47 protein-coding genes, 1 pseudogene and 1 riboswitch (2 of these 49 cut by a window edge) are annotated in these 57,671 nt (G+C 63.3%); of the genes and pseudogenes, 30 read left to right on the forward strand and 18 right to left on the reverse strand.

Annotated features, from left to right (window positions below):
- The 12 genes from AC0L3E_RS16660 to AC0L3E_RS16715 all read left to right on the forward strand — a co-directional run.
- Positions 1 to 652, forward strand: partial view of a beta/alpha barrel domain-containing protein gene (locus AC0L3E_RS16660; RefSeq protein ID WP_127255183.1) — the 3' portion only. 149 nt of this gene lie to the left of the window's left edge; 652 of the gene's 801 nt are visible here — the last part of the coding sequence; its start codon lies off the left edge, out of view; the stop codon is at positions 650 to 652.
- A gap of 3 nt (positions 653 to 655) precedes the next feature.
- Positions 656 to 1,606 carry a PfkB family carbohydrate kinase gene (locus AC0L3E_RS16665; RefSeq protein WP_473605194.1) on the forward strand — a complete coding sequence of 317 codons (951 nt, stop codon included), beginning with the start codon at positions 656 to 658 and terminating at the stop codon, positions 1,604 to 1,606.
- Between the two features lie 88 nt (positions 1,607 to 1,694).
- The gene (locus AC0L3E_RS16670) at positions 1,695 to 2,840 is read left to right on the forward strand and encodes an ABC transporter ATP-binding protein (RefSeq protein WP_127319222.1); all 1,146 of its coding nucleotides are present in this window, start codon (positions 1,695 to 1,697) and stop codon (positions 2,838 to 2,840) included.
- 108 nt (positions 2,841 to 2,948) lie between these two features.
- Positions 2,949 to 4,196: an ABC transporter substrate-binding protein gene (locus AC0L3E_RS16675; RefSeq protein WP_127266568.1), complete on the forward strand. Its 1,248-nt coding sequence runs from the start codon at positions 2,949 to 2,951 to the stop codon at positions 4,194 to 4,196.
- 136 nt (positions 4,197 to 4,332) lie between these two features.
- Positions 4,333 to 5,229, forward strand: a complete 897-nt coding sequence (locus AC0L3E_RS16680) for a carbohydrate ABC transporter permease (protein WP_023808791.1) — start codon at positions 4,333 to 4,335, stop codon at positions 5,227 to 5,229.
- A 5-nt stretch (positions 5,230 to 5,234) separates the two neighbouring features.
- Entirely contained in the window at positions 5,235 to 6,077 is an 843-nt protein-coding gene (locus AC0L3E_RS16685; RefSeq protein ID WP_023808790.1) for a carbohydrate ABC transporter permease, read from the forward strand.
- A 111-nt stretch (positions 6,078 to 6,188) separates the two neighbouring features.
- Positions 6,189 to 6,962 carry a sugar phosphate isomerase/epimerase family protein gene (locus tag AC0L3E_RS16690; RefSeq protein WP_473605220.1) on the forward strand — a complete coding sequence of 258 codons (774 nt, stop codon included), beginning with the start codon at positions 6,189 to 6,191 and terminating at the stop codon, positions 6,960 to 6,962.
- Between the two features lie 11 nt (positions 6,963 to 6,973).
- On the forward strand, positions 6,974 to 8,050 hold the full coding sequence (locus tag AC0L3E_RS16695; RefSeq protein ID WP_473605195.1) for a Gfo/Idh/MocA family protein: 1,077 nt from the start codon (positions 6,974 to 6,976) through the stop codon (positions 8,048 to 8,050).
- Complete coding sequence (locus AC0L3E_RS16700) at positions 8,050 to 8,868, forward strand: sugar phosphate isomerase/epimerase family protein (RefSeq protein WP_127319214.1); 819 nt, start codon at positions 8,050 to 8,052, stop codon at positions 8,866 to 8,868. Before AC0L3E_RS16695 ends, AC0L3E_RS16700 begins: the two co-directional genes overlap by 1 nt.
- Positions 8,868 to 9,701 carry an alpha/beta fold hydrolase gene (locus AC0L3E_RS16705; protein ID WP_473605196.1) on the forward strand — a complete coding sequence of 278 codons (834 nt, stop codon included), beginning with the start codon at positions 8,868 to 8,870 and terminating at the stop codon, positions 9,699 to 9,701. The genes AC0L3E_RS16700 and AC0L3E_RS16705 overlap by 1 nt, the downstream gene beginning before the upstream one ends.
- Positions 9,698 to 10,420: a ribulose-phosphate 3-epimerase gene (locus tag AC0L3E_RS16710; RefSeq protein WP_127319210.1), complete on the forward strand. Its 723-nt coding sequence runs from the start codon at positions 9,698 to 9,700 to the stop codon at positions 10,418 to 10,420. The genes AC0L3E_RS16705 and AC0L3E_RS16710 overlap by 4 nt, the downstream gene beginning before the upstream one ends.
- Positions 10,417 to 11,445, forward strand: a complete 1,029-nt coding sequence (locus AC0L3E_RS16715; protein WP_473605198.1) for an ROK family protein — start codon at positions 10,417 to 10,419, stop codon at positions 11,443 to 11,445. The genes AC0L3E_RS16710 and AC0L3E_RS16715 overlap by 4 nt, the downstream gene beginning before the upstream one ends.
- A gap of 69 nt (positions 11,446 to 11,514) precedes the next feature.
- Here the strand turns inward: AC0L3E_RS16715 and AC0L3E_RS16720 are convergent, their stop codons facing one another.
- A complete protein-coding gene (locus AC0L3E_RS16720; RefSeq protein WP_128307378.1) occupies positions 11,515 to 12,843 on the reverse strand; it encodes a dicarboxylate/amino acid:cation symporter in 1,329 nt (442 codons plus the stop codon).
- A 167-nt stretch (positions 12,844 to 13,010) separates the two neighbouring features.
- Between AC0L3E_RS16720 and AC0L3E_RS16725 the strand changes: the two genes are divergently transcribed.
- The 3 genes from AC0L3E_RS16725 to AC0L3E_RS16735 are packed head-to-tail and all read left to right on the forward strand — an operon-like array spanning position 13,011 to position 16,781.
- The gene (locus tag AC0L3E_RS16725; RefSeq protein ID WP_473605221.1) at positions 13,011 to 14,969 is read left to right on the forward strand and encodes a sensor histidine kinase; all 1,959 of its coding nucleotides are present in this window, start codon (positions 13,011 to 13,013) and stop codon (positions 14,967 to 14,969) included.
- Positions 14,966 to 16,369, forward strand: coding sequence for a sigma-54-dependent transcriptional regulator (locus AC0L3E_RS16730; RefSeq protein ID WP_473605199.1), 1,404 nt, complete (start codon positions 14,966 to 14,968; stop codon positions 16,367 to 16,369). Before AC0L3E_RS16725 ends, AC0L3E_RS16730 begins: the two co-directional genes overlap by 4 nt.
- Positions 16,353 to 16,781, forward strand: a complete 429-nt coding sequence (locus AC0L3E_RS16735) for a GNAT family N-acetyltransferase (protein WP_128309491.1) — start codon at positions 16,353 to 16,355, stop codon at positions 16,779 to 16,781. Before AC0L3E_RS16730 ends, AC0L3E_RS16735 begins: the two co-directional genes overlap by 17 nt.
- Before the next feature lie 81 nt (positions 16,782 to 16,862).
- Here AC0L3E_RS16735 and AC0L3E_RS16740 read toward each other — a convergent pair whose 3' ends face one another.
- The 3 genes from AC0L3E_RS16740 to AC0L3E_RS16750 all read right to left on the reverse strand — a co-directional run bounded on the left by AC0L3E_RS16740 (position 16,863) and on the right by AC0L3E_RS16750 (position 21,161).
- The gene (locus AC0L3E_RS16740) at positions 16,863 to 18,587 is read right to left on the reverse strand and encodes a Na/Pi cotransporter family protein (RefSeq protein WP_127272615.1); all 1,725 of its coding nucleotides are present in this window, start codon (positions 18,585 to 18,587) and stop codon (positions 16,863 to 16,865) included.
- Between the two features lie 77 nt (positions 18,588 to 18,664).
- A complete protein-coding gene (gene pstS / locus AC0L3E_RS16745) occupies positions 18,665 to 19,669 on the reverse strand; it encodes a phosphate ABC transporter substrate-binding protein PstS (RefSeq protein WP_473605200.1) in 1,005 nt (334 codons plus the stop codon).
- 376 nt (positions 19,670 to 20,045) lie between these two features.
- On the reverse strand, positions 20,046 to 21,161 hold the full coding sequence (locus AC0L3E_RS16750; protein WP_473605201.1) for an anhydro-N-acetylmuramic acid kinase: 1,116 nt from the start codon (positions 21,159 to 21,161) through the stop codon (positions 20,046 to 20,048).
- 369 nt (positions 21,162 to 21,530) lie between these two features.
- Between AC0L3E_RS16750 and AC0L3E_RS16755 the strand changes: the two genes are divergently transcribed.
- From AC0L3E_RS16755 to cuyB, 4 genes are all read left to right on the forward strand, one after another.
- The gene (locus AC0L3E_RS16755; protein WP_473605202.1) at positions 21,531 to 22,223 is read left to right on the forward strand and encodes an SDR family NAD(P)-dependent oxidoreductase; all 693 of its coding nucleotides are present in this window, start codon (positions 21,531 to 21,533) and stop codon (positions 22,221 to 22,223) included.
- Positions 22,224 to 22,409: 186 nt separating this feature from the next.
- Positions 22,410 to 23,249 (forward strand): substrate-binding periplasmic protein, encoded by an 840-nt coding sequence (locus tag AC0L3E_RS16760; protein ID WP_473605203.1) that lies wholly within the window; start codon positions 22,410 to 22,412, stop codon positions 23,247 to 23,249.
- Between the two features lie 2 nt (positions 23,250 to 23,251).
- Positions 23,252 to 24,613: a dicarboxylate/amino acid:cation symporter gene (locus tag AC0L3E_RS16765; protein WP_473605204.1), complete on the forward strand. Its 1,362-nt coding sequence runs from the start codon at positions 23,252 to 23,254 to the stop codon at positions 24,611 to 24,613.
- Positions 24,610 to 25,407 (forward strand): cysteate racemase, encoded by a 798-nt coding sequence (gene cuyB, locus AC0L3E_RS16770; RefSeq protein WP_473605205.1) that lies wholly within the window; start codon positions 24,610 to 24,612, stop codon positions 25,405 to 25,407. Before AC0L3E_RS16765 ends, cuyB begins: the two co-directional genes overlap by 4 nt.
- Positions 25,408 to 25,443: 36 nt before the next feature.
- On the opposite strand, the gene fhuB is transcribed toward cuyB, so the two are convergent.
- From fhuB to AC0L3E_RS16795, 5 genes are all read right to left on the reverse strand, one after another.
- Entirely contained in the window at positions 25,444 to 27,447 is a 2,004-nt protein-coding gene (gene fhuB / locus AC0L3E_RS16775; RefSeq protein ID WP_473605207.1) for a Fe(3+)-hydroxamate ABC transporter permease FhuB, read from the reverse strand.
- Positions 27,440 to 28,318: an iron-siderophore ABC transporter substrate-binding protein gene (locus AC0L3E_RS16780; RefSeq protein ID WP_473605222.1), complete on the reverse strand. Its 879-nt coding sequence runs from the start codon at positions 28,316 to 28,318 to the stop codon at positions 27,440 to 27,442. Before AC0L3E_RS16780 ends, fhuB begins: the two co-directional genes overlap by 8 nt.
- Before the next feature lie 34 nt (positions 28,319 to 28,352).
- Entirely contained in the window at positions 28,353 to 30,581 is a 2,229-nt protein-coding gene (locus tag AC0L3E_RS16785; RefSeq protein ID WP_473605208.1) for a TonB-dependent siderophore receptor, read from the reverse strand.
- Between the two features lie 136 nt (positions 30,582 to 30,717).
- Positions 30,718 to 31,602, reverse strand: coding sequence for a helix-turn-helix domain-containing protein (locus AC0L3E_RS16790; protein WP_164761829.1), 885 nt, complete (start codon positions 31,600 to 31,602; stop codon positions 30,718 to 30,720).
- Between the two features lie 126 nt (positions 31,603 to 31,728).
- Positions 31,729 to 33,084, reverse strand: a complete 1,356-nt coding sequence (locus AC0L3E_RS16795) for a glutamine synthetase family protein (RefSeq protein ID WP_127268594.1) — start codon at positions 33,082 to 33,084, stop codon at positions 31,729 to 31,731.
- A gap of 211 nt (positions 33,085 to 33,295) precedes the next feature.
- On the opposite strand from AC0L3E_RS16795, the gene AC0L3E_RS16800 reads away from it, so the two are divergent.
- A complete protein-coding gene (locus AC0L3E_RS16800) occupies positions 33,296 to 33,802 on the forward strand; it encodes a hypothetical protein (protein ID WP_473605209.1) in 507 nt (168 codons plus the stop codon).
- Between the two features lie 84 nt (positions 33,803 to 33,886).
- On the opposite strand, the gene AC0L3E_RS16805 is transcribed toward AC0L3E_RS16800, so the two are convergent.
- Positions 33,887 to 34,585 (reverse strand): GntR family transcriptional regulator, encoded by a 699-nt coding sequence (locus AC0L3E_RS16805; protein WP_473605210.1) that lies wholly within the window; start codon positions 34,583 to 34,585, stop codon positions 33,887 to 33,889.
- 384 nt (positions 34,586 to 34,969) lie between these two features.
- On the opposite strand from AC0L3E_RS16805, the gene ftsZ reads away from it, so the two are divergent.
- From ftsZ to AC0L3E_RS16835, 6 genes are all read left to right on the forward strand, one after another.
- Entirely contained in the window at positions 34,970 to 36,004 is a 1,035-nt protein-coding gene (ftsZ, locus tag AC0L3E_RS16810; protein WP_128308198.1) for a cell division protein FtsZ, read from the forward strand.
- Positions 36,005 to 36,223: 219 nt separating this feature from the next.
- Positions 36,224 to 37,609: an SWIM zinc finger family protein gene (locus AC0L3E_RS16815; protein WP_473605211.1), complete on the forward strand. Its 1,386-nt coding sequence runs from the start codon at positions 36,224 to 36,226 to the stop codon at positions 37,607 to 37,609.
- A complete protein-coding gene (locus AC0L3E_RS16820; RefSeq protein ID WP_473605213.1) occupies positions 37,606 to 39,033 on the forward strand; it encodes a DUF5691 domain-containing protein in 1,428 nt (475 codons plus the stop codon). Before AC0L3E_RS16815 ends, AC0L3E_RS16820 begins: the two co-directional genes overlap by 4 nt.
- 31 nt (positions 39,034 to 39,064) lie before the next feature.
- Complete coding sequence (locus AC0L3E_RS16825) at positions 39,065 to 40,144, forward strand: ATP-binding protein (RefSeq protein WP_027036087.1); 1,080 nt, start codon at positions 39,065 to 39,067, stop codon at positions 40,142 to 40,144.
- Between the two features lie 4 nt (positions 40,145 to 40,148).
- Complete coding sequence (locus tag AC0L3E_RS16830) at positions 40,149 to 42,398, forward strand: DUF5682 family protein (protein WP_473605214.1); 2,250 nt, start codon at positions 40,149 to 40,151, stop codon at positions 42,396 to 42,398.
- Positions 42,391 to 43,617, forward strand: a complete 1,227-nt coding sequence (locus AC0L3E_RS16835; protein ID WP_127811075.1) for a VWA domain-containing protein — start codon at positions 42,391 to 42,393, stop codon at positions 43,615 to 43,617. Before AC0L3E_RS16830 ends, AC0L3E_RS16835 begins: the two co-directional genes overlap by 8 nt.
- A gap of 60 nt (positions 43,618 to 43,677) precedes the next feature.
- Here AC0L3E_RS16835 and fba read toward each other — a convergent pair whose 3' ends face one another.
- The 3 genes from fba to AC0L3E_RS16850 all read right to left on the reverse strand — a co-directional run bounded on the left by fba (position 43,678) and on the right by AC0L3E_RS16850 (position 47,145).
- A complete protein-coding gene (fba, locus tag AC0L3E_RS16840; protein ID WP_127327070.1) occupies positions 43,678 to 44,742 on the reverse strand; it encodes a class II fructose-bisphosphate aldolase in 1,065 nt (354 codons plus the stop codon).
- Between the two features lie 163 nt (positions 44,743 to 44,905).
- Entirely contained in the window at positions 44,906 to 45,379 is a 474-nt protein-coding gene (locus tag AC0L3E_RS16845) for a 6,7-dimethyl-8-ribityllumazine synthase (RefSeq protein ID WP_127322552.1), read from the reverse strand.
- A gap of 77 nt (positions 45,380 to 45,456) precedes the next feature.
- Positions 45,457 to 45,601, reverse strand: a riboswitch (FMN riboswitch).
- A 380-nt stretch (positions 45,602 to 45,981) separates the two neighbouring features.
- A complete protein-coding gene (locus tag AC0L3E_RS16850) occupies positions 45,982 to 47,145 on the reverse strand; it encodes an MFS transporter (protein ID WP_128309796.1) in 1,164 nt (387 codons plus the stop codon).
- Between the two features lie 49 nt (positions 47,146 to 47,194).
- Here AC0L3E_RS16850 and AC0L3E_RS16855 point away from each other — a divergent pair, with 49 nt between their 5' ends.
- Positions 47,195 to 47,734 (forward strand): Lrp/AsnC family transcriptional regulator, encoded by a 540-nt coding sequence (locus AC0L3E_RS16855; protein ID WP_128309797.1) that lies wholly within the window; start codon positions 47,195 to 47,197, stop codon positions 47,732 to 47,734.
- 9 nt (positions 47,735 to 47,743) lie between these two features.
- On the opposite strand, the gene mtnA is transcribed toward AC0L3E_RS16855, so the two are convergent.
- Complete coding sequence (mtnA, locus tag AC0L3E_RS16860) at positions 47,744 to 48,838, reverse strand: S-methyl-5-thioribose-1-phosphate isomerase (protein WP_128309798.1); 1,095 nt, start codon at positions 48,836 to 48,838, stop codon at positions 47,744 to 47,746.
- The gene (gene mtnK, locus AC0L3E_RS16865) at positions 48,835 to 50,109 is read right to left on the reverse strand and encodes an S-methyl-5-thioribose kinase (protein ID WP_128309799.1); all 1,275 of its coding nucleotides are present in this window, start codon (positions 50,107 to 50,109) and stop codon (positions 48,835 to 48,837) included. Before mtnK ends, mtnA begins: the two co-directional genes overlap by 4 nt.
- A gap of 135 nt (positions 50,110 to 50,244) precedes the next feature.
- Between mtnK and AC0L3E_RS16870 the strand changes: the two genes are divergently transcribed.
- From AC0L3E_RS16870 to AC0L3E_RS16880, 3 genes are all read left to right on the forward strand, one after another.
- A complete protein-coding gene (locus AC0L3E_RS16870; protein ID WP_128310079.1) occupies positions 50,245 to 51,756 on the forward strand; it encodes a sugar ABC transporter ATP-binding protein in 1,512 nt (503 codons plus the stop codon).
- Between the two features lie 79 nt (positions 51,757 to 51,835).
- Positions 51,836 to 52,831 (forward strand): ABC transporter permease, encoded by a 996-nt coding sequence (locus AC0L3E_RS16875; protein WP_023808756.1) that lies wholly within the window; start codon positions 51,836 to 51,838, stop codon positions 52,829 to 52,831.
- Between the two features lie 50 nt (positions 52,832 to 52,881).
- The gene (locus AC0L3E_RS16880; RefSeq protein WP_128309383.1) at positions 52,882 to 53,934 is read left to right on the forward strand and encodes a substrate-binding domain-containing protein; all 1,053 of its coding nucleotides are present in this window, start codon (positions 52,882 to 52,884) and stop codon (positions 53,932 to 53,934) included.
- A gap of 299 nt (positions 53,935 to 54,233) precedes the next feature.
- Here the strand turns inward: AC0L3E_RS16880 and AC0L3E_RS16885 are convergent.
- The 3 genes and pseudogenes from AC0L3E_RS16885 to AC0L3E_RS16895 form a co-directional block, all read right to left on the reverse strand.
- A pseudogene (locus AC0L3E_RS16885) lies at positions 54,234 to 55,016 on the reverse strand (alpha/beta fold hydrolase); the annotation flags it as partial.
- Positions 55,017 to 55,138: 122 nt separating this feature from the next.
- Positions 55,139 to 57,193 (reverse strand): bifunctional aldolase/short-chain dehydrogenase, encoded by a 2,055-nt coding sequence (locus tag AC0L3E_RS16890; RefSeq protein ID WP_128309384.1) that lies wholly within the window; start codon positions 57,191 to 57,193, stop codon positions 55,139 to 55,141.
- Positions 57,194 to 57,282: 89 nt separating this feature from the next.
- Positions 57,283 to 57,671, reverse strand: the 3' end of a protein-coding gene (locus AC0L3E_RS16895; protein WP_128309385.1) for a sugar-binding transcriptional regulator. 577 nt of this gene lie beyond the right edge of the window; the window shows 389 of its 966 coding nt (coding positions 578-966); its start codon lies beyond the right edge, outside the window — the gene reads right to left on this strand; the stop codon is at positions 57,283 to 57,285.

A 57,671-nucleotide genomic window follows, 5' to 3' on the forward strand; every position in this document is an offset into this window, starting at 1 on the left:
GGTAGGCAAACCCGACTACGTCAGCATCCAGCCCGGCACCGCGCGCCATCTGTGGCCGCAATACGCGGGCAAGGCTTGCCTGGTGATCCAGGCCGGCTGCTTCACCCCGGACGATCGCATCAGTGAACTGATTGCAACGCCCGAGGATGCGGTGCGCGCTGGCGCCGATGCGTTGGCCGTGGCCATTCCGGTGCGCGGCGCGACCGAGGGCAAATACATACGCTGGCTGACCGATTCGGTGAACGCGGCGGCCCGTTACGGCATGCCGGTGGTGGCGCATATCTACCCTCGCGATTTCACCGACGGGGCAAAAATCGTCTTCACCCCCGACGAGATCGCCTATGCGGCACGCATCGGCTACGAGTCCGGCGTCGATGTGATCAAGATCGGTTACACGGGCGATTTCGAGTCGTTCCGAGAGACCGTTCGGACCTGCCCGGTGCCGGTTGTGATCGCCGGCGGTCCGAAGACCGACACGCTGCTCGGCGCCCTTCAGCAGACGGCGGACGCCATCCGTGCCGGCGCGCGCGGTGCCGTGGTGGGCCGCAATCTCTGGGGGCACGGCGATCCGGAAAAGGCAGCGATCGCCTTTCGGGGCGTCATCCATGACGGCCTTTCGGCGCAAGACGCCCTGGCGAAGGCGGGTGCCTGAACCATGCCCGCCGTCCCTTCAATCCTCGGCTTCGGAGCTATTGCGATCGACGACATCGTCTATGTCGATCAGCCGTTGTCGGCGGGCAAGGGGAAGGTTCTGCAAAGTGCCCGAGCTTTCGGGGGAAATGTCGCGACGGCACTTGCCGCCGTCGCGCGGCTCGGCGGAAGCGCCGGGTTCGTCGGATGGCTGGGCAGTGCCGCCGACGACGCCGTGTTGTGCGATCTCGTTGCGAGCGGCGTAGAAACCGCGTTTGCGCCGCGCCACCCGCACGCGCGCCCGGTGCGCTCGCGGATCACCGTCGGTTCGGATGGGGAGCGATTCATCGCGTATGACGACGAAGCGATGCTGGGCACCGCGCCGGACTTTCCGGACGAGGTTCTCAGCCGCGCGACAGTCCTGATCGTCGACAGTTACGGGATCGGGTCGCTGGATGTCGTGGCTCGGGCTCGCGATCTCGGCCTTGCGATCCTCGGCGATGTCGAATGGAGCCACGGCCCGGCCACCGAGAGACTGATCGGGCTCTGCGACCATCTCATTCTTCCGCTCGGCTTCGCGCGGACCGCCACCGGCCGCCAGTCGCCGGCCGAGATACTCGATGCATTGTGGTTGCCGTCGCGGTCCGCCGTGGTTCTGACGGATGGCGGCAGGGGCGTCTTCTATCGCGGACGCGACGAGACAGGGCTCTGGCACCTGCCTCCGCACCGGGTTGCCGTCGTCGACTCGACCGGCGCCGGTGACTGCTTTCATGGCGCCTATGCCCTTGCATTGACGCGCGGGATCGACACCGCAGGCCGGGTCGCATTCGCGGCCGCGGCGGCGGCCCTTTCGATAACGGGGCGGGGCGGGCGCGAGGCGCTTCCGACCGACGACCAGGTCAAGCAACTCCTGGCATCGACAAACGCGCCGTCGGCAGTCGAACTGAAATATGCGCGGCTCGATACCGGAACATAGCCTAGCTATCCGAGGAAAAATTTCGCAGGTGAACGTAAGCCGAGGACAATCATAAAAATCAGTGGCTTAGACTTGTGGAGGGAGGAATATGGCAGAAGTCGTTCTTGAGAATATCTGCAAGACATACGGGAACAATTTTCACGCAATCGACCAATTGAACCTGTCGGTTAAGGACGGTGAGTTCTTGATTCTCGTCGGGCCGTCCGGCTGTGGCAAATCCACCGCGCTGCGGATGATCGCGGGATTGGAGGACGTCACCAGCGGCAGCCTTCGGATCGGCGGTGTCGACGTCGTCGACATGCCGCCCAAGGACCGCGACATCGCGATGGTCTTCCAGAGCTACGCCCTCTACCCGCATATGACGGTGTTCGAAAACATCGGCTTTTCGATGCGGCTGGCAGGCAAGCCGAAGGCCGAGCGCAAAAAGCGCGTGGACGAGATCGCCAAAACCCTTCAACTGACGTCTCTGCTGGACAGCAAACCCGCGAACCTTTCAGGCGGGCAGCGTCAAAGGGTTGCCATGGGCCGCGCCATGGTGCGCGAGCCGGCAGCCTTTCTCATGGACGAACCGCTTTCCAATCTGGATGCGAAACTGCGTGTTCAAATGCGCGCCGAAATCACCAGTCTGCAAAAGCAGCTCGGCGTAACGACCATATATGTGACCCACGACCAAACCGAAGCCATGACGATGGGCGACAGGGTCGCGGTGTTGAAAGGCGGCGTGCTGCAGCAGGTCGACACACCCAAGAGACTCTATGAATCGCCGGTGAACGCCTTCGTTGCCGGCTTCATCGGGTCTCCTTCGATGAACCTTTTCGAGGCGACCCTGACGGGCGACGAACTGATGTCCGGCGCCCTGGCCATCCGGCTGCAGGATGCAGCCTTCGTGCGCAGGCCGGGCTTGAAGTCGTATGCGGGGCGCAAGGTCGTGTTCGGCATACGACCGGAGGATCTCTATGACAGCAGCCTCGAATCCGGCCGCAAGTATCAGACGATACCGGCAAAGGTGACCTCGATCGAAGAACTTGGATCCGAACAAATCGTCCATCTCGACATCGACGCGGTCCGGGTGGACTCCGGCGACCCTGACGCGGTGCAGGATTTCGGCCTGGCGTCGAATGCGGTGGCGAAATTCGAACCGACCAGCAAAGTCCGTTCCGGCTCGGAAATCAGGTTGGCCCTGGATGATACCAAGCTCCATTACTTCGACCCGGAGACGCATCTGGCAATCTGAGTATCAGCGAAGACCCGCGGGTGAGGGTGAGGCGCCTGCGTAAGAAGACTTCTGAATAACCAGACGATCGGCCGCATTGTGCGGGCGAATATAAAGAAGGAGGAGAGAATGACGTTTCGTATTAAACCCGCGATGCTGAAAATAGCCGCGGCCGCATGGTTGCTTGGCGCAACCGGCGCCATGGCGGATACGACGCTGGAATTCACCCAATGGTGGGAGCCCGAATTGCCGGCCGGCTCGCTCAGGGCAATCATGGATGACTTCGAGGCCGCAAATCCCGGAATCAAAGTGACGCTGGTCAGCGGCCCCTACGCGACCACGCGAGACCAGATCTCGGTTGGTGCTGCAACCGGAACGCTCAGCGACGTCGTCGGTCTCGACGGTGCCTGGGTGAACAATCTGAATGCGCAGAGCGCACTCGCCGACATGAATCCGATGATGGATGCGAGCGGTTTCGACAAGAGCCAGGTCGCGGACATCGTCAAGGTGGACGGCAAGGCGGTGATGTTTCCCGTGGCTTCTTTCGTCTATCCGGTCTTCGTGAATTTGGACCTCGCCGCCCAGGCAGGCGTGACCAAGCTGCCGTCGACCCGTGCGGAGTTTCTCGAAGCCGCCAAGAAGATGACGATCGCCGACAAGAACCAGTATGGCTGGGTGCTGCCCCTGTCGCTGCAAACGCCATCCGGCGTCCAGAACGACATGATGTCGTGGGTTTGGGCTTCGGGTCAGTCGATGATGGCGAACGGCAAGCCGGACCTTGAGGGCAAACCGGTGGTGGATATGCTCACCTTCGTCAAATCTCTCAACGACGCCGGAACCATCTCGCCCGGCATCGCCACCAAGACCGAGCAGGAAAAGGTCGAGGAGTTCGTCAACAACCGCGTCGGGATGATGATCGACTCGCTCGCGCATGTGAACCTCATCCGCAAGCGCAATCCCAAGCTGAACTTCGACCTCATCCCGGTCCCGGTCGTGGAAAACTATACCGGCAAGCGCGGCCTTCCCTATGCCTCCTGGGGCATCGGCATCTCTGCTGCCTCGAAACATCAGGAAGAGGCCTGGAAACTCGTCCAATATGTGATGAGTGAAAAGGTGAACGCCAAGCTCGTGTCGCTTGCAAACGCCTTCCCGGGCAACGTCAACGCCAAGCCCGATTTCGTGACCTCGGACAAGGCTTTCGGCAAGGCTTTTGAAATCTTCAAGACCGGTTATCTCGCCAATGAGTTCACGGGCCTGCCGGTGGCAGAAGACCTGATGACCCAGTTCGACGTGCAAGCCCAAAAGATGCTCGCCGGCGAGCAGTCTCCGGAACAAGCAGCCGCCGCCGCTCAGAAGGGCTGGATGGCGAAATTCTGATCGGCCTGTTCCCGTTTGCTGACTTCGACCGGGTGGCCTGACTTCGGGCAGGCCACCCGGCAACAACGGATCGGCAATTTGAGTGGACCTGTTTTGAAGCTTACCTTCTCTTGAAGGCGTATCCCAAGGTTGGCACATGACCCGGCAAAAGCGCTCCCACCACAAGCTCAAACGAGCGGTCGCACCCTACCTCTATCTGTCGCCCTCGCTGCTCATAATCGGGCTTCTGATGCTGCTGCCGATGGTGACGGTGATTGGCTACTCGTTCCAGAACAGCGCGGTGCTGCGTCGTGACCCATCCTTTGCCGGACTGAAACACTACCAGGCGATCTTCGACGACCCCGTGTTCTGGGCTTCGCTGTGGCACACGCTCTACTTCACATGCATGAGTGTCATTTTCCACATGACCATCGGCATGGCCTTCGCGCTCATGCTGAACAGCGACCGCATCAATCCGACGCTGCGCAATATCCTGCGCGTGCTCTATATACTGCCTTGGCTGTTCACCGCGGTGATTATCGCCGTGATCTGGCGCCTGCTGCTTGAGCCGAACGGTGTCGTGAATAGCATTCTCATGCAAATCGGCATCATCGGTTCCAAGGTCGAATGGTTTTCCTCGCCTGAGACCGCGCTGCACGCGGTCACCTTTGCCAACATCTGGGCGGGCTATCCGCTCTTCATGGTCAGCCTGCTCGCGGGTTTGCAGGGCATTCCCAAGGATTTCTACGAGGCTGCCGATATCGACGGGGCGAAAGCCTACCAGAAGCTGATCTTCATCACCATTCCGCAGCTGATGCCGATCATCATCAGCATCTCGCTGCTTGACTTCATCTGGACCATGCAGGTCTTCCCGTTAATCTGGATAACGACGGGCGGTGGCCCGATCTACTCGACCGAGGTCCTCAGCACCTACACGTACAAGCTGGCGTTTTCGAGCTACAACCTGTCGCAGGCTTCAGCCAGCGCTGTGGTCATCTTGTTGATCTCTCTCGGCCTGACGCTGTTCTATATTCGCTATCAGAAGGCTCGGTAGTCATCATGAGGAAAAGGCATACGCCGAAAGACAGGCTGATCACCGTCGCGCTCCATGTAGCGCTTGCAGCGGGGCTCTTTTTCGCGGCATTTCCGATCTACTGGATGCTGAGCAGCTCGTTCAAATCGAATACCGAAATCTTTGCCCTGCCACCAACCATCCTGCCAAAGGCCTTCACGCTGGAAGCGTATGCAGCCATCCTTGGCGACCCGGTAAAGCTGCGCTTCTTCTTCAACAGCTATTTCGTGGCGGGAGCGGTGACTGTGCTGACGGTGCTGATCGCCCTGCTGGCGGCCTACGGGTTCAGCCGCTTCAACTTCCGCGGCAAGGGCAGCCTCAACACAATCATCATCAGCACGCAGACGATTCCGCCGATCACACTTTTGATCCCCTTCTTCGGGCTCGTCGTCTCATACGGCATCTTCGACACCTACGTCGCACTGATCCTGACTTATCTGGTGTTTACGCTGCCCTACGCGATCCTGCTGATGACGGGATATCTGAACACCTTGCCCCGCGATCTCGATGAAGCCGTAGCCGTCGATGGCGGCACCAGTTGGACAGCGCTTTGGCGGGTGATCGTCCCGATTTCACTGCCTGGTATCGTGGCGACGTCGGTCTACACCTTCCTGTTGTGCTGGAACGAATTTCTCTTTGCGCTGACACTGACGAAGTCGACGTCCATGCGCACCGTCCCGATCGGCATCCAACTGTTGATGGGGCAGCACGCCTTCGAATGGAACCAGATGATGGCAATGAGTGTGCTCGGCTCGCTACCGCTCTTGCTCATCTACCTCGTTGCCCAGAGGTACTTCCTCGCCGGCATGACCGCGGGCTCGGTCAAGTAGGACGTCCATCCCACGGCGACGCAGGGTGGCATCAAGCAATAGGCGATATCAAGGAATGAAAGGACGAACGTGAAAGAGCTCAAAGTCGGCTGCCAGACCTTCACCTGGGAAATGCTGGGAGACCGGTTTACCGGCGGCCCCGACGATCTGCTGAAGGCGATCGCCGATGGTGGCTATGCCGGCATCGAGATCACCGACACCATGATCGGACATTATGGCGACAAGCCGGAGGAGTTCGCCGCCGCGCTGAAGGCGTCGGGGCTGACGCTGGTTTCCTTCGCCTTTGGCTCGAACAGTGGTTTTACGCTGAAGGAGGAGATCGGCGCCGACCTCGAAACCGCCAAGCGCTGGATCGATTTCGCCGCCGCCTTCCCGAATGCGCTGGTATCGATGGGCTCGGCCACGATGGTGTCCGACGGCCCGCGCGAGGATAAGTTCGCCATCGCCGCCGAGGTTTACAACAAGGCCGGCGAGATCGGACGCAAGGCCGGCCTCCAGGTTGCGGTGCATCCAAGCTCGCACCACAACACGCTGCTGTTCGACCGCGCCGACTACGACACGATCTTTGCCTTGCTCGACCCCGACCTGGTCGGCTGGGTACCGGATACCGGCCATATCCTGCGCGGCCACAAGGACATGTCCGATACGCTGCGCACCTACCGCGACCGCATCCGCTACATCCACCTCAAGGACGTCTATGCCAACGGCACCTGGGCCATGCTCGGCAAGGGCGTCTGCGACACGCCTGCGGTCATCGAGATCGCCAACACCGCACCGCGCTTCAACGGCTGGCTGGTGCTGGAGGAAGAATCCGAAACGGCCGCCGCCGATCCTGCCGGCGCGGTCAAGACCAACCGCCAGACTATGCGCAGCTACGGCGCCTGAAGAACGAGACGATGATCAAGAAACAGGACAGACGCCTCAGGGTCGGCGTGCTCGGCTGCGGCCCCATCGCGCAGTTCGCGCATCTGGAATCCTGCGTGAAAGCTGGCAATGCCGACCTTTACGCCATCTGCGATGCGGCACCCGATCTGCTTGCCCGCATGGGCGCGACCTATGAGCCGCAGAAGATGTATTCCGACTATGAGGCAATGCTCGCTGATCCTGAGCTGGAAGCGGTGATCGTCGCCACGTCGGACGCCTATCACGTGCCGATGTCGATCAGGGCGCTCAACGCCGGCAAGCATGTTCTCTGTGAAAAGCCGATCGGCACCTCGGTCGAGGAGGGCGAGGCGCTGGCCGAAGCGGTCAGGCGCTCGGGCAAGATCCTGCAGGTCGGCCACATGAAGCGCTTCGATCCGGCACTGGAGGCCGCGCGCGACTTCGTTCGCGACGAGATCGGCGAAGTGCTGGCGCTGAAGGCCTGGTACTGCGATTCCACCCATCGCTACACCAACACCGATGCCGTGCAGCCGCTGCCCGTCACCAGCAGGCTAGCCAGGAAGCCAGCCGGAAATCCCAAGGCCGATCTCAGGCAATACTTCATGCTGGCCCATGGCTCGCATCTCGTCGACACGGCGCGTTTCCTGTGCGGCGATATCGTCGCCGTGCGCGCCCGCCTCAATGAGAAATTCGGCGCCTATTGCTGGTTCGTCGAAACCGAGTTCGCCAGCGGCGCGCTCGGCCATCTCGACCTGACGGTTGCCGTGCGCATGGACTGGCACGAAGGTTTTCAGCTCTATGGCGAGAACGGCTCCGTTATCGCCAGGACATTCAACCCTTGGTACTTCCGCGCCAGCGAGGTGGAGATATTTCACGAGAAGACCGCCACGGCCCACAAGCCACTCGGCGCCGATGGCCATTTCTTCCGCCGCCAGCTGGAAGGTCTTGCGGACACAGTCCTGAACGGCACGCCGATGCGTGGCGCCAATGTCGAGGACGGCATCGCCTCGATCCGCGCCATGGTCGCCATCGCGCGTTCGGTGGAATCAGGCGAGCGAGTCGAACTCGCCTCGGTGTCGGGGGCGGTGTGATGCGTCTCGGCATTTTCGCCAAGACCTTTGCCGGCACCGATCCGGCCGCCGTGCTGGCTGCGGTGCGGCAAGCTGGCTATGAGACGACGCAGTTCAATCTGGCCTGTGCCGGCCTGCCGTCGATGCCGGATGCTGTGCCGGCGGACGCCATCGCCTCCGTCCGTGCCGCCGCGCAGTCGAACGGCGTTTCACTCGCAGCACTGTCGGGCACCTACAACATGGCGCATCCCGACAAAGCCGTGCGCGACGACGGCCTCAGGCGCCTCGCCGTTGTCATCGAGGCTGCTGCTGCCCTCGGCATCCCGCTGGTCACGCTCTGCACCGGCTCGCGCAACGCCGCCGATCAGTGGGCCTATCATCCCGACAATGCCGATCCGGCCGCCTGGTCCGACATGGCCGCCGAGATGGCGAAGGCGCTGGCGCTGGCCGAAGGTGCCGGTGTCGATCTCGGCATCGAGCCTGAGCAGGCCAACATCGTCACCTCGGCTAGGGATGCGACCCGGCTGATCGCCGAGATGGGATCGAAGCATCTGAAGATCGTGCTCGATCCGGCAAACCTGTTCGAACACGCCACGCCCGGCGAGGCGCGCGCTATCGTTGCCGCCGCGATCGACGAGGCCGCCGGCCACATCGCCATGGCGCATGCCAAGGACCGTCATGGTGACGGTCGCTTTGCCACATCAGGACAAGGCATTGTCGATTTTCCGGATTTTGTTGCACGGCTAAAGGCAGCGGGCTTCGACGGACCGCTTGTCACCCACGGCCTGTCCGCCGACGAAGCCCCCGATGTCGCCGCCTTTCTGCGAAGGCTCCTCTGATGGGCGCCGCCCCGACGATCCTGCTTCGCGACGATGCAGCGCTTCGTGTCTTCGACACGGGGCAGGGCAGGCTTCCCGTTATCTTCCAGCATGGCCTCGGCGGTGACGCAGCGCAGGTCGCGCAGAACTTTCCCGATGGTCCTTCATACCGTCGGCTGACCGTCGAATGCCGCGCGCAGGGCGGTTCCGGCGCCGGTAGCAAGCGCCCGTTTTCGATCGCGATGTTCGCCGATGATGTGCTGGCCGCCGCGGATGCGGCCGGCCTCGACCGTTTCATCGCCGGCGGCATCTCGATGGGTGCGGCCATTGCCTTGCAGCTTGCCGCCCGGCACCCGGACCGGGTCGCCGGTCTCGTGCTTGTGCGCCCTGCCTGGGCTTTCGAGGCGGCGCCGCAAAACATGCGCCCTTACGTGGAAGTGGCGGAGCTCATCCGCAGCCGTCCTTTATCGCAGGCGCGAGATATCTTCGCGGCGTCCGCGACGGCCGCCCGCTTTCACACCGAAGCGCCGGACAATCTTGCTTCCCTGCTCGGCTTCTTCGCGCGCGAAAACGCGCCCGTCTTCGCCGAGGTGATGCAGGCGATCGCAGAGGATGGACCTGGCGTGACGCGGGCAGCCGCCGCTGGCCTTGCGTTCCCTACGCTCGTCATCGGCAGCGGCATCGATCTCGTCCATCCGCTGGCCGCCGCCCGCAGCCTCGCCGACGCCATCCCCAATGCGACCTTTGCCGAGGTGATGCCGAAGGCCACCGACAAGGAGTGCCATTTCGCCGAAATTCGCGCCGCCATCGCGGACTTTCTCGACATGAATTTCAACAACCAGGACCAGTCATGATCTCGAAACCTCTCTCAGGCCCGGCCGCCATCGCCGCATTGCCGCGCGACCGGATGATCGCCGAATTCTCGCTCTGGTCGGCCAATCTCGCCAATTTCGAAAACGACTTGAAGCGCATCGAGCCCTATGTCGATCTTCATCATATCGATGTGGCGGACGGTCATTTCGCACCGTCCTTCCTGTTCTTCCCCGATCTCGTCGCCCGCATTGCGGGGCTGACGGCGAAACCCATCCATGTCCACCTGATGGTCGATGAAGCAATCGTCGAGGCGCAGACGCGCCAGTTCATCGAAGCCGGCGCCGACATGATCAGCGTCCATGCCGAGAATGGCGAAGCCGGATTGCGCGCCGTGCGGCTGGCGCGGGAGCTCGGCGCCGAGGCCGGCGTCGTACTCAGGCTGGAGACGCCTGTGGAAGCGGTGACGGCCTTCGTCCCGGAAGTCGCCTTCGTGACGCTTCTTGGAACCGCAATCGGCGTCAAGGGACAGAGCCTGTCGGACAAGGCCTGCGACAGGCTGGGCGCTGCCCGCGCCATCCTGAGAGAGGCCGGCCGCGAGGCGCAAGTGGTTCTGGCGGCCGATGGCGGCATCCGCCACGAGACCGTGCCGTTGCTGCGTGCCGCCGGGGCCGAAACCGTGGTTCTCGGTTCGCTCGCCTTCGGTGACAAGGATCTCGCCGGCCGCATCGGCTGGCTGCACGGCTTGAAGGTCGCGGCATGACATCAGAAGCCGCCCTTGCGATCGATCTTGGCGGGACGGAGCTTCGCGCCGCCTTGGTCGACCGCGACGGCAAGATCCTGGCATTCGCGGCGGTGCCGACGCAGGCGCTGGCCGGTCCCGATGTGGTGATCGGCCAGATCGAGGCGTTGGCGGCGACAGTCCATGCCGAGGCCCCGGCACTTTCGGTCGTCGGCGTCGGCGTCGGTGCACCGGGGCCGCTCGATCCGCTGGCCGGCATCGCCGTCGGCCCGCCGACGCTCGCCGGGTGGCTGGACGTGCCGCTTGCCGACATCCTGGAACGGCGGCTCGGCCTGCCGGTGCGGCTGGAGAACGACGCCAATGCCGCGGCGCTCGGCGAATGGCGCTTCGGCGCCGGCCATGGCGCTCGCTCGCTGGTCTTTGTCACGGTTTCGACCGGCATCGGCGGCGGTGTCGTCGTCGACGGGCGCATCCTGCATGGCCGCCGTGGCCTTGCAGCCGAGATCGGTCACATGACCATCACCAATGAAGGCGAGCGCTGCGTATGCGGTGTCGTTGGCTGCTTCGAGGCCATCGCGTCGGGAACGGCACTTGGCCGCCGCGCCAGCGCCGCCACGGCAGCCGGAGACGGCTCTACCTTGCGACGCTTGTCAGCGGACGCGGAGGTGACCGGCCGCCATGTCGTCGAGGCGGCACGGCTGCAGGACGCTCTTGCCTCGGCCTTGCTGGAGGAGGAAGCGCGCTGGCTGGGCATTGGCTTCACCAATCTCCTGCATCTCTATTCGCCCGATGTGCTGGTCGTTGGCGGTGGCATCGCCAATGGGCTCGATCTGATGCTGCCGACCATCGAGGCGACCATCAGGCAACGGGCTATGCGCGCCTATCGCGACGTGCCGGTCGTTCAGGCCCAGCTCGGCCGCCATGCCGGGCTCGTCGGCGCCGCCAGCCTTGTGCTGTTCGACGACGGGGGCACTTTGGCAGCCCGCATGCCTGTTGGCCCAAGCACGTTTCCGGACACGCCACTGAGCAAGACCGGCACGGTCTGACGTTGCGACCTGCATGACAAAGGCCAGAGGCAGCACGCCTCCGGCCTTTTACGCATTGACCGCGCGTCATTACTCGGCGGGAACAACGTCCGCCGGCAGGCTATCGTCGGCCGTGCCCGCCAGCGCTCTGGCCAGCTTGGCCTCGTCGAGTTCGCCTTCCCAGCGAGCCACCACCAGCGTGGCGACAGCATTGCCGACGAAGTTGGTCAACGCCCGGCACTCCGACATGAAGCGGTCGACGCCGAGGATCAGCGCCATGCCGGCGACCGGCACCGCCGGAACCACCGAAAGCGTCGCCGCAAGGGTGATGAAGCCGGCCCCGGTGATGCCGGCGGCACCCTTGGAGGAAAGCATGGCCACCAGCAGCAGCAGGATCTGGTCACCCATAGACAGGTGGATGTTGGTCGCCTGTGCGATGAACAGCGCCGCCAGCGTCATGTAGATGTTGGTGCCGTCGAGGTTGAAGGAATAGCCGGTTGGGATGACCAGGCCGACGACCGAGCGCTTGGCGCCGGCCTTCTCCATCTTTTCCATCAGCGAGGGCAGGGCGGCTTCCGACGAGGAGGTGCCCAGCACCAAAAGCAGCTCTTCCTTGATATAGCGGATCAGCGACAGGATGGAGAACCCGTTGTAGCGGCAGACCGCGCCAAGCACGACGAACACGAACAGGAACGACGTCACATAGAAGGTGCCGACCAGCATAGCGAGATTGATCACCGCGCCGATGCCGTATTTGCCGATGGTGAAGGCCATCGCGCCGAAGGCACCAATGGGGGCCGCCTTCATCAGCACGCTGACCAGCTTGAAGATCGGTGTCGTCAGCGCCTGCAGGAAATTGAGCACGGGCGTGCCCTTGTCGCCGACCAACGCCAGCGCGATGCCGAACAGCACCGAGAAGAACAGCACCTGCAGGATGTCGCCGTCGGCGAAGGCGCCGACGATGGTCGACGGGATGATGTTCATCAGGAAGTCGGTGACCGACTGGTCGTGCGCCTTGGCGGCGTAATTGCTGATGGTCGAGGCGTCGAGCGTCGCCGGGTCGATGTTGAAGCCGGCGCCCGGCTGCACGACATTGGCGACGACAAGGCCGATGATCAGAGCCAGCGTCGAAAAGGTGAGAAAATAGAGCATCGCCTTGCCGGCGACACGTCCGACCTTCTGCAGGTCGCTCATGCCGGCAATGCCCGTAGTCACGGTCAGGAAAATGACCGGGGCGATGATCATCTTGACCAGCTTGATAAAGGCGTCGCCGAGCGGCTTCATGCTCTCGCCGACCGACGGATAGAAATGGCCGAGCAGGATGCCGACGGTGATCGCGACGAGCACCTGCACGTAGAGTTGGGCATAGAAAGGCTTGCGCTGCGCGGCAAGCGCGCCTGATTGGTCTGCGATGTGCATCGAACTCTCCCTGGCCGGATGGGGCGGAGCGCCCTGCGTGACTTCTCCCATCGCGGCGCTCCGGTCGCACGCCGCTGCCAGGGAGTTTTGCAAACGCTGTGCCAGTTCGCGGAAAGGCCGGAACCACGGGATTTCCGCCTTTGTCTGACGTCATGCGGCCAAAGCCTGTGCGGATTTCCGCACAGGCAGTGTTTGCCTGGGCGGATTTTCGCATTACACTGGCCGAAAGGCCGCGAGCAAGGGGGAGAGGGCAGACGCCGCAAGCAGGCACCGATAGCGGATTCCCTGGATTTGCCGGCCGTGGATTGCTGCGCGAGGCCGTGGCGCGGCTGCGCGATGGCCGCTGGGTTGCCGTGGTCGTCGCTCTTGCCTTTCTGGCCGGCGCGATCGCCATTGCCGGGCGCATCGCCTCCGGCCAGGCGGCCGATAATCTGCGCGAGACGGCACTCGCCGCACTGCCGCTGGCGGCGGGAACCCTGACCGGCGAAATCGAAAAGCAGCGCCTGGTTCCACTGGTGTTGGCCCGAGACGACGCGGTGCGCGGCGCTCTGCGCCGGGCCGGAAAAATGAAAGAAAAGGCCCTCAACGACAAGCTCAAGTCGATTGCCGGCGATGCCTCGGCATCCGCCATCTACATCATCGATACGGCAGGCATCGCCATATCAGCCAGCAATGCCGACGAACCGGCGAGCTTTGTCGGCATCGATTACAATTTTCGGCACTATTTCCAGGAAGCGATGAGCAAGGGTGCTGCCAGCCAATATGGCCTCGGCACAATCAGCGGCAGACCGGGGCTGTACCTTGCCAGCCGCGTCGACGATGGCGGCAAGCCGCTTGGCGTTGCGGTGCTGAAGGTCGAACTCGACGGCGTCGAAGCCAATTGGCGTTCCAGCGGTTTCCTTGTGTTCATCACTGATGAACGCGGCGTGGTGCTGGCTACCAGCCAGCCCGACTGGCGGTTCCGTGCGCTGGCGCCACTGTCGGCCGAGGACACCGCCGCAGCCCACGAGCAGCTCCAATTGGCCGATGCAGGCTTCGAGCCGCTGCCGATCCGGCGCGGCGCTGGTGACGGCCTGGCGACGATCGACAACGCGGGAAAACCGCGCCAGTTCGTCGAGGTGGTGCAGGATTTGCCCGCTGCTGTTCCTGGCTGGCGTCTCTGGCTGCTCACTCCCGCCGACGCTGCTCTTTCATCGGCCGCCAACACGGCGCGCCTGACCACGCTGCTTGGGCTTCTGCTGATGGGCTTGCTTGCCTTCGTGCTTACCCGCCGCCAGCGCGCACGACGGCTGAGGCAGGAGGCGCTGGCGCGGATGAATGCCGAACTGGAGAGCCGAGTCAGCACGCGAACGGCCGAGTTGACCCGCTCCAACACCGCACTTGCCGGTGAAATCGCCGAGCGCGAGAATGCTGAAGCCAAGGTGCGCCGGCTGCGCGACGACCTCGCCCAGGCCAACCGGCTTTCCATCCTCGGCCAAATCGCCGCCGGCGTGGCGCACGAGATCAACCAGCCGGTCGCCGCTATCCGCACCTATGCCGAGAATGCGGGCCGCTTTCTCGAAACCGGCAAAACCGAACCGGCCAGCGGCAATCTGACGTCGATCGTGTCGATGACCGAGCGCATCGGCGCGATCACCGGCACCTTGCGTACTTTCGCCCGTCGACCCGGGGTTGCCGCTTCGCCGCTGCCGGTGCGCGAGGCAATTGATGGCGCGCTGTCGCTGCTGTCGGGCCGCATCCGTGATTCCGGCGTGACCATCGTCAAGCCGCGCGGCAATGCCTCGCCGGTGGTCATGGCCAGCCGCATCCGGCTGGAACAGATCCTGGTCAATCTGTTGCAGAATGCGCTGGACGCTATGAAGGACCAGCCCGATCCGCGCATCGAGATCGAGCTTGCCGAGCGCGACGACAGGGTGCTGATTTCGGTGCGCGACAACGGCCCAGGTCTCGGCCCGGAAGCAGCCGGCAATCTGTTCATGCCGTTCCAGACCACCAAGGAGAAGGGGCTTGGCCTCGGGCTGGTGATCTCGCAGGAGATCGCCCAGGAATTGGGCGGCACGCTGCGGCTCGATCCCGGCAATGGCATCGGCGCATCCTTCACCATCGATTTGAGGCGAATTGAATGATTGAGGGATCAGGGCTGGTGGCGCTCGTCGACGACGATGCGGACCTGCTGCACGCCACAACGCAATTGCTCGAGCTTGCCGGCTTCGCTGTGGTCGCGCGCGACGCCGCCGAGGCAGCGCTTGCCGTTGTCGACAGGACCTTTGAAGGCGTGGTGGTCAGCGACATCCGCATGCCGGGCATGAACGGGCTGCAGCTGTTCGATCGCATCAAGGCGATCGACCCGGACATACCCGTGATCCTGGTCACCGGCCATGGCGACGTCGATCTCGCAGTGGCCGCGCTCAAGGACGGTGTCTACGATTTCATCTCGAAACCCTATGCCGGCGACCGCCTTGTCGAGGCGCTGAAACGGGCGAGTGAGAAGCGACGGCTGGTGATGGAGAACCGGCGGCTGCGCGAAGCCGCGGCCCTCGCCACTGACGGCCTGCCGCTGATCGGCGAGGCTCCTGCCATCAAGCGACTGCGCGAGACCTTGCGCCAGATTGCCGACATGAACGTCGATGTGCTGGTCGAGGGAGAAACGGGAACCGGCAAGGAAGTGGTGGCGGACCTCCTGCACAGATGGGGGCGACGGCGCGCAAAACCCTTCGTGGCACTGAATTGCGGTGCGCTGCCGGAGACGGTCATCGAGAGCGAGTTGTTTGGCCATGAGGCGGGCGCGTTCACCGGCGCGCAGCGGCGGCGGATCGGCAGCATCGAGCATTCCAGCGGCGGCACGCTGTTTCTCGACGAGATCGAATCCATGCCGCCGGCGCTCCAGGTCAAGCTGCTGCGCGTGCTCGAAACGCGCAGCCTCACTCCACTTGGCTCGAACGACATCAGGCGCATCGATCTCAGGGTCGTCGCCGCGACCAAGGTCGATCTGGGGCGGTCGGACCAACGCGGTGATTTTCGCGAGGATCTGTATTTTCGCCTTAACGTGGTGACGCTGCGCATCCCGCCGCTGCGCGAGCGTCGCGGCGATATCCCGATGCTGTTTGGGCATTTCCTCGGCAAGGCGGCAGAACGGTTCGGCCGGCCTGTCGCGAAGATGAACGCTGCGGTCAGCGATCATCTCCAGTCGCATGACTGGCCAGGCAATGTGCGCGAGCTTGCCCATTTTGCCGACCGTGTTGCGCTCGGCCTCGGTCCGGAAGATGAGAGGAGGGCGGTCTCCGCGCATTCGCCGGAGCCTACGGCAGCATTGCCCGAACGGGTCGGCCAATACGAAGCACAGCTCATCCGCGACGCATTGCGCGATCATGGCGGCGACGTGCGCGGCGCCATCGATGCGCTCGGCGTACCGCGCAAGACCTTTTATGACAAGCTCAAGCGCTACGGCATTGCCGCATCAGAGTTTCGCAATGGCGGCGACGCCGACACGCAACCATCTCGGAAAAGCGATGAACACGACGCTTGAAACGACGGCAAATCCCTTGCCGGAAGAACTCGCCTTTCTCGGTGAACGGCTGACGGCGTTCAACGACGGCGATGTCGGCGCATCCGAAAGGAAGGCGCTTGTGGTGTTTGTGCGCGACGAGGATGGCGCGGTCGTCGCCGGCATTTCCGGTTACACCGCCTGGGGCTGGCTCTACGTGCAATGGCTCTGGGTCGATGAGCGGCTGCGCGGCCAGCACATGGCCGGCAAGATGCTGGATGCGGCCGAACACGAAGCGGTGGCGCGCGGCTGTCGAAACGCCTGGATCGACACCTTCAATCCGAACGCCGCCAAGGTCTACCAGCGTCAGGGTTACGAGCCCTTTGGAACGCTTGCCGATTTCCCTATCGGCCGCAGCCGCATCTTTCTACAGAAGAGGCTGGCGTTGGCCTGATCCATCCCGGCGGAACCGGGATGGACTGTCTTCCTGCCTGACCCGCAATCCGAACGAAGGTGGTTATGGTCCGGCGGACCGTTACTCGGCCGGAACCAGGCCTGGGTCTCCCATCGGGCTTGCTCTGGTTTCCTTGCGTGCCGACGCACGGGCGAGCACGCTTTGGCGGTTTACGGATCTGCGCTCGGCATCGATGCGATGGATCAGGATTTCCGCACGCTCGATCGACCCGAGCAGGGCCAGGATCGTGCCGCGTTCGGCGGCACCGGCATTCGGTCCGAGCGCCAGCGTGCGGGCACGCAGTTCCTCGACCCCGGGCAGATTTACATGGCCGGCCGGCATCTGCGGGCTGGAAATTCCGTAAGTAGGCAAGATTTCGCGCAGCGACGTGTCGAGCTTGTTCAGCGCGACGTCGACGATGGCTTGCGCCGGGTTGCTGAACTTCTCGCGCCTGACGCGGCGCGCCACCTGATGCATCGATTCCGTCAGGGCGGCCGTGAAGTCGGCTTCCTCGATCAGGCTGGCGATCAGATCGAGCTGTTCGTAAGGCAGATCCTCCTTCATCAGCGCGGCGGTGTAGGCGCGGATATCGCGGCTGAGGATGTCGGTCGCCAGATAGTGCTCGCCCGGATCCGACGGCGCCTTCTTGGAAGAGCGTGCGATGTCGAGGAACATGGCGCCGGCCTCCAGATGGCGGGCCGTCTCTTGCTGCACGGCGGGAATGGCCTTGGCAAAATCGCTGGCCAGTTTGCGGTCGAGGAATTTCGGCGTCGAGAAATCCTCCGCGTCGTCGGCATCCGTGTGGCCGACACGCGATAGCACCCGCTCGAACACGCCGATGAACGGGAATAGCAGCACTGTGTTGAAGACGTTGAAGAAGGTCGAGTAGAGGCCGACCGCGACCGGCACCAGGGGGAAGGTCTCCTTGCCGTCGACAATCACCGGAACGGCCGGATCGCCGCCGAAGAACTGCATGGCCCATTCCAGCACCTGGATGGAGACGAAGAACAGAGGGATGGTGATGCACACCCCGATGATGTTGAACGAGATGTGCGCATAGGCGGTCCGCTTGGCGTTCTTCGAAAGGTTGAGCGAAGCCATCCACGACGTGATCGTGGTGCCGAGATCGGCGCCGAGCGAGAAGGCGACGGCGGTTGTCCAGTCGAGAATGCCCGCCGCGCCAAGGCCCATGACGATGCCGATCGTCGCCGAGGACGAGTGGATCATCGCGGTCACGCCGGCGGCGATGAACACGCATTTGAAAAGGTTGAGGTAGGAGTCGGCCGTCAGCGTCTGCAGCAGCGCCATGACTTCCGGCAGGTTGCGAAGCGGACGCAGGCCGCCGGTCATCAGGTTGAGGCCGTAGAAGATCAGAGCGAAACCCATGCAGGCGAGCGCTATGTTCTTCACCTTTTCGCTTTTGGCGAAGCAGTAGACCAGCGAGAACACGCCGGCCAGGATCAATCCGAGCGGACCGAGCGGCAGGGCGATGAGCCCGTTGCCGAGCGTGGTGCCGATGTTGGCGCCCATGATCACGCTGATCGCCGGCCGCAGGGCGATGACACCGGCATTGACCAGCCCGACGACCATGACGCTCATCGCCGTCGACGACTGGATGACGCCGGTGATCAGCGTTCCCGCCAGCACGCCTTTGACCGGCGTACCGGCTGCCTTGGCGAGAAAATCGCGCATCCGGTTGACCGACAGGGCCTGGATGCCGTTTGCCATGAAATCCAGACCGAGCATGAAGATGCCCAAGCCGCCGATCACCGGCACGAGGATGTCCTTGAAGATATCTATGTCCATTTCAGGCAGTCCCCAACAAGTCGCCACGACGACGCGGTATGAAGTTCAGTTGCTGCGCAAGGCAGCTTTCGTTCGGGTCAGTTTCCGACCGGCAATTGCCTTGCCCAATAATGTTCGATCTGGCCAATGAGCGCTTTCGGCAGCGGCACATAGCCGAGTGCGGTGGCGTCGCCGGCACCTTGCGCGAAGGCGAGCCGGAAAAGATCATGCACGCGGCGATAGCGATGTTCCGAACGCCCCGCGACCTGGACAACGGCGAACACCGCCGTGCTGATCGGGTACGCACCATCTCCGCTGCGATTGGTGAGGGAGGCGAAGAAGTCGGTCGTTTCCCCCCAGGCGACGGAGGTGGCCGCTGCTTGCACGCCCTGCGGGTCCGGTTTGACGAACTTGCCGGATTTGTTCTGGACCGCTGCGAAGGGAAGGCCGGCGCGAAGAACCTGGCCGTATTCGGCGTAGGCAATCGCCCCCTTGCTCGCAGCCACGGCACGAAGAAGCGCTTGCGTACCTTCCGCGCCTGTCCCGAGCGGCCAGTCGATCAGAGTGTCGGCTCCAGGCTTCGTCTTCCAGTCTTCGCTTGTCGATGACAGAAACTCGGTGAAGACATAGGTTGAGCCCGAACCGTCCTGCCGGTGGATGACGCTGATGGCGAGATCGGGAAGGGCTATGTCGGGATTGAGCACCCTTATCGCAGGATCGGACCAGGACTTTATCTTGCCCAGATAGATGTCGGCGATCACCGGGCCGGAGAGGCGCAGACCTTGCTCCGGCAGGCCATCGAGATTGGCGACCACCGCGATCCCGCCCATGACGATCGGAAATTGCTGCTGGCCGTTCCTGGCGAGATCATCAGCCTGCACGGGAACATCCGTGGCGGCGAAATCCAGTTCGGGCTGCGCAAGCCGCATCAGGCCGGCAAGGGATCCGACCGGTTCATAATCGACGGTCCAGTCCAGCGTGAAGAAGTCGCCGCCGTCGGCGCGTGCAGCCTTGTATGTCGTTGCCCACTTGCCGATGATCGGCGCGGCCAGTGTCGACCCCGCACCGCGAATGGGCTCAGCCCGCGCAGCGGATCCGATCATGGCCCCGATGATCGCAAGGGCGAGCGCAGCTGCCACCCCCGAGACCGTCGGCCGTGCACCGCGCAATAACGCTAAACCTGCTGACAACATAAATTGAATCCCAACTATACTGCCGCCGCTATGTGGGCGCGCATCAATGGCCATACGCCTGCGAAATGAGGCGTCAGCTGAAAACAAGATCGCTGTTGTCTTGTATTAATTCTTCTTAACGGTTGGATGACAGTGGGTCCCGGCGGAAAAGCTTTTCGACTATTCCGAAGACCTTTCGACTGCAAAACCTGAGCAAAAAGCCGCATCGCCTGAAAGTCGGCCGGGCGGGAAAGATCATCCTCAAACACTGAGATAGAGACCATCCCGTTCCGGGATGGAAGAGGCTCTAACTGGCGAGTTTTCCGCCCCGCATCGGCCGCGGTGCGCCGGTCGTGCTCGGAAAACTGATTGGCAGGCCGCGCAGCACGCGCACCGCGAGGAAGGCAAAACACTCCGCCTCGACCGCGTCGCCGCTCCAGCCGAGGCTCTCGGCCTGCATCACTTCGACGCCGGCACGGCTGGTCAGCATCGCCATCATGGTCGGGTTGTGGCGGCCGCCGCCGCTGACCACCAGTTTTTTCGGACGGCTTGGTAAGAGGTCGAGTGCCTTGCCGACGGCTCCAGCGGTAAAGGCGGTCAGCAGTGCCGCGCCATCCTCCGCATCCAGCCCTTCCGCCATGGCGGCGCCGAAGTCGAAACGGTCCAGCGATTTGGGATAGGGCTTGGTGAGATAGGGGTGCTGCAGCAGCTTGGCCAGCCGCGCCTCGTCCACCTTGCCCGCACCGCCGAGCGCGCCGTCGCGGTCCATCTCGCCGAGCCCCTTCGACTTGATGAAATCGTTCAGCGGCGCGTTGGCCGGTCCGGTGTCGAAGGCAACGACATTGTCGGCGCCATCCCACCAGGTGATGTTGGCGACGCCGCCGAGATTGAGTACGGCCACCTCGCCATTGGCGCCGGCGCCGCGCATCAACGCCGTGTGATAGACCGCGGCCAGCGGCGCGCCTTGCCCCCCGGCGCGCATGTCGGCCGAGCGGAAATCGTAAGCGACCTTGGTACCCAATATGGCATGCATCAGCTCACCATCGCCGAGTTGCCTTGTCTGGCCCAGCCGTCCAACCTGCGGCGCGCGATGCAGAACGGTCTGGCCGTGAAAACCGACGACGCCGATATCGGCCATCGTCATGCCATAGCCTTCGACCAATTCCTTGACGGCTGCTGACTGGGCACGCGTCAGGGCTTCCTCCGCGGTGTGGAAGATCGCCGGCTCCGGCCCGACAAAGTTCCACGCCCGCGCCTCCGTCAACGTCTCTTCCAGCAGGGAGCGGATCGACGGAGGATAGGGCATCAGCCGGTAGGTGCCGAAATCCTCGATACGTTCGCCGTCGGTCTTGATCAGCGCGACGTCGATGTTGCCGTCCAGCACCGTGCCGGTCATCAGGCCGACGGCCCAGATTGGTTCCATAATCGTTTCCTTGTTGAGCATAATCTTTCCGAAACCGTTTCCCACTTTTCGGGACCATGCTCCAGTCCCCATTGATGAGATCGCCGACAGCTCTACGAAGCCTAACGATTCTACGGTCAAAATGTTGGTCGGATGAATCCGGTTGGCGGGTAAGGTCCAAGACTTGCCCTTTCGAAATGGCGGTCTCGGTGCTGAAAGCCGAGCGGCTTTCGTAGCGCCACAGGCGATGTTGGACCGCGCAACGTCGGTTCTGCAGCCCGTCTGGTTCAACAGCCACCGAGATGCCACATCTTGCCTGTCAGCCCCGAAGGCGCGACCTTGTCTGATCTGGCGAACGCTTCCGCCGAAATCCGCAAGGGAGAGAAAATCATGACCTCATCCGATGTGGCCGTTATTGCAGGCGCGGGCGCTGGTCTGAGCGCCTCGCTTGCGCGCCTTCTCACCCGCGAAGGCTTTCGCGTGGTTCTGGCCGCCCGCAACGTCGAGAAGCTCAGCGCTCTGATCGACGAAACCGGTGCTCTGGCCGTTGAGACGGATGTCGCCGACGCTGCGTCCGTCGCCAGGCTGTTCGACACCGCCGACAAGGCCGGCACGCTGGCGCTCGTGGTGTTCAACGCCAGCGCACGCACCCGCGGCCCGATCGCCGAGCTCGATGCGGAAGCGGTCAAACAGGCATTGCTGGTCGGCGCCTATGGCGGCTTCCTGGTCGGCCAGCAGGCGGCGCGCCGGCTGCTTGTCCGGGGATCCGGTTCGATCCTGTTCACCGGCGCCACTGCCAGTGTGAAGGGCTTTCCCGGCTCGGCCGGCTTTGCCATGCCGAAATTCGGCCTGCGCGGCCTGGCGCAGTCCATGGCCCGCGAACTCGCCCCGCAGAACATCCACGTCGTCCATTTCATTATCGACGGCCAGATCGCGCCGCCCGGACAGGCAGCCGATCCCGACCTACAGGACCGCCGCCTGTCGCCGGATGCCATCGCCGAGGCCTATCTCACAACCCATCGCCAGCATCGCAGCGCCTGGAGCTCGGAGCTTGAGTTACGGCCTTGGGTCGAGACGTTTTGACAATCCAGACGATCGCCCGGCGGGAAGCAACGCGATCCTTCCGCTCTTCCTAATATATTAGGCAGTGCTGATATTTTGTGGCGCTAAGCTGCTTGTCCAATACATAAAAAGGCTCAGTGTAATATATACGTTTGTTTAACGCGGGTTGTGCATGTTGCAGCTTTCCCGGGTTAATTGAGAACGCGCATGTCGGTTACACGTCGTACACTGCTTGCGGCCGGGAGCGGCGGGTTGCTGATCTCGCAAGCCCGCGCAGCCAGCACTCCGGGACAGCAGGCGGAGAACGCCCCTCAACCTATCGCGAGCGGCGATGCATTGCGCATCGCAATGCCGGCCTTCGCTTCCAATCCGTTCTTTCCGTCCGACGGATCGGGGGACGATGGCATAGACATGGAGTTGGCCCACGGCATCGCCGCGGCGCTTGGCGTCGAGCCGGTGTTCGACCGATCCGCCGCAACGTTCGACGATATCGTCAGACAGGTCAGTTCCGGACAGGCCGACATGGCGATTGGCAAGCTTAGCCGGACGCTTCAGCGCGGCCGGTCGATCATATATTCCCGCCCCTACGCCATGCTGCGACAAGGGCTGATCGCCAACCGCCTCAACCTGGCGCGTATCGCGCAAGGCAAGCCGCCCGAACAGATCGTCCGTGATTTCTCAGGCGATCTTGGCGTGATCGAGGGCTCTTCATTCGCCGCCTATGCGGCCACGACCTTCCCGCATGCGCAAATCCACCGCCTGGCAAGCTGGGACCTGATCATCGATGCGATCCGAAACGGGACGATCGACATGGCCTATCGCGATGATTTCGAGATCAAGAAGCTGATGGTCGACGATCCGTCGATGACGGTTGTCGCGCGCTCGATCACGCTGACCGACAAGGTCGATACGATCGCAGTCGGCGTGCGGCCCGACAATCCGCACCTCGCGGCCTTTGTCGATCTCTATCTCGATCTCGCGCGGGGTCAGCTGATTCTCAACACGGATGAGATCATCGCCCGCTATCGCCTGGGGAGCAAAGCCTGACGATGGCCATCTCCGACGCAGCCGGACCCCTGCCTTTCGACTGGCGCCTCGCGGCAAGTCGTATCCTGCGATCTCCGGTGACGACGATTGCGATGATTGCTGCAGGGATACTGTGCGGCCTCTACTATCCAGACTTTGCCCATGCGATCAGCCCTGTCGCACAGCTCTACCTGAATTTCCTCAAGATGGTCGTCCTGCCCTATTTGGTCTCGTCGGTCATCTTCTCCATCACGGCGATGGTCCAGGACCCGAAATCGGTCCGCTACCTCGGCAAGGTGGGTATGGCCGTTCTGGTCGTGTCGTTCCTGAGCGTGCTGGTGAGCGGCACCTTGTCGTTGATCCTGCAGCCGGGCCAGATCGAAAACCCCCAGTCGCGCATCGAGCTTGGCGAGTTCATCAATTCGCAAGGCAGCGTGTCCACCGATCTCGCCTTCCCGTTCCAGCCGCCGCCCTCCAATGGCGATCCCAATGGCGGGCACTCGATCCTGCTCGACCTGGTGCCGAACAACGTCTTCAACGCGCTTGCCTCGGGGCAGACCATCCAGGTCTTGCTGTTCTGCCTGCTTTTCGGGCTCGCGATGGGGAAGATTCCCCAGCCTTCGTCCATGAGCCTGACCCAGGCGCTCAACGCGGTCTACCGGGCCTGCACGGTGCTCACCAACTGGTTCATCTGGGGGTTGCCCTTTGCAACCTTCATCCTGATCGCGGACCAGACCGCGTCGACCGGAACCAAGCCGCTCACGCTGATGGGCGGTTACCTGCTGGTGATGGGCCTCTCCTGCCTCATATTCGTTGCCGGGGCTTTTGCCATTATCGCCATCCGGTCGCGACGAAGCTACTGGACCACGATCAAGACCTGCCAGCCCCTTCTCATGGTGGCCATCACCACACGCTCTACGGTCGCCTCGCTGCCTTGGGTCATCAACCTTTTGAGCGAGCGCCTGCGGTTCAGCCTGGTGGTGGTCGAACTGCTCGTGCCGCTGCAGGCGGCATTGCTGCGTACAGGCCCAGCGCTGCTCTACACTTCGGGTGCGCTGTTCATCGCCCAGCTTTACGGCCACCAGCTTGCAGTCTCGGACCTCGTGCTCGTCGGCATCATCTCAGCGCTTCTCGCGCTCACCACCGGCGGTATGGGCAGCCTGCTCATCCTGTCCCAGATGTCCATCGTCTGCGGCTACCTGAAGCTTCCCTTCGAGGCGGCGTTCGTCCTGTTCGTCGCGGTGGATGCAGCCGTCGACACGTTCATGACGCTGGCCAGCGTTTGCACCGTCGCGGCAAGCACGGCAATGATCGCTCCCAGCCACAGGGAGACGACGCAGCCTGAAACCGTCTCGGACCAGCTCGAAGCCGAGCCTGTCAGATGATCGACGACAGCATCCGTCCCCAGCTCGGCATTATCGGCGGTCTTGGGCCGCTTGCTTCGGCTGATTTCTACTTCAAGCTGACCCGGATGACCCAGGCGCTCAGAGACAACGAACATGTGCCTGCCGTGATCCTCAGTGTCCCGCAGCTGCCCGACAGGACCGAAGCCATCCTTGCCGGCCATGACGGGCCGCTGGCGCCTTTGAAAGCCGCGGTCGCGACGCTCAATGCGCTCGGCGTCGCCTGTATCGCGATGCCGTGCAACACCGCCCACCATTGGTACGGCCAACTGGCGGCGAATTCGCGCGCGGAAATCATCCATATCGGAGATGCTGTGGTGACGGAGACGCGTCGCAGCCTGGATCAGGGCCGGGTTGCTGTTCTCGCCACTCAAGGCACGCTGGTCTCCGGCTTCTATCAGGACAGGATGTCGGCGGCGGGATTTGAGCTCTGCCCTCCCGCGAATGCCGAGTTTCAGCAGTGTGTCGACAGCGCAATCAGCCTCGTCAAAGCGGGTTCGATCGGGGATGCGGCGGTTGAAACCGAGCGCGCGCTCGACATCGCGCAAGCGGCCGGCGCCGATGCAGCCCTGCTCGGCTGCACCGAACTGTCGGTGGTGGCCGCCAGCCTCAACGATATCAATGGATTGGTCGTCATCGACAGCAATGCGGCCTTGGCGCGAGCCTGTCTGACACGGCTGGGCTTCGGTGCCCAGAAAGCCCGCGGCCTGCCGACCGTATCGCGGCTGCCGGAACATGACCGATCGATGCGCGCCAGCTTGGCCGCACTGGCCTAGCCCTATGGATAGAACCTCATAGCATTTCGGAACCCGTCAGCCCTGGCGCGGCACGCCCTTGGCAAGCAGGTAGACGAGATACGGCCCGCCAAGCAGCGAAGCGAACAGGCCGGCGGGCAGTTCGTAGGGAAAGGCCGCCATGCGCGACAGCCAGTCCGATACGATCATCAGCAAGGCGCCCAGAAGCATCGCTCCGGCGAGATGGACGCGTGCGCGCGAAAAGCCGACCAGACGGGCAAGGTGTGGCGCGATCAGGCCGACGAAGCTCAACGGTCCGACGACCATGGCGGCCAGCGCGGTCAGCAGCGCGGCAACGACGATCAGCATCAATCGTCCGCCAGCGACCGGCACGCCCAGCCCGCGTGCGCTGTCGGACCCGAGCGGCAGGATGTCCAGCCAGCGCGCGGCGAGAAACAGCGGCAGCGTCAGCGGCAACAGACAGGCGAGTGCCAGCCCTGCATCGAGCGCCGTCGCCTGGCCGGTCGAGCCGCTCAGCCAGCGCAACAGAATGTAGGACTGTGCATTGCCCATGGCGATCGTCGCGGTGATCGCAGCGCTGCACAGCGCGCTCATGGCGATCCCGGCAAGCAGCAGCCGCTCGGCACCGAACTTTGCTCGTGCGGCAAGGGCCAGCATGGCAATCAAGGTCGCCAGTGAGCCCAAGGCTGAGCCGGCGAGCTGCCAGCCGAGACTGGCCGTGGCGCTGACCATCAGCACGGCTGTCAGGCCGGCACCGGCGCCGGTGCCGACGCCAAGCACTTCGGGGCTTGCCAGCGGGTTGCCGGTGACCCGCTGGATGACGACGCCGGCGGCCGCGAGCATGGCGCCGGCGGCGGCCGCCACGCCGATCCGCGGCGCACGCCACGCGGCGAGATCGGTTAACAGGTCTCCCCCAGCAATAGACCAGCCGTCCGGGCCGCGCCCGACGACAAGCGCCACGATGGCAGCGACAAGCGCCAGCCCAAACAGAAGCAGGATGATGAGCCGGGGCCGGCTGGCCTTGCGCGGTGCTGCCCCCTTGGAGCCGAGATGCGGCCATTCGAGAAGGCGCAGCCGCGGCAACAGCCACAGCAGCAGCGGACCGCCGAGCAGGGCGGTGCCGGCGCCGGTCGGAATGCGTTCGCCACCGGAACCGGCGGCCAGCTGTACCAGCCCGTCCGTCAGCCACAGCAGCACGGCGCCGATCAGCGGCGCGGTGATCAGTTTTTGGCGCAGTGTGCGGGCGCCCGAAAGCGTGGCCAGCGCCGGCGCTGCAAGACCGACGAACCCGATGACGCCAACCTCTGCCGCGACTGACGTCGCCATCCACACGGCAAGCGCGATGATGAGAAAGCGGCTTGAGTGACGGGCGACGCCCAGGCCGCGTGCCGAGGCATCGTCGAGACCAAGAATGGTCAGCGGCCGCAGCAGCATCAATGCGGCAACCGCGCCGGCCACCAGCCTGACCGTCAGCGCGATGGTCGGCTCCCAGTCCTGCTGGACCAGCGATCCGCCGCCCCAGATGAACAGCGAAAACAGGTAATCGCCATTGGCGAGGATCAGTGCTGCGCTGACGGAACTGGCGGTCAGCGCCACCATCATCCCGGCGAGCATGACCGACACCGGCTCCAGCCCGCGCCGCCAGGTCAATGCCAGCACCAGCAGCACCGCGGCGATGCCACCGGCGAAGGCGACCAGGCCCTGCGACCGCTCCATCAGCAGCGGTGCGTAAAGCGAGGCGATCGTCATCGCCAGTTGCGCGCCGGCCGAGATGCCAAGCGTCGACGGTTCGGCCAGCGGGTTGCGCAGCACATGCTGCAACAGCAGGCCGGACAGGCCGAGCACGGCGCCCGCCAGCACCGCCACCGCGCCGCGCGGCAGCGTGCTGTAGACCAGGATGACGCGGTCGAGACCGATGCCGCCCGGCAGTGGAGCCGGCCATTGCATGCTGACCCGCCATGCGAACAGGAGCGCTGCGACAGCCGCGAGGAGGCCCCACAGGGCGATTGGCAACAGCGCGGCAATCGTCGCGGCGCGATCGCTTTTAGTGCGCTCAGCCATGGGCCTGCCCGGCAACAGCTGCCGTCGCCAGGCGCGCGAAGCGACGCGCCGACGGCAGGCAGCCAAAGTGGTTGACCGGCTCCAGGACGGCAACGCGGTTCTGGCGCACCGCCGGCAGAGCGTTCCACAAGGCATTTGTCGGAAGCGAACGCCCGACATCCGCCGGCAGTGGCGAAACGATCAGGATCGACGCCTCGGGCACGCGCGCCAGCGCCTCCAGTCCGACGGGTGCCGCCGCGCTGTAGCTCGTCTCGTCGGTCCATGCATTGATCAGGCCGAGACGCGTCAGCACATCGCCGAACATGGAATCGCTACCGAAGGCGCGAAAATGCCTGCTATCACCGAGACTGATGACGAAGACCGGATGCCCGGAAGCGCGCGGCAAGGTGGCGCGCAATCGTGCGATTTCATCGGCGGTCTCGTCGGTATAGCGCTTCGCCTCGGCCTGCTGTCCCAGCCTTTCGCCAAGCGCCAGCGTCGCCGCCTCGGCGAGCATATAGGGCGGTACCCCGGCCTCGTACACCGCTTGCGCAAACACCGGTGCGATGCGCTCCAGCATCGGGCGCTGGTATTCATAGAAATTGGAGATCACGATGACATCAGGCGCGACGATGCGCAGCAGTTCGTAGTTGGGTGCGCCGCGCAGGCCGAGGTCGGTCACCGATTGGGGCACTCTCGGCTCGACCGCGATCTTGCGAAACTGGATCAGTTCGGTCGCCGCCACCGGCTCGATGCCGAGTGCCAGCAACGTCTCCAGCATGCCCCAGTCGATCGCTGCAACGCGTGGTGTAGCAGCCCTGGCGGCGACCGGTGGCAGCAATGCCGCGGCCGCCAGCGCAAGCACCTGCCTTCTGTTGGGCAGATGGATCATCACTGGCTTGTTTGGCAAGCTGTAACCAAGTCGACTACCAAGTCGTATGCGCCTTCAGCTTGAACGAGCGGCCTTCGCCATAGGAACAGGTCAGCGTCGTCTGGCAGCTCGACACATAGGTCTTGTCGAAGAGGTTGGTGATGTTGAGATCGATCCCCCAATTCTCCTTCTCGTAGCCGAGTTTCAGATCGGCCAGCGTGACCGCCGGCACTTTGGCCGTGTTCTCATTGTCGGCCCACGAAGAGCCAACATAACGCAGGCCGCCGCCGATCGAGATGCCGTCATACCAGTCGCCGCGGAACGTATAGTCGACCGAGGCGGAAGCCATGACTTCGGGCACGATGAAGGGCGTTTTGCCGATCACCGAGATACCGGTATCGTCCTTGAATGCGTCCACGTCCTTGAGGATCTTGATGTCGTAGGCGGTGAATGCGCCCGTCACCCGGAACTCCTCGGTGATGTTGACCTTGCCTTCGAGTTCGATGCCCCGCGAGCGTACTTCGCCGGTCTGGATCTGCGCGAATGCGTCAACGTTCGAAGCCACATTTTGACGGGTGAGGTCGAAGAGCGACACGGTGAACAGGCCGTCGATGAAGGTCGGCACATATTTGACCCCAACCTCGTATTGCTGGCCTGTCTCCGGCTTGAACAAGCCGCCGGTCGCAGTCGTGCCGATGATTGGGTTGAAGAAGGTGGCAAAACTGACATAGGGGGTGACGCCGTTGTCGAATTCATAGGCCAGCCCAGCTCGCCCGGAGAAGTCGCCGACGGTCTGGCTCAAATCAATGACCGGGAGATTGAATTTCTCCGTGTAATAGGTCGGGCGATTGTCGGCATCGAGCCAGCCGCGATCATATCGCCCATTCAGCGTCACCAGCCAGCCATCCCCGAAACGCAATTGGTCTTGCGCATAGAAACCGAGCTGCTTCTGCGTCAGGTCCTGGTTCAGATAGCTGACGCGGGGCGTCAGCGGCGAACCGTAGACGGGGTCGAACGCGTCGATTGGCGGAGTAAGCCCAAATTCCGCCGACGACTGCACCTGGTCGATGTTGTAATATTTGTAGTCGATGCCGGCCAGCAGCGTGTGTTCGACTGGCCCGGTCTCCACCTTGCCCTCGATCTGCAGGTCCGACAGGAATGTCATCGCGTCGGTATCATGGTCGAAATTGATGCGATCCAGCGCAGTGGGGCTCGCTGCAGGATTCGTATCTCGGGACCAGCCGTTGGGATAGACGCTGACTTCGTTGATGGAAGCGGCACTAAATCGAGTGTTGGAGCGCACCGTCCAGTCATTGTCGAATGTGTGTTCGAACTCGTAGCCTATCGAGCCCTGTTCCCGCTTGTAGAGATCGACGCTCGGCTCGGTGAAATTCGCATCCGGGTCGATGCGGCCATAATTCACGCCGTCCACAATGTGGTCCGTCACCGTCCCGCTATAGGGCAGGAAGCTGCCGCCATTGTGGTTTTCGTCGATGTGGCTGTAATTGGCCAGGATGGTCAGCGTGGTTGCTTCGTCCGGCTTCCACGTAATACTTGGCGAGATGAAGCCGCGCCAGCCATTTTGCAGGTCGCTGTAGGTATCGCCGCCGGCGACCTTGCCCGTCATCCGGTAGCTGACCGCGCCATCCTTGGCCACGTCGCCAATGTCGAAGCCGAGATAGACATTGCCTGCGTCGTTGACGCCGGTCTCGACATAGCGCGTGCGTTCGAAGTCCGGCCGCTTGCTGACATAGTTGACCAGGCCACCGGGATTACTGCCGCCGTAGAGTACGGAGGCCGGTCCCTTCAGCACCTCGATGCGCTCCAACCCGAAGCTGTCGACATAAAAGCCGCCGAAGCCGTAGCTGAACAGCTGCAGCCCATCCATGTAGGTGCCGGTGGCCGTCGCCTGGAAACCGCGGATGTACAGCCAGTTGGTGTCGCTGTCGGGGCCGAAGGGCTGCGCGAAGACGCCGGCCGTATAGCGCAAGGCCTCATCAGCCTTCTGCGCGCCCTGATCGTCGATTTCTTGACGGCCGACCACCGACACGGATTGCGGGATGTCCTTGATGTCGGTCGCCGTCTTGGAGCCGGTCCTGCTTTTTTTGGCGACGACGCCTTTAACCGGTCCGGTCGCGCCGTCGCCGGCCTCGCCCTCGACCACCACCGGTTCAAGCTGGGTGCTGGTTTGCACCGACTGCGCGAACGCGGCCATTGGCGGGATCATCGCGGCTGCGGCGACGCTGGCCGCCAGAAGCGCCTTCATCCGGTAAGTTCTGCTCATCAGGAAAGTCCCCGCCTGTCGACATTGAGATACTTGATCATTTATCTCAACTTATCTGCGGGTCATTGGACGGAATTGGGCAGTTTGTCCATTCTTGTCCAAACGAGGGACATCACGGTGTGATGTTGCGGAAATGTCACTGGCGACTGGTGCTCCTCATCCAGGCGCCGGGCGTCAATCCGACAATCGACTTGAACACACGCGTCAGATGCGCCTGGTCGAAAAAACCCGTTGCCTCGGCGATGTCGCCAAGTGAAGCGGCGTCGCGCGCCATCATCGCCTTGGCCCTGTCGACCCGCGCTTGCATCTGCCAACGATGCGGCGGCACGCCCGTCGCCGCCTTGAAGGCATGACTCATCGCGGTTTCGGACAGGCCGGTCAGCGCGGCGAGATCGGCAAGCCGGATCCTGTCCAGGCAATGCGCGTCGATGTAGTCGGTGACGAGGCGCAGCTTGCGGCGCGACAGCGGCGACCGTCGCCTGGCGGTATCAGGCTGGTCTATCTGGAACAGGCTTGCGAACAAGGCATTGAGCAAGCCCTCGCCATAGAGATCATGCAGAGGCCGGTCGTTGCCGCATTCGGCGGCAATCATGCCGGCAAGCATGGCGATCCGGTCGTCGCGAAACTGGAAGCGCGACATCCGCAAGGCCTCGTGGTCAAGGCTGCGGCCGAAGCGGCGCGTCAGCGCTGCGGCGTCGAAATGCAGGTCGAGATGCCGGATCCGCCGTAGCCCCTCGACCCGGCCGCGGATCGGCACGCCGGCCGGTATGTAGGCCATGGAAAAAGCTTGGTCGTGGCGGCGCAATTCGCCCTTGGCGCCTTCGACGAAGAAAGCGCCGTCGCCATCCACATCGAGCGCGACGAACAGCCGGGGGTCGGGAGAGACGTAATAGCCTTCGGCCTTGTCACCGCATGAGACATCCCAGAGGTCGGCGACCACGCCGTCCCAGACATGCCATTTCAGATCGCCAATGACTGAAAAGCCCTCAATCCGGCTTTCCATGCGCGCAACGAAGGTCAAGTCCTGTGATCCCAACCATAACATGATAAAAACTATCATGTTTATGCCCGGTTAGCGACCCCACCGCAAGTGCTTTGCGGCTGCTCGAAAATCGGCCGGAACCAATACCGCTGGGGCCGTCAGGCCTCAAACACTTTCGAGGTATGTCTCGATTTCGAAATCGCTGACATTGAGCGCGAACGTGTTCAATTCCTGGCGTTTGCAGGCAACGAAGGAGTCGCGCAGGATGGCTGGAAAAATCTCCGCCACATGCGTCCCGCTCTCGAAGGCGGCGATCGCGGATGCCCAGTCCGGCGGCAGCTTTGCCGGCGGGAGTCCCTGGCCGTCGGTGCCGATCGGATCGCCTGGCGATATTTGTCTTTCAATGCCCGTCAGTGCGGCGCCCAATATGGCCGCTAGCACCAGATAGGGATTGGCGTCGGCTCCCGAAACGCGATGCTCGATGCGGCGCGCACCGGTTGGCCCGCCGGGAATGCGGATCGCCACCATACGGTTCTCATAACCCCAGGCGACTGCGGTCGGCGCATAGGATCTCGGGCGCAGCCTGCGGTAGGAGTTGAAGTGCGGCGCGAACACCAGCGTGCTTTCGGCCATTGCCGCAAGCAGGCCGCCGACCGCATGGCGCATGGTCTCAGAACCCTGGTCGGTGCCGTCATCGAAGACGTTGCGCCCTTCGCCGTCGATCAGGCTGAAATGAACGTGAAAGCCGTTGCCTGCGCGGTCGCCATAGGGCTTGGCCATGAAGCAGGCGGCAAAGCCGTGCTTGCGGGCAATGCCCTTCACCGTGCGCTTGAACAGCACCGCATCGTCAGCCGCCCGCAAGGCGTCCGCGACATGGTTCAGATTGATTTCGAACTGACCGACGCCGTTTTCGGCGATGGCCGTGTCGACGGGAATGCCTTGCGTCCGGCAGGCCTCGTAGACGTCATGGATGAAGGATTCGAAGTCGTCGATCTCGTCGATCGACAGCGCCGCGTCGGAATCGAGACGGCGTCCGGTCACCGGCGAGACCGGTCCGACCGGCCGTTGCGATTGCGGATCGACGAGGTAGAATTCGAGTTCCGTTGCCGCGACCGGGGTCAGGCCCAAGGCCTTGTAGCGATCGAGGATGCGGGCCAGCGCCCGTCGCGGGTCGCCGAGATAGGGCGCGCCGCTTTCGTCGGCCAGCCAGAGCGGGACAAGCGCCGTCGGATGCGCCGTCCAGGCCACCGGCAGAATGCCGCGCCCCGTCCACTGGCACAGTCCGTCGGCATCGCCGGTCGAGAATACCAGTGTGTTGCCTTCGATGTCCTCGCCCCAGACATCGAGCCCGATCAGCGAAAAAGGCATGCGCAGCTTGCCTTCCAGCGCCTTTCTTGCCTGCTCGACGGGAATGCGCTTGCCGCGCATGATGCCGTTGAGGTCGCACACCGCGGCTCTCAGGCTCTGGATGTCGGTCCTGCTATCAAGCCAGTTCAAAACGTCCGCAATTGCATCGCTCAATTTATGACCTCTGGTTTTCGAAGGTGCCGCAACCTGACCGGCTGCACTGTCCCTGATAAAAATAGCTTGTGAGTTTTAGGAAAACAAACTTGGCTGTCGCCAAGCGCTTTTCCTTATTTTTTCAAGTCACTAGCTGGGATGTCGGGAGGCATTTCAAAACCAATTGCGCGATCTGCGATCGCAACATAGAGGCAAGAGGCCGGAAAGCCAAGTGGCATTCAAACTGTGGGTCAGTTTGAAATTCAACCTTCAAACAATCCCCTCGGAGTGTCATATTGTTGGCATGGGGCCGCTGACAGGCTGGGGTCAGAGCGGGCGAGGTGTGGCGATTGTGACTGATAACCACCCGAAGCGCCCGCGCCGCCAAGGCGAAAGCAGGAATGATGAAGAACGGCGTTCTATTATCCGCTCACTGGTTGAGCTAGATCGGCCGGTTGCAGAGCTTGAAAAGCTTTTGGCGCCGCTTCCCTGGGACTATCCAACTGCGCTGGTCACGCTGACCTACGATCACATTCGAAGCGTTCTCTTGCGCTTTTTAGCCGGGAACCTCGAGGCGAAGGACGTCGAGGAATGGGCCGATCTTGTTGAAATGCGAGATGATATCGAGTTCGCAGAAGACCGGACGAAAGAGGTAGTCCATATGCTGTCCACGCCGCAAATCCACTTTCCTATCGACGGCCAGCTTGCGCGGCTTCTGCTATCGCCAATTTCGCACTGACCGACTACCGGCATTCGACGTTCTGGGTTCGCCACCGAGACAACATGGCTGGGCCTTCGGTCGAACAATTATCGCCCGGCGATTCTAGCTTCTCATCTTCGAAAATCTCGCCTGCTGCAGGATGTGCGAGGCGCCTTCGTCGATGTCGCGCACGATGGCGGCGCGGGCGCGCTCGCCATCTTGAGACTCGATCGCCGCTACGACTTCCTCGTGAAAGTCAATGTCGAGAATGGAGGCGAGGTCATCCTCGAACCCCGCGGCGAGATTCCTGAGAAACGGGCCGACCTGCATCCATACGGTCTCGATCAGGAAGATCATCTGCTCGTTGCCGCAATGGCGATAGATCGAGAATTTGAAGTCGTGGTTCTTGCGCAGATAATGGTCGATATCGCCCTTGCGGGCCGCCAATGTCAGTTCGGTGGCGTGGCGTCGGATCGTGCGCAGATTGTTGCCGTTGATGCGTGTTGTCGCCAGCTCGGTCGCCGAGCCTTCGAGGATAGTCCGCACCGCGGTCAATTGCGAAAACCGGTCGGCCGATATTGCCGGCACTTCGACGCTGCCGTTCGGCATTGGGCTGAGCGCCTGCAGCGCTTGCAGCCGCATGAAGGCGCTGCGCACCGGCATGTCGCTGGTGCCGAGTTCCCTTGCGAGTTTTCGCGATGTCAGCTTCTGGCCCGGCGTGAACTGGCCGGACATCAGCGCCCGCACAAGCTCAAGATAGACTTTTTCATGCAAGGGAACGGTGTCGACGGCGGTCAACCCGAATTGTGTTTTGTCAGCCATCGGCGGGGCGCTGCTTCATCGGTTCAGAAATCTGTGCGGCCGGCTGGTTTCGCCGCTGGGGATTCTGCGTGGCCGAGCCCGGCGAGAACGCCGAAGTCAGCGACTTATCAAGCACATGATAGACGCTTCGATCGTTGCGCGGCAAGCGACGCGTCGCGCCAAGGCTCACGGCTTGATTGTCAGGCACACGGCGTCTCTGCCACGCTGTGCAAAACGGTCATCACAAATCTTGACCTCGCATGCACTTGCACCTCTGGCCGCTGTCTGGCTTTTTGGGGTACCGATCGCAACGGACTGATTCGCATCATGCCGCTCGATGCAATCTGCCCAAAAGCAGTCTGCGGGTGGGTCGTGAAGCGCGCAATTGACGAAGGAGAAACAGGCATGGCCGAGTTCAAGAAGCCCGAAATCTCCGAGATGAGACCCAAGATCACCGTGATCGGCGTTGGCGGCGGCGGTGGCAATGCCGTCAACAACATGATCGCCGAGCAGCTTCAGGGCACTGAATTCATCGCCGCCAACACCGACGCCCAGGCGCTGACCATGTCGAAGGCGACGCGGCTGATCCAGCTTGGCGCCCACGTCACCGAAGGATTGGGCGCCGGATCGCTTCCCGAGATCGGCCGAGCCGCGGCCGAGGAATCGCTCGACGAGATCATGGACCATCTGGCCGGCACGCATATGTGTTTCGTCACCGCCGGCATGGGCGGCGGCACGGGAACCGGTGCGGCTCCAATCATCGCCCAGGCGGCGCGCAAGGCCGGCATCCTGACGGTGGGCGTCGTCACCAAGCCTTTCGCCTTCGAGGGCAGGCGCCGAATGCAGATGGCCGAAGAGGGCATCGAGCGGCTGCGCGAGAGCGCCGACACGGTCATCGTCATCCCGAACCAGAACTTGTTTCGGATCGCCGATGCCAAGACCACCTTCGCCGATGCGTTCGTCATTGCCGACCGGGTGCTCTATGCCGGCGTCAGCTGCATCACCGATCTCATCGTCAAGGAAGGCTTGATCAATCTCGACTTCGCCGATGTCAAATCGGTGATGCGCGACATGGGCCGCGCCATGATGGGCACCGGTGAGGCCTCCGGCGAGGGTCGGGCAATGAAGGCGGCCGAAGCCGCGATCGCCAACCCGCTGCTCGACGAAGTGTCGATGAAAGGCGCCAAGGGCGTGCTGGTTTCGATATCGGGCGGCAGGGACATGACCCTGTTCGAGGTCGACGAGGCCGCCACCCGCATCCGCGAAGAAGTCTACGAGGATGCCGACATCATCGTTGGCGCCATCTTCGACAAGGGCATGGAAGGCCGCTTCAGGGTCTCGGTGGTGGCGACGGGTCTCGACCGTGCGTTTGGGGTGGAGGATGCCGAAGCCGGCATCGTCCGCGACCACGCCGGTCAGCCGGCACGCACGCTTCAATAGGTCGTATCGCGCGTTTGTTCTCGCCAGGAGATAATTTCTCGAGGGAGACATCGCTGAATAGCAATTGCATTGCCGACGGATCAGATTGACTGGCGCAACTATTGTGTTCAGCTGTATCGATCTCGGTGCCGCTGCTGCTACAAGAATCCGTCATAGACGGCCATCTATACTGGCTACCCGTATCGTTCGAGCGACGAGAGGCGCGGCTTGGAATTCGACTTGAAAACCATCGAAGCGCTTGCGCCCGATCAGGCGTCGTTGAGCGCCGCGTCCAGGTTGACCAGGCAATCGAACTGGCCACGGCTCGAAAAGAGCGATCAACTGGGGCTCCTCTGGGGGGAATGCCAGGGTTCCGGCTCCAATCCCTACCGTGTGGTCGTCGACACCGGCGACCATGGCTACAAATGCACCTGTCCGTCGCGGAAATTTCCCTGCAAGCACACTTTGGCGCTGATGTGGATTGCAGCCACCACGCCGGCCAGTTTTACCGCCGCAGGCTCGACCCCGGAATGGGTGAATGATTGGCTCGGTCGCCGAAGGAAGGCCTCGCCGCAGCCGGCGGCGCCAGCGCCCGGTGCGGGAGGCAAGAGCATTGGCGAGGCCTCGCGCGACGACGAAAGCGCTGATGCCGAGGACGCCGCTGCGGTCGAGCGCCGCGAGGCAGCGCAGCGCAAGCGGACGCTGGATACGCAATCCGCGGTGTCGGCGGCGTTGGATGAGCTGGATCAATGGATCGCTGACCAGTTGCGGCTTGGCCTGGCCGGTTTTGTCGACAACAGCAGTGACCGTTGCCGCCGGATTGCGGCACGGCTGGTCGACATGAAGGCGACAGCGCTTGCCGGCCGCATCGACGAGATTCCGTCACGGCTGATGGGTCTGCGCAGCGAGGAGCGCCCGGACGCGGCGATCCGCGAACTCGGCAAGCTCGTGCTGGTGGCCAAGGCCTGGCGATCGACACCAGGCGACGCCGAACTGAGGCGGCTCGTATCGACGTCCGAAAGCCGTGAGCAGGTTCTGGCCAATCCCGATGCCAAACCGGTCGAAAGCGTTTGGGAGGTGCTTGGCGAGAAGATCGAGTCGCGCCGTGACGGTCTCGTCAGCCATTCGACCTGGCTGCTCAACCTGAAGAGCGCGAGCCCGCAATTTGCTCTCTTGCTCGACTATTTTCCGGCCTCGGCCGGTCGCCGGTCGAACGCCTTCACACCGGGCGACCGGTTCGATGCCAGGCTGGTCTTTTACCCGGCACGCCAGCCGCTGCGGGCCTTGGTGGCGGACCGCAAGGGCGACGTCCCGACAGGTGAGTGGCCCGATTTCGGCTTTCACACAGCCGATCCGCTCGCGGCGCATGCTGCTCACCAGAACACAGCCCCTTGGCTCACCGATTGTCCTGTCATGCTGCCGCCCGGCGCGATCCTGCTGGACGATCGGGGCGCTGCCTGGTGGCAAGCCGCCGGCGATCCGCATGGTATCGCCTTGCCGATTGCCGACACCGTCAATCCAACGCTGCTTGGGCTGGACCTTATGGCAACGGCAGCACTTTGGAATGGCAGCCGGCTTGACCTGCTGGCGGCGCAAAGCGGTTTCGGGAGGCTTGACCTGTCGTGAACGAGATCGAGCAGACCGGCCTGGCGGCCATGCGCGACTGCTGGATCACCGGCGGGACCACCTTCGACCTGGCTCCGGGCGCGTGGAAGGAGATCGCCGGCGGTGCCAGCCCCGACGAGCGCGAACGCCGGCTGCTGGCGATCGCCGCACAAGCTCTCGACACCGCCTTGCGGCCAGCCGCGCCAAAGATGCTGAAACGCCGCCCGCAATTGCCCGAACTCGCCTTGCCGATGCTGCCGGAACGGCTGCGGCCGCTATTGCGAGCCGCGCTCAAGCATGCCGCCGACACAAGAAGCAAGTCGCGTGTGGTCACGCTCGTCGCCAGCCGCGGCTTCGTGCTGCATCCGATGGACTGGATGCCAGCCGCGTCGGATCAGAGCAGTCCGGACGTTTATGCACCCTGGATCGACTGGCAGGCAGGCGCGGACGGCGAAAAACCTGCAAGCCAGGAGCATCTGACGGTGGAAAACTGGGATGACTTCTATCCCGCCGCACGCCGCACCGCGCTCGCCGATATGCGCCGCACCGCACCGGCTTCGGCTCGGCAACTGATCGAAACCAAGGCCTCCGGAGAGCCGGCGGAGATCAGGATTGCACTCGTGGACCTGTTGCGCTTCGGCCTGGGTGCCGATGACGTGCCATTCCTGAAGAGCCTCTCCGCCGATCGTTCCGGCAAGCTGCGCGAACTCGCTGGCCGGTTGCTGGCAAGATTGGGAGAGCACGGCTCGCCAGGCGGTGGCGGGCCGGAAGATCCGACGGCCGAACTCGCTGCCTTCATCGCTGAAGGCAAATCCGGCTTCATCCGCCGCCGCACCACCTACACGCCGGCAAAACTCAAATCGCCGGCGCAGGAAAGACGTCGCGCCGAACTGTTCGAGACCTGTAACCTGGTCGACCTCGCCACGCGCTTCGGCACCACCGAATTCGAGTTTATCGGGGCGTGGCAATTCGGCGCCGAGAGCAATGCCGATATCCTTGTTGCCCGAATGGTCGCCGCGTCGGGCAGCGACGCCGCGGTGACGCACATGGCGGATATGCTTGTCGCCGAACGTGACAAGCCCGCACTCTTCGTCCTCCACCTCATGGCGCGTCTGGACAGCCGCAGGAAGCGTGTCCTGGTCAGGTCGATCCTGAAGGACACGCAACATCTTGGCGCGCTCAATCTGGCCGAGGGCCTCGAAGCAAGCTGGCTGGAATGGGCCGACCTGACAAACGGCCAGACGCTCGCGGCGCTTCGCTCCGCTGTTGCAGCAAACGATGACGCTGTGAGGCGAGGCGTCGACCAGCTTCTGGAAACTATGGGCTTTCTCGCCACGGCGGCAACTGCGGAGAAATTGATCGGAGACGTTGTTGCGGCCGGTATGGCGCCGGCGGCGCCGTCTCTGGGTCTCCTGCGGCTCAACGCGTCACTGGCCGAGCATTGAACCAACATATGATCAATCCGGAGAACAGCAAATGAACGCAGCCATCCGTCTTCCGGTCGAGCAGGCCTATGCCGCCGAATTGCAGGCGCTCTCGCGCAATGACGACCGGCAAAGGCCTGCCGGATGGAGCCTTTCACCAAAGGCGGTCCTTACCTACCTGCTTGGCGGAAAGGCTGACGACGGGACAGTGATAACGCCCAAATATGTCGGCCGCCGCCGGCTGATGGAAACCGCGGTCGCGACGCTCGCCACCGATCGCGCGCTGTTGCTGCTGGGTGTCCCCGGCACGGCCAAATCCTGGGTGTCGGAACATCTCGCCGCCGCCATCATGGGCGATTCGACCCTGATCGTGCAGTGCACGGCCGGCACCGACGAGAACCAGATCCGCTATGGCTGGAACTACGCACAGCTTCTGGCAAAGGGCCCAAGCCAGGATGCGCTGGTGCCGACGCCGCTCTACCGCGCCATGCAGGACGGCAAGCTTTGCCGCCTCGAGGAGCTGACGCGCATGGGCTCCGATGTGCAGGACACGCTGATCACCGTGCTGTCCGAAAAGATGATGCCGATCCCGGAACTTAACACCTCGATCTACGCGCAGCGCGGCTTCAACATCATCGCCACCGCCAACAACCGCGACAAGGGCGTCAACGAGTTGTCGTCAGCGTTGAAGCGCCGCTTCAATGTCGTCGTGCTGCCCTTGCCCGAAGACATGGCGGAGGAAGTGGCGATCGTCTCCAAGCGGGTCGGCGAGATGGCCGGCGGTCTTGACCTTCCGGTGCCGAAGAATGTCGGTGAGGAGATCGCGCGAGTGCTGACCATTTTTCGCGAGTTGCGCTCCGGCGCTACAGCCGACGGCAAGGTGACGTTGAAGACGCCGTCCGGTTCGCTGTCCACGGCCGAAGCCATTGCCACCATGGTCGGCGGCCTCAGCCAGGCGGCCTGGTTCGACAGCGGCAAGCTCGGCGCCGAAGGCCTTGCCGCCAGCCTCGTCGGCGCGATCGTCAAGGATCCCGTGCAGGACAAATTGGTGCTGGAAGAATATCTGGAAACCGTGCTCAAGAAGCGGCCAGACTATGCCGGCTACTACGCGGCCTTGAACGCGGCAATCTGACGCCATGGCGCTCAGCGACGTTTCCTATTTCGGCATACGCCATCACGGGCCCGGCTCCGCCGACAGCCTGGTGCAGGCGTTGCAGGAGTTGAAACCGGTCGCCGTGCTGATCGAAGGACCGGCCGACGCCAGCCCGCTGTTGCCGTTGCTCGCCCGCCCCGAAATGCAGCCGCCGGTGGCGCTGCTCTGCTATCCCGAAGACGATCCGGCCTCGACAAGCTTCTGGCCCTTCGCCGAATTCTCGCCGGAGTATCAGGCGACGCTCTGGGCCGTCACCAACAATGCGGCAGTGCGCTTCATCGATTTGCCGTCGTCAGCCCGCACTGCGCCGATTGAGGCCGTGGGGGAAACCGAGAGCGATGGAACGGAAGCCAACGTCGAGGCTGACTTGGCGCCGCATCTGCGGGACCCGATCGGAACGCTGGCACAAGCTGCCGGCTATGAGGATGGCGAAAGCTGGTGGTCTGATATCATCGAGCAGAACCCGCAGCCGGGTCCAATCTTCGCGGCAATAGCCGACGCGATGACGACGCTGCGGGACGGCGAAGGTCCGCTTGCGGCGTTTGAGGCGAAACGCGAAGCGCATATGCGGCTTGAGATCGCCGCCGCGCGAAAGGAATTCGATGGGCCGATCGCTATCGTTTGCGGTGCTTTCCATGTGCCGGCGCTGCAGGCGACGCGACCGCTGAAGGAAGACCAGGCGCTACTCAAGGGGCTCGCCCGCCGCAAAAGCATGATGACCTGGGCGCCGTGGACGGGGCCGCGCCTGGCGCTGGGCTTCGGTTATGGCGCCGGCGTTGTCGCGCCCGGCTGGTGCAAGCATCTGTGGCAGACGCGCGGGCAAGGCGACTCCTCGGTCCTGTGGCTGGCGAAGATCGCGGCGGTCCTGAGGGCCAAGGGGCACATGGTCTCGACCGCCTCGCTGATCGAAGCCGAACGGCTGGCCCGCACGCTGGCTGTGATCCGTGAGCGGCCAAAGCCCGGTTTCGAGGAATTGCGTGACGCCGCCATCGCCGCCCTGTTCAACGGGGAAGCGCTGCTGTGGGCGCTGGTCGAAGCCGAATTGCTTCTGGGAGCGGATGTCGGTGAAATTCCGCCGGACACGCCGCTGGCGCCGCTGATCGAGGACCTGCAGCGCAACCAGAAGGCGGCACGGCTGAAGCCCGAGGCGCTGGAGCGCGAATTATCGGTCGATCTGCGCAGCGAGAGCGGGCTGTTTCGGTCGACCTTGCTGCACCGGCTGTCCGTGCTTGGCGTGCATTGGGGCAAACTCATCGACAGCGGCCGTAGCCGCGGCACCTTTCGCGAGCGTTGGACGCTGTCGTGGGAACCTGAGTATGCCGTTCGACTGGTGGAGAACCTGGTCTACGGACCAACCATCGAAAAGGCGGCCAATGGTCGGCTGATCCAGATGATCGGCGCGGCGACGTCTCTTGATGCGATGGCCGCACTGGTCCAGGGCGCCATCACGGCAAACCTGTCGGAAGCGTCGATCGCCGGTCTCGCGGCCTTGGAGGAACGGGCAGCCCGCAGCAGCGAATGCCTGGAAATCCTGACATCGGTGCCGCCGCTCGCCGACATCATCCGCTATGGCGAGGCTCGCAAGACGGAAACCGCCCGTCTGTCCGGTCTGCTGGAGCGGCTGATCGTCGAAGGCGGGATCGCGCTCGCCTATGCCGCCCGCGACCTCGATGCCCAGGCATCCACGACGCTGGTCGGCGCCATGCGCAAGGCCGACGAAGCGATCAGTCTGGTCGAGCCTGAACAGGACGTGCTGGACGCCTGGCGCAATGGGCTGGCTGCGGTGCTCGATGGATCGCGCTCGACGGCGCTGGTGGCAGGCTGTGCCGCGCATCTGCTCTACGAAGCCGGCCATCTGTCAGCCGACGCGGCAACCGGTCTGATCGCACGACGCCTGTCTCCAGGAACGCCGGTCACCGAGGCTGCAGGGTTCTTCGAGGGTTTCTTCAGCACTGCCGGCCAACGGCTGATCTACGACGAGGGCCTGCGCGGTGCGGTGGATGCCTGGCTCGCATCCCTCGACGAAGACGCCTTCATTGCGCATCTGCCGTTGCTGCGCCGGGTCTTTTCGCATCTGGACTCGATGGAGCGGCGGCGGTTGATCGAAGCGGTGCTCGGCCGCGCCGCACGCCTGCCTGCCGGACTGACGCCGACTCCGGATGGCGGCGAAGCGTGGCGCCGCCATCTTGAACGGCTCGGACCCTTGCTGACGGGAGGGAGCGGCAATGGATGACGAGGCCGAAATGAGCGAACCAATCCAGGCCGGCGACGGACGGGAGCGCCGCTGGCGCCTGGCGATCGGTGCCGATGAGGAAACCTCGTCAGCGCTGTCCGACACCGACAAGCGGCTTTCGGCGGCGCTCGATGCGCTTTACGGCGATGGTGCCGGCGATGCGGCCGCCGATCCGCGCAAGCGGCGCGGCGGCCTCGGCCGCTCGGCGCCAAGGGTGGCACAGTGGATGGGCGATATCAGATCGTTCTTTCCCGCACAGGTCGTCCAGATCGTCCAGAAGGATGCCTTCGAACGGCTCAACCTGAAGCAGATGCTGATGGAGCCGGAATTCCTCAAGGCGATCGAGGCCGACGTCAATCTCGTCGCTGACCTGATTTCGCTGCGCTCGGTCATGCCGGCCAAGACCAAGGACATTGCGCGCACGATCATCGCCGATATCGTCGCCAAGCTGATGCAGCGGCTGGAGCAGAAGACAGCCGAGGCGATACGCGGTGCGGTCGACCGGTCGCAGCGCACCAACCGCCCACGTCAGCGCGACATCGACTGGCCGCGTACGATCTCAGCCAACCTTCGCCATTACCAGCCCGAGCACAAAACCATCGTGCCGGAGAAGCTGGTCGGCTTCATGCGCAAACAGCGAAGGCTGGTCGACCTGGATGAGGTGGTGCTGTGCGTCGACCAGTCGGGCTCGATGGCAAGCTCGGTGATCTACGCCTCCATCTTCGCCGCGGTGATGGCTTCCCTGCCGGTCGTGCGGACCAAGCTTGTCTGCTTCGACACGGCGATCGTCGATCTGACCGAGGAGCTTAGCGATCCGGTTGAAGTCCTGTTCGGCGTGCAACTGGGCGGCGGCACCGACATCAACCAGGCCGTGGCCTATTGCGCGGACCGCATCGAACGGCCGACCAAGTCGCATATGGTGCTGATCACCGACCTTTATGAGGGCGGCAACGGGCAGGAATTGCTGCAGCGGCTTGCTGCACTCGTTCGCTCCGGCGTCAACGTCGTGGTGCTCCTGGCGCTGACCGACCAGGGCAGGCCGGGTTATGACCCGAAGATGGCAGGCTCGGTGGCCGCCCTCGGCATTCCGGTCTTTGCCTGCACGCCGGATCTGTTTCCAGACATGATGGCGGCGGCATTGCGTCGGGAAGATATCGGTTCATGGGCGGCCGGCGCCGATATCAAGCTGGTTCGCGCCGAGGCCGAGACTCCGGAATGAAACACCCGTCGCCAGAGCTGCCAGGATGCTTCTGGCAGCTCTGGGATAAATCGCTGGAGCTCAGCCGAACTTCGGGTCGAGGCTGCCCGACTTATAGCGCTTGGCCATTTCGGCGACCGGCAGCGGCTTGATCTTCTGCGCGTTGCCGGCGGTGCCGAACTGTTCGAAGCGCTCCTTGCAGAGCTTGCGCATGGCGGCCATGGCCGGTGTCAAATATTTGCGCGGATCGAACTCGCTCGGGTTCTCGGTCAGCACCTTGCGGATCGCGCCGGTCAGCGCCATGCGGTTGTCGGTGTCGATGTTGATCTTGCGCACGCCGTGCTTGATGCCGCGCTGGATTTCCTCGACCGGCACGCCCCAGGTCGGCTTCATCTGGCCGCCATATTTGTTGATGATCTCCTGCAGGTCCTCGGGCACCGAGGACGAGCCGTGCATGACCAGATGCATGTTCGGCAGCCGGCGGTGGATCTCCTCGATGACGTTCATGGCCAGCACCGCGCCGTCGGGCTTGCGCGAGAATTTGTAGGCGCCATGGCTGGTGCCCATGGCAACCGCCAGCGCATCGACATGGGTGTCCTTGACGAACTCGACCGCCTGTTCCGGATCGGTCAAAAGCTGGTCGTGGCTGATGGCGCCTTCGACGCCGTGGCCGTCTTCCTGCTCGCCGCCGCCGCTCTCCAGCGAGCCGAGCACGCCGATTTCGCCTTCCACCGACACGCCGCCCCAATGCGCCATGTCGACGACGCGCTTGGTGATGCCGGAATTGTAGCCGTAGTCGGCCGGCGTCTTGCCGTCTTCCTTCAGCGACCCGTCCATCATGACCGAGGTGAAGCCGTACTGGATCGCGGTGACGCAGGTGGCTTCGTTGTTGCCATGGTCGAGATGCATGCAGACCGGAATGTCGGGATGGATTTCGACCAGCGCGTCGATCAGCTTGGCCAGCACCACGTCATTGGCATAGGCGCGCGCGCCGCGGCTGGCCTGCAGGATGACCGGCGACTTGGTCTCCTCGGCGGCCTCCATGATGGCGAGGCCCTGTTCCATGTTGTTCATGTTGAAAGCGGGCACGCCGTAGCCGTATTCGGCGGCGTGGTCGAGCAATTGTCTCAGTGTTATGCGAGCCACCCAATAGTCTCCCGTATCTGGTTTCAAGCGCAACGTCGCGGGCCGGCCGGTTGCCGGCCGGCCCTTGATGCTTCTGGCCGGATTTCGAGCCAACCGCAACCTTCAGCGCTCTTCTCGATCGCAATTCTTGTTGCAGGGCTGAAATCCGGCCTGTTCGACAACCTCAAGCCGCGATCAATTCCCGCGCCGCCAGGATCTGCACGCAGGCATTGGCCGCCTCCTTGCCCTTGATGGTGAAGTGCTCAAAGAAGAAGCGGTGGTGCTCGGCGCTGTCGTGGTAGTTGTGCGGGGTGAGAACCGCCGAAAGCACCGGCACGCCGGTCGACAGCTGCACGTTCATCATGCCGTCGATCACCGCGCTGGCGACAAACTCATGCCGGTAGATGCCGCCATTGACGACGAAGGCGGCGCCGAGGATCGCGGCATAGCGGCCGGTCCCGGCCAGGGTCTTGGCATGCAGGGGGATTTCATAGGCGCCCGGCACGTCGAAGACGTCAACGGTGAAGCGCTCGCCTCCGATGTCAGCCAGTGCCGCTTCGAAGGCCTGCACGCACTGGTCGACGATGTCGGCATGCCAGCGCGCGCGGATAACGGCGATGCGAGTCTTTTCGTAGTCTTTATGGGAATGCTGATTCATGGGTCCATCCTTCCGTTTCGAACCAGAATCAGGACGCACGATACGGATTAAGCCCGCGAAGAGCGGGCCGGCTTCCGTTTCGTTCTCTTCCATCCGGACTCTAACCGTCGGCTCCGGAATCACACCGGATCTGCTGACCTTTCCGAAACCGGAAAGCGCTCGCGGGCTTGGGTCGAAACCTTCACCGCCGGTGGGGACTTTCACCCCGCCCTGAGAACATTAACGGCTTTGTATGAAAGGGCAGGGCGCTGCTGTCAACCGGGGAGACCTATCAGGGCAATCGCTCCAGAACCAATGAGAGGTTCCGACTTGTGGCGGAGACCACCAATTGCCGAGTCGGCGCCGCCCCTCATTGCCCTGCCGGGCATTTCTCCCCGTATAGTGACGGGGAGAAAGAGGCTGGCCGCAACCTCGGCGCCCTTCTTGCGACGCTGGCGATTGGCGAAATCGCCGATGAGAGAACCCCTCTCCCCGTCACTATACGGGGAGAGGATGCCGGCAGGCAGGTGAGGGGCGGCGCCAGCGCCCGTAAAGGGTGACGGGCGAATTTGAAACCTGAAGCGACTGCTCTGGAAGACGGATAGCCAATCCCGTTCTGTCGACTAGCGCCACGCCGCCGCCGATGCGGCGATCAGCATCAGCGATGCTGCGACCATTGCGCAGGTGGCAAAACCAAAGCTGGAGTAGAGCGGCCCGAAGCTGGTGGTGCCGACGAAGACCGCGAGGTAAGTCACCGCACTGTTCAGGCCCATGATCGTGCCGCGCCGCGAGGGATCGAGCGCAGACAGGCGCATTACCAGGACATTCAGGCCGAAATGATTGGCCAGTCCCCAGATTGCCACCATGGTCAAGGTCAGCCCGAAACTGCCGCTCGTCGCCGCCATCGCGACATAGACGACTGCGACCAGAAGATAGGCGAACGGCATTACGCGCCGCGCACCCAGTCTGTCGATGACGCCGTCGAGCAGAGCAGCCGTCCCGAAGCCTATGCCGTAGGCAAGCGCCGCCAAGCCATTGGCGCTCACCGGCTGTCCAAGCCCGACATGAAGATGGTCGCCGAGATAGCCATAGACGCCGTAGAACGAAGTCATGAAGGCCGCGCACGCGACCAGCAGCGGCAGGATTCCGGGAATGCCGAGCGCTTCCAGCGGGGCGGGCGCCGGTCCGGCCTTCCTGATGTCGCTGAGCGACGTCGCTGTCAGCCCCATCCATGCAAGGGTCGCGAGCACCGCGACCGCTGCGAAAACGGCGCGCCAATGCACAAGATCGGCAAGCACGGCCGAAAGCGAAACGCCGGCGACCATGCTGAGCGTCCATCCAGTCAGGACGACGCCGATCGTGCCGCTCTCCCTGCCCGGTGGGGCGATGGCCGCGGCGCTGGCATAGATCGCGGGCATGGCGATGCCGGCAGCGATGCCGGCGAGTAACTGTGCCGCGACCAGCATGGTCACCGTCGGTGCCGCGGCACTTGCGACCAGCGCGAGTGCCAACAGCAACAGTGCGCTCTGCAGCATCCTGCGAGCACCGAGCCGGTCGATGTAGCGCGCAAGGAACAGGGCGCTTGCGGAGGTGCCAAGGCCGAACGCTGCCGCCGCAATCATCACGGCCGGCACGCTGGTGCCGAACGACGAGGCGACAGCCGGTGCGATCGGACCCAGCACCAGCGAGTTCGAGCCGATGACGGCGATGCAGCCCGTCAGCAGATAGGCAAGCGCCGGGATCGGGGCTCGGGCAGTCAATGGCGCAACTTGATCAATGTTCGACATATCAGCATAATGGCCGTATTCTATTCAGCGGAGAACCAGGAATTTCGCCATGGATGAAGAAACAGATGGCATTCTGCAGAACAGGGCCGCGGCCCGCGATCTCGACGCGATAGACCGAAGAATATTAGGTGTCCTGGTCGATGACGCCACGATCAGCTACGCCGAACTCGGCGATCGCGTCGGCTTGTCGCCACCCGCAGCGCATGAGCGGGTCAAACGGCTCCGTCGCAGCGGCGCCATCCGCAACACAGTCGCCATCATCGATCCCCGGGCGGTGAAAAAGCCTTTGCTTGCCTTTGTCCATATCGACACCAGGGGCTGGGGAAAGACGCCGGAGCTGATGGCGGTCTCGCAATATCCCGAAGTCGAGGAGATCCATACGGTCGCCGGCGACACCTGCATGCTGCTGAAGGTCCGCACGGAAGACACCAGAGCACTCGAAGGCCTTTTGGCGCGCCTGTACGAAACGCCGGGGGTCACCTCGACGCGCAGCTATGTGGTTTTATCGACCTATCTGGAGCGGCCGGTACAGCCGGGCATTACCGAGACGTGGCCGACCCCGAAGCATATGGCGGAGCCTCTGTACTAGGGACGTGGGCTACGCCCGCTCGGGGAACATCGCCTTCAATCCCTCGCGCGATGCCTTGGCAACGCCGCGCTCGGTGATTAAGCCGGTGACCAGCCGCGCCGGCGTCACATCGAAGGCCGGGTTGGCCGCAGGCGTCGTCTCCGGCGAAATGCGCACCTGGGCAATCTCGCCGGCGGCGGTCTTGCCCCAGACCAGCGAGACCTCGTCGGCCGAGCGCTGCTCGATCGGGATTTCGACCAGTCCGTCATGTACCGTCCAGTCGATGGTCGGCGACGGTAGCGCGACATAGAACGGCACGTCATTGTCGGCGGCGGCGAGCGCCTTCAGATAGGTGCCGATCTTGTTGCAGACATCGCCGTCGGCCGTTGTGCGGTCGGTGCCGACGATGACCATGTCGATTGCGCCGCGCTGCATCAGATGGCCGCCGGCATTGTCGACGATCAGTGTGTGCGGCACGCCGTGCCCGGCCATTTCCCACGCGGTCAACTGGGCCCCCTGGTTGCGCGGCCGCGTTTCATCGACATAGACATGGACCGGAATGCCGGCTTCTGTGGCCAGGTAGATCGGCGCCGTGGCGGTGCCGTAATCGACCGTGGCCAGCCAGCCGGCATTGCAGTGGGTCAGGATGTTGACCGGTTCGCCCTTCTGCTTGCGCGCCGCGATCGCCTTGATGATGGCGAGACCGTTCTCGCCGATGGCACGATTCAGCTCGACATCCTCGTCGGCGATTTCGCCGGCGCGCCGGTAGGCTGCTTCTGTGCGTTGTTCTGTCGGCAGGGGGCGTAGGAAGCGCCGCATCTCGTCGAGCGCCCAGCGCAGATTGATCGCGGTCGGGCGCGTCTCGTGCAGTGTTTCCCACACGGCATCGAGCGCTGCATCCGACGGATCGTCAGCCATCTGCATGGCGACGCCGTAGGCAGCGGTGACGCCGATCAGCGGCGCGCCGCGTACCCACATGTCGCGGATGGCGGTGGCGATGCCGTCGACCGTGCCGATCGTCTCGATGCGGAAATCGTGCGGCAGCCAGCGCTGGTCGATGATATCGACCGAACGGCCGTCGTCGCTCAGCCAGATGGTGCGATAGTGGCGGTCGCCGACGTTCAAATGCTGCTCTCCTGTTCGATCAGCGCGGCCAAATTGTTGACCTCGTCGATGCTGTGGATCTGGCGCCGGTTGACGGCGAGGTGACGGCCGAATTTCAGCGCCTTTGCCTCACAACTGGCGCGCAAACCCTCATCGGCAATGGTCTCGAAATCGGCATTGTGGGCGAGGCCGAGGATACGCCTGTGCACCTCGATGCCGGCAAAGCCGAGCAGGTCGGTCCACATCTGGTGCAGCATATGGTCGAGCGCCTGCTCGGCGCCGAGCCTGTCGCCCTGATCCTCGAACAGGCTCTTCTGATAGAGCATGCCGGTGCGCTCGGTGCGCCATAGATGCGAGAATTCGGCGCGGAACACTGACCATGTCTCGACCGTCACACCGAGCAGATAGGCGCGCATGGCGTCGCGCTTTCCCTCCTCCTCGTGGCCGCGTTGCGAGAAGAACGACATCCAGAAATTGGCGAGCAGCATGCCGACATCGAAGGCCATCGGACCGTAGAAGGCGAACTCCGGATCGATCATCCGGGTTTCGCTGTCGGTGACCATGATCGAGCCGGAATGCAGATCGCCATGCAGCAGCGTTTCGGCATTGGCGGCGAAGATGTGCTTCAGCCGCTGCGCCTCGACCTTGAGGTCGCGGTCGGCGCGCAGATCGGCGACCAGGCCGTCGAGCTGCGGCGAGGTGTGCCGGTTCATCTTGGCGTCGAAATAGGGGTCGGAAAACACCAGGCTCTCGGTGATGTCGCAGAGCTCGACATTGTCGGCGAACAGCGCCAGATCGGCCTTGCGGTCCTTGGCGGCCATGTGCAGGTCGGAGCCGCGAAACAGCGTCCGGGCCATGAACAGGCCGATGTCCCGGGCAATGTTCGGCAGCTGGCGGCCGTCGATCAGGGCGCGGCGCAGGATGATGTGCGGCGGCGCAAGATATTCCATGATGATCAGCGCCTGGCCTTCATCGAAATAATGGATCGCCGGCACCGAGCCTGGCGCGCGCGCCTCTTGCCTGGTCAGCGCGTGATATTCGAAGAAGGAGCGCTTCAACGGCAGCGGCCAGCTGTCGCCGACCAGGCGAACATAGGGCAGGGCCTGCTTGACCACGGCTGCACCGCTGGCGCCCTCGACAATGAACACCAGGTTGAGATTGCCGTCGCCGACCTCGCGAACCTTCCAGGCGCCAGTGTCCTTGCCGATCTTCGCGCATAGCGCCTCGTTGCCGCCAAGGCGTGCAGCCAGGGTTTCGACCGATAGTGCTTCGAACGGCAATTTTTCAGTCATCGTCATCCTCCCGCTTATGCGCTCCGAACATAACGGAGGCGTGGCGGCTGGGCCAAGCTAGGAAGCGATCTGGCAATTGTCAATCGTGTTGACAATTGCCGATGCAGCCCATAGCGTCATGTCAGGGAGGAACGCATGGTCGGTAATGCCGTGTTCCGCGTAGAGGGACTGAGGAAATCCTTTGGCCATAACGAGGTGCTAGGCGGCGTCTCGGTCGAATTGCATGCCGGCGAAGTCACCGTGCTGATGGGCGCCAACGGCGCCGGCAAATCCACCCTCGTCAAGATCATCTCCGGTGTCTACGAACGCGGCGGCGGCACGATGGCGCTCGCCGACCAGGATTTCGCACCGAAAACCCCGGCCGAAGCGATCCGCGCCGGCGTCGTCACCGTGCACCAGAATATCAACGACGGTGTCGTAGCCGACCTCGACGTCGCCACCAACCTGACCCTCGACCGGCTGAGCGGCAGCGGCGCGCCGACCCTGTTCAATCCGGTCCGTGTGCGGCGGGAGGCCAAGGCGGTTGCCGACCGCATGGGGCTGGCCATCGATTTGAAGGCGCGGGTGAGCGATCTTTCGCTGGCCGATCGCCAGATGGTGGCGATTGCCCGCGCGCTGGCGCACAAGCCGAAAGTGCTGATCCTCGACGAGCCGACCTCATCGCTGTCCAGCGCTGAGGCCGACCGGCTGTTCGCGCTGATCGACAGGCTGCGCGAGCAGGGCGTGGCGATCCTCTACATCTCGCATCGCATGTCGGACATCAGGCGGCTGGCCGACCGCATCGTCTCGATGCGTGACGGGATCATCTCAGGCATTTTCGACAAGAAACCGCTCGACTATGAAGGCGCGGTCAACGCCATGCTCGGCCGCAAGATCCATCTCGAGCAGATCGTCGTCAGGAATTCGGCCAAGGCAGTCCTGACGATCGAGGGTCTGCGCATTGCGCCGGGCGCCCGGCCGATCTCGCTGACGCTCGGCGACGGCGAGGTCGTTGCCATCACCGGCCTCGTCGGCGTCGGCAAGACGGCGCTTGCCGAGACTCTCTTTGGTGTGCGCCAGCCGCTCGCCGGCACCATGACGCTGAACGGCAGGCCTTATGCACCTGAAACAGCCGGCGAAGCGATCGCTGCCGGCGTGTTCCTGGTCGCCAAGGACCGCGGCGAGAATGGCATCGTCCAAGGCTTCAACATCCAGGAAAATATCAGCCTGCCGTTTCACAAGCGCATGTCGCGCTTCGGCATCCTGAGGCGCCGCCTCGAACGCACCACGGCACGCCGGCAGATCGAGGAACTGAGCATCGTCTGCCGTTCCGAGAAGGACGAGATGTCGGAGCTGTCCGGCGGTAACCAGCAGAAGGTGATGGTCGCCCGCTGGATGGCGCAGGATGCAAGGCTGTTCATTCTGGATGAGCCGTTTCAGGGCGTCGATATCTCGGCCCGGCGCGACATTGCCGCCAAGCTCAGGGCGAGTGCAAACGGACGCGCCACGCTGGTGTTCGTCACCGAACTCGACGAGGCCCTGGAGACCGCCGATCGCATCCTGGTCATGTCGGAACAGACCATCGTCGGCGAACACCGCAATGCCGATGTCGATCTCGACCGCCTGCTGGCCGAGGTCGCCGGCGGGCCGCTGCACAGTGCGGCCTGAGCGCGGGCTATAGGAATTGGAATGGAGAGAGCATGGGTTCGGGTTGGGTAAAGACGGCAGCAGCGCGCGGGAGCGCCGGATGACATTGCGCGACCACGCCATCCGCTACGGGTTCATCGTGCTCTTGTTCGGGCTCGTCGCCTATTTCTCGATCGCTGCCGACGGTTTCGTTTCGCCGCAAAGTGCCGTTTTCATCTTCCAGTCAGTCGCCATCACCGGCGTGCTGGCGCTCGGCGTCACCGCCACGCTGGTCGTCGGCGGCTTCGATCTGTCGATCGGCTCGGTCGCTACATCAGCCATGATGGCGGCGGCCTATGTCATGGTGGTGCTGGAGCAGAACGCCCTTGTCGCGGTCGTCGTCTGCCTGCTGATCGGCGCCATTGTCGGCCTGATCAATGGCTGGCTGATCGTCTACATGCGCGTGCCCGATCTGCTGGCGACGCTCGGCATGATGTTCCTGCTCGTCGGCCTGCAGCGCATTCCAACCGAAGGCCGCTCGATCGCCACCGGCATGACCATGCCGGACGGTTCGGTCGCCAATGGCAAATTCTCCGACGCCTTCCTGGCGCTCGGCCGCCACCGCTTCGACTTCTTCATCCCGAACCTGATTCCGGTGTCGGTAGTCGTGCTGCTCGTGCTCGCCGTGCTGATCTGGTTCTTCCTCGAATACACCCGCTTCGGTCGCATGATGTATGCCGTCGGCAGCAATGAGCGCGCCGCCGAACTCGCCGGTGCGCCTGTCAAGGCATACAAGATCTGGGCCTACGTTATTTCAGGAGTTTTTGCCTCGATTGGCGGTATTTTGCTCGCTGCCCGGCTTGGACGCGGCGACATCGCCTCGGGTAATAATCTGCTGCTCGATGCGGTCGCCGCAGCACTGATTGGCTACGCGGTGCTAGGTGCCGCCAAGCCGAACGCCTTCGGCACTGCCATCGGTGCGCTGTTCGTCGGCATCTTGCTGCAAGGCCTGACGATGATGAACGCGCCTTACTATACGCAGGATTTCGTCAAGGGCGTGGTTCTGGTCGTCGCCCTTGTCTTCACCTTTGCGCTTTCGGGCAGAGGCCGGAGGTAGCTTTCGACCGGAACAGGATTTTGGGTTCAACAAGAGTGGAGGAAAACAAAGTGAGCATTACAAGAAGACTTCTGGGGAAGGTGGCGCTCGGATTGGCCGGCGCAACCGTGCTGATGCAGGTCCCGGCTTTTGCCGCGGACAAGCCGGCGCCTTTCGACAAGCCTGGCGTGAAGATCGCGCTGGTGCGTTATCTCTCGACCGGCGACTTCTTCCAGGCCTATCTCTCAGGCGTCGAGGCGCAGTCGAAGGCGCTCGGCATCGACCTGCGTGTCCTCGACAGCCGCCAGGATGCCGCCCTTCAGTCCGACATGGTCGATCAGGCCATCGCGCTTGGCGTGCAGGGCATCATCATCCAGCACGGCCTGACGGAATCGATGAAGGACGCCGCCCAGCGTGCGGTCGACGCCGGCATCAAGGTGGTGGCGTTCGACGTCAATGTCGAGAATCCCAAGATCCCGCAGATCGAACAGTCCGACCGCGACTTGGCGCGCCTCGCCCTCGAGCAGGCGGTCAAGGACAATGGCGAAAGCTGGAATGCCGGCTATGTCTATGTCGCCGGCATCGCGCCGCTCGACCGCCGCAACGAGACCTGGGTCGACGTCAAGAAGAAGTATGCCGGCATCAAGGAAGTCGCGATGTTCGGCACGCTCGACAATCCGATTGCCAACTCCGTCGCCAACCAGGCGCGTTCGGTGCTGACGGCGCATCCCGACATCAAGGTGATGTTCGCTCCCTATGACGAATTCGCCAAGGGCGTGAAGATCGCCGTCGACGAAGCGGGCTTGAACAAGGGCATCAAGATCTATTCGGCAGATATCTCGACGTCCGATATCGCTGCGATGCGTGAGCCCGACAGCGCCTGGGCTGCGACCGCCGCGACCAATCCGGCCGTCGTCGGCCAGGTCTCGGTGCGTGCGCTGGCGCAGCTGCTGGCCGGCGAAGATCCCGGCCACAACGTCGTCGTGCCGCCGACGCTGATCACCCAGAAGGACCTCATCGACAAGGACATCAAGAACATGGAAGACCTGTCGGCCAAGCTGCCGCAGTTCGCCCATGCCGATGTCGCGATGCCGGCCTGGATGCCGAACCCGAACGCCAAGTAGGTTTCGCTATCGAAGGCCGCCTGCAGCCGCTTGCTGCTGGCGGCCTTTTTGCCGAATATCTCAGCCGGCGCCAGGCTCCGGCCCAAGGTACGGTGCGTATATGGAAGCTCAGGCGGCAATCGAGGAAGACCTGTCCGGCGCCGTCGCCGGAACCTTGTTTCGATGCCGCAGTGACGAGGCTGATTCGAGGCTGGGAACCAGGGCCTGGAAACACATTCTAGAGTTGCTGTAGCAGGGGTTTCGCGGCGGCCGAGGATGCGGTCGTTCCAGAAGTCGAGCACAGTCGAGATTATTGCCTCTGGCGCGTCTTCCTGAACGAGATGTTTGGCATTTGGAACCGCGATGAACGGCGCACCGGGGATGCGGCGCGCGAGTTCTCGCCCGTCGTCGAGCGGAATCCACTCGTCGTCTTCACCCCACAGGATCGTCACAGGGCAACGTATCTCGTCGTACCGCCACTCGACCTCTCGACTGAACTTGTCGTCCATCTGTGCGATCTGACGCCAAAAAGCCTTCTGTCCCTCGTCTCCAAGCCATGGCTGCAGATAGAGCTGCATTTCGTCCGCGCGCAACGCGTTCGCGACAGAGCCGCCGATATAGGCGCGAAGCATGGCTTCATGGATATAGGCCGGCAGACCGGCAAACGCTTTCTCGTGTTCTTTTGCCGCTTGAACCAAGGGCGATCCCTGGGGGCTGATCGCGACCGGATCGATCAGCACCAGGGAGCGATAATCGAGCCCGTTGAGCAGGTGGCCGCGCAACGCGACGGAGCCGCCGAAGTCATGCGCCACGATGTCGGGCCACTCCAGCTCCCAGTGAGCGTAGAGCGCCGCGAACAACTCGTTTTGAATGCCGCGCGACACGTCCGCGTCGGGCTTGGCGGATTGCCCGTAGCCGAGCATGTCGAAATAGTAGATCCGGCGCCGTTGCCCGAGCCAAGCTGCAATCCGCCGCCATTCCACCGACGAGAACGGGGTACCATGAAGCAAGACCGCCGGCGGGCCGTCGCCGATCGTTCCCCATGCAATCGGGTGACCCGAATAAATAAAGCGTTCGGGCAGGGACCAGTCATCGGTTGGCATGAGGGAACTCCCGGCAACAATTTAGCTGCTTGACCTTGCTCGATCTCAATGGCCGGTCGGGTCGAAAGTTCCCAACCGCCCCTTCTCGAGCAAGCTTCAGAGTTGCACCGCACCTCTCTACGTCAGCGCAGCGCTGCCGCGATATTCCCGCCGTCGACCGTCGTCACATCGGCGGTGGTGCGGTCGGCCAGCGCGTGATGCAGGAAGGCCTGCGCCACGTCCTGCGCCGTCACTTCCTGGCCGAGCAGATTGCCGGACATGTAGTCCTTCTCCGACACGCCGCGCGCGCCCGAGCGGCTGGCGATCATGGCGTCGGTCAGAAGCCCCGAGCGGATGCGGTCGGCGTTGACGGCGTTGGAGCGGATGCCATGCGCGCCATAGTCGAGCGCGTATTGCCTGGACAGGAACAGTGTCGCCGCCTTCGGCACGCCATAGGCGCCGAACTTCGGGCCGGGGTTGACCGCCTGTTTGGAGGTGTTGAACAGAAGCACGCCGCCGGTGCCCTGCTCGAGCATGATGCGCACGGCATTCTGCGCCACCGATTGGTGGGCGAAGAAATTGAGCTCGAAACTCTTGCGCAGGAGCGCGTCGTCGAGCTCGCCGATGCGGCCTTCCCAGGCGGCGCCGGCATTGGAAACCAGGATGTCGACACCGCCGAACACGGCAACCGCTTTGTCGAAGGCGGCACGCACCTGTGCCGGGTCGGTGATGTCTGCGGCGACGCCGATCGAATTGTTGCCGGCTTTCTTCGCCGCATCGGCAGCCTTTTCGGCGTCGAGATCGACGACGACGGCATGGGCGCCATTGTCGGCGAACAATTTGGCTGTCGCTGCACCGATCGCGCCGGCGCCGCCGGTAATCAGCACCACCTGGCCAGTCAGCGGCTTCGGCTTGTTGGAGGCGAGCTTGGCCTGTTCCAGCGACCAGTATTCGAGCGGGAACAGATCGGCCTTGGAGAGCGGATGGAAACGGCCGACCGCCTCGGCGCCGCGCACCGCCTCGATCCACATCTCGCCGACATCCGAGGCGATCTTCGCGTCCTTCAGCGTGCGGCCATGGCCGAACATGCCGAGGCCCGGCACCAGCGTCAGCCGCGGCATCTGGTCGAGCATGGTGCGCTTGACGTCGTCGAGCGCATCATTGGTTTCGAAATAGGCGCGATAATCCTTGGCGAACGCGTCGACATGGCTCTTGATCACCGCCTTGTAGTCGCCGGTCTTGTCCGCATCGGGCGCCGGCAGCGCCATTGGGCCGGTCTTGATGCGGATCGACAGATCCGGTGTCGACACACCGCGTCCGGCATAGTCGGCGATCTCAGCCGAATTGATGAAATCGACAATTGCCGGCGAAGTGCGGAAATCGCTGATCATGCGGTCGAAGCGGCCTTCGCCGCGCGCCACCGCCACCGCACCACGCAGCATCGGCGCGATGGACGCCGGTGTCGCGAGGCTTGCCGGCAAGGCCGCCTTTGCCGCCTTCGGCTTGCCGCTTGCGGCAATGAAGTCCTCGGCGACATTCACATAGTGGATCATCCGGTCGTAGGCCTGTTTGGCGTCGTCGCCGAAGGTGAAAATGCCGTGCTTGTCGAGGATCAGGCCTTCGACATCAGGGTCGGCGTCGAAGATGTCGGCGGCCGCCTTGGCGAGGTCGAAACCGGGCATGATGTAAGGCACATAACCCATCCTGCTGCCGAAAACCGTCTTCACCAGCGGCTTGGAGTCCTCCTGGTCGACGATGGCGAGAATGGCAGTCGAGTGCGTGTGGTCGACGAATTTGTGCGGCAAGAAGGCATGCAGCAGCGTCTCGACCGACGGGTTGGGCGAGGACGGATCGATGAGGTTGACGCGTTGCAGGGCAACCATGTCCTCGTCGGTCAGCCTGTTCAGCGCGCGCGCCTTGAGCAACGGCTTGAGCTTGACCGCCGGCAGGCCCTGCGGCTCGATGACGCCCATATCCCAGCCGCTGCCCTTGACGCACAGCACGTCCCACTGGTCGCCGACGAGGTCGGTTGCCGTCGTCTTGCAAGAGGTGTTGCCGCCGCCATGCAGGACCAGCCGTGGTTCGCCGCCGAGCAGCCGGGTCGTGTAGACGCGCAGCGCCAGGTCGCGGCCGATACCCTTTTTCGCGTAGTCTGCGACGAGTTTTTCGGCTGCTTCGTCATTCCACAAATTCTTCATGTTCGCTTCGTCCGGTTGCTGTCTTTGTTGGTGAAACAGGATTGCCGCGACGCTTTGATGACAATGCGCCGGCGACGGAGAGGGGATTTCTAGGAGGCCTTTTCTGTCGTGGCAGCCGCATGATCCAGGAGCCGCTGCGCCATGTGCGCGCCGACCACCAGATGCGTGCAAAGGCCGCCCGCGATCGCCGCGAGCAGCGGTTCGAACTTGCTGTCTTCCTGCACCACCACCAAACGCCTGGTGATGGCGCGCAGCGAGGCAAGTTCGGCGGAGATCGCCCGCCTGTTATAACTGCAGTCGAGCACCTTGCCTTCGGCGTCTATGATCTGCCCGGCAATCACGCCGGCAGCGCCTTGGCTGCGCAGATCCGCCATTTCACTTGGCGTCAGCGCGCCGCATTTGACCAGATGGCTGTCGGCGTCGACCGCGCCGACCGAGTATAATGCCAGGTCGCATTCGCTGACACCCGACAATTGTT

This window comes from Mesorhizobium sp. WSM4822, assembly GCF_055811155.1.

Bases quoted from the DNA above. Each gene is read 5' to 3' on its own strand.
- AC0L3E_RS16665 (WP_473605194.1), top strand. From the start codon at position 656: ATGCCCGCCGTCCCTTCAATCCTCGGCTTCGGAGCTATTGCGATCGAC.
- AC0L3E_RS16670 (WP_127319222.1), top strand. From the start codon at position 1,695: ATGGCAGAAGTCGTTCTTGAGAATATCTGCAAGACATACGGGAACAAT.
- AC0L3E_RS16675 (WP_127266568.1), top strand. From the start codon at position 2,949: ATGACGTTTCGTATTAAACCCGCGATGCTGAAAATAGCCGCGGCCGCA.
- AC0L3E_RS16680 (WP_023808791.1), top strand. From the start codon at position 4,333: ATGACCCGGCAAAAGCGCTCCCACCACAAGCTCAAACGAGCGGTCGCA.
- AC0L3E_RS16685 (WP_023808790.1), top strand. From the start codon at position 5,235: ATGAGGAAAAGGCATACGCCGAAAGACAGGCTGATCACCGTCGCGCTC.
- AC0L3E_RS16690 (WP_473605220.1), top strand. From the start codon at position 6,189: ATGCTGGGAGACCGGTTTACCGGCGGCCCCGACGATCTGCTGAAGGCG.
- AC0L3E_RS16695 (WP_473605195.1), top strand. From the start codon at position 6,974: ATGATCAAGAAACAGGACAGACGCCTCAGGGTCGGCGTGCTCGGCTGC.
- AC0L3E_RS16700 (WP_127319214.1), top strand. From the start codon at position 8,050: ATGCGTCTCGGCATTTTCGCCAAGACCTTTGCCGGCACCGATCCGGCC.
- AC0L3E_RS16705 (WP_473605196.1), top strand. From the start codon at position 8,868: ATGGGCGCCGCCCCGACGATCCTGCTTCGCGACGATGCAGCGCTTCGT.
- AC0L3E_RS16710 (WP_127319210.1), top strand. From the start codon at position 9,698: ATGATCTCGAAACCTCTCTCAGGCCCGGCCGCCATCGCCGCATTGCCG.
- AC0L3E_RS16715 (WP_473605198.1), top strand. From the start codon at position 10,417: ATGACATCAGAAGCCGCCCTTGCGATCGATCTTGGCGGGACGGAGCTT.
- AC0L3E_RS16720 (WP_128307378.1), bottom strand. From the start codon at position 12,843: ATGCACATCGCAGACCAATCAGGCGCGCTTGCCGCGCAGCGCAAGCCT.
- AC0L3E_RS16730 (WP_473605199.1), top strand. From the start codon at position 14,966: ATGATTGAGGGATCAGGGCTGGTGGCGCTCGTCGACGACGATGCGGAC.
- AC0L3E_RS16735 (WP_128309491.1), top strand. From the start codon at position 16,353: ATGAACACGACGCTTGAAACGACGGCAAATCCCTTGCCGGAAGAACTC.
- AC0L3E_RS16740 (WP_127272615.1), bottom strand. From the start codon at position 18,587: ATGGACATAGATATCTTCAAGGACATCCTCGTGCCGGTGATCGGCGGC.
- pstS (WP_473605200.1), bottom strand. From the start codon at position 19,669: ATGATCGGATCCGCTGCGCGGGCTGAGCCCATTCGCGGTGCGGGGTCG.
- AC0L3E_RS16750 (WP_473605201.1), bottom strand. From the start codon at position 21,161: ATGGAACCAATCTGGGCCGTCGGCCTGATGACCGGCACGGTGCTGGAC.
- AC0L3E_RS16755 (WP_473605202.1), top strand. From the start codon at position 21,531: ATGACCTCATCCGATGTGGCCGTTATTGCAGGCGCGGGCGCTGGTCTG.
- AC0L3E_RS16760 (WP_473605203.1), top strand. From the start codon at position 22,410: ATGTCGGTTACACGTCGTACACTGCTTGCGGCCGGGAGCGGCGGGTTG.
- AC0L3E_RS16765 (WP_473605204.1), top strand. From the start codon at position 23,252: ATGGCCATCTCCGACGCAGCCGGACCCCTGCCTTTCGACTGGCGCCTC.
- cuyB (WP_473605205.1), top strand. From the start codon at position 24,610: ATGATCGACGACAGCATCCGTCCCCAGCTCGGCATTATCGGCGGTCTT.
- fhuB (WP_473605207.1), bottom strand. From the start codon at position 27,447: ATGGCTGAGCGCACTAAAAGCGATCGCGCCGCGACGATTGCCGCGCTG.
- AC0L3E_RS16780 (WP_473605222.1), bottom strand. From the start codon at position 28,318: ATGATCCATCTGCCCAACAGAAGGCAGGTGCTTGCGCTGGCGGCCGCG.
- AC0L3E_RS16785 (WP_473605208.1), bottom strand. From the start codon at position 30,581: ATGAGCAGAACTTACCGGATGAAGGCGCTTCTGGCGGCCAGCGTCGCC.
- AC0L3E_RS16805 (WP_473605210.1), bottom strand. From the start codon at position 34,585: ATGGCTGACAAAACACAATTCGGGTTGACCGCCGTCGACACCGTTCCC.
- ftsZ (WP_128308198.1), top strand. From the start codon at position 34,970: ATGGCCGAGTTCAAGAAGCCCGAAATCTCCGAGATGAGACCCAAGATC.
- AC0L3E_RS16825 (WP_027036087.1), top strand. From the start codon at position 39,065: ATGAACGCAGCCATCCGTCTTCCGGTCGAGCAGGCCTATGCCGCCGAA.
- AC0L3E_RS16830 (WP_473605214.1), top strand. From the start codon at position 40,149: ATGGCGCTCAGCGACGTTTCCTATTTCGGCATACGCCATCACGGGCCC.
- AC0L3E_RS16835 (WP_127811075.1), top strand. From the start codon at position 42,391: ATGGATGACGAGGCCGAAATGAGCGAACCAATCCAGGCCGGCGACGGA.
- AC0L3E_RS16845 (WP_127322552.1), bottom strand. From the start codon at position 45,379: ATGAATCAGCATTCCCATAAAGACTACGAAAAGACTCGCATCGCCGTT.
- AC0L3E_RS16850 (WP_128309796.1), bottom strand. From the start codon at position 47,145: ATGTCGAACATTGATCAAGTTGCGCCATTGACTGCCCGAGCCCCGATC.
- AC0L3E_RS16855 (WP_128309797.1), top strand. From the start codon at position 47,195: ATGGATGAAGAAACAGATGGCATTCTGCAGAACAGGGCCGCGGCCCGC.
- mtnK (WP_128309799.1), bottom strand. From the start codon at position 50,109: ATGACTGAAAAATTGCCGTTCGAAGCACTATCGGTCGAAACCCTGGCT.
- AC0L3E_RS16870 (WP_128310079.1), top strand. From the start codon at position 50,245: ATGGTCGGTAATGCCGTGTTCCGCGTAGAGGGACTGAGGAAATCCTTT.
- AC0L3E_RS16875 (WP_023808756.1), top strand. From the start codon at position 51,836: ATGACATTGCGCGACCACGCCATCCGCTACGGGTTCATCGTGCTCTTG.
- AC0L3E_RS16890 (WP_128309384.1), bottom strand. From the start codon at position 57,193: ATGAAGAATTTGTGGAATGACGAAGCAGCCGAAAAACTCGTCGCAGAC.